This window comes from Rathayibacter sp. KR2-224 (assembly GCF_049446075.1).
In the GTDB taxonomy this organism is placed as follows: Bacteria; Actinomycetota; Actinomycetes; order Actinomycetales; family Microbacteriaceae; genus Humibacter.
Window position 1 is genome coordinate 112,355 of record NZ_JBMSEB010000003.1, and the last position, 56,859, is coordinate 169,213.

Sequence of the window (56,859 nt, forward strand, 5' to 3'; positions counted from 1 at the left end):
TCGACAGGTCGACGGGCTGCTGAAGCTCCACGAGCGTGATGCCAGGTCCTATGGAGTGCGGCAGGCCGGCAGGCACGTAGAGCGTGTCGCTCTCGGCCAGTTCGACCCGGTTCATGGCGGCGAGCATCGATGGGACGTCCTGGCTCTCGAACCATTCGAGCACCTCGGCCGCCTCCACCTCCCGAGAGAAACCCAGGTAGGCGTAAGCAGGGCCGTCGGTCGCGACGATGGCCCACGCCTCAGTCTTTCCGCTCGAGTGGGCGAGCACGTCGCGGGCGAACTGCGTGGTCGGGTGATAGTGCACGAAGAGGCGCTGTCGCGTGTCCAGGAGCTTGACGAGCAGCATGGGATCGTCGCCGAAGGCACCGACGTGCTCCTCTCCCAGGTACTCGATGGGCCTCGCCGCGATCGCATCGCGCAGTGGCGTGCCGTCGGGGAGCACCGTGAGCCCGACACCTCCACCGGCGAAGACCTCCGTCGCTGAGGCGACGAAATCTTCAGGCATCCTCTCTCCGGCTGGGTCGTCGCCGGGCGGAAGGCCGCGAAAGCGCAGGATGCCCTCACCGCCGAGATACGGACGCTCGGCCGGTCGATTGGGCTGCAGAACCACAGGCGCCAACGGGCTCTCGAATGCGGTGGACTCGCTGGTCACGTCGCCTGCTCCTCGTCGAGTGCTGGGGCGTCCCCGGCTGGCGCCCCGACTCGATCCAGGTTAGAGGAACGACTCCCAGCATCGCGTTCGAACGGCGTGACAGGATGTTGCGCAGACGGAGGCGGGACAATGCGACGGGACATGGGCGAGGAGCTGGCCCACACTCTTGAGCAGCTGGCAGACATCCTCGAGGCGCTCGACGCCGATCAGTGGGGCCGACGAACGCTCTGCGAGCGATGGACCGTGCGCGATGTCGCCGGTCACATCGTGTGGCGCGTCGGCTCCAGCTATCTGGAGATGATCCGCACGGCGCTGCCGATGCTGACGCTGTCACGCATGACGCTGGACTCGCTCATCGAGACCGTCAGCAGACAGGAGGCCGAGGCCACGAGCCCCGACCAACTGGTGAGCCGGCTGAGACGCATGGCTGCCCTCCGACTGGCCGGAATAGGCCGCACCGGGTTGAGCGATCTCATCGAAGCCGTCGTGCACTCCTACGACATCGTTCAACCCCTGGGGGCATCGATAGAGGTGAGTCCAGAGACGACGCGCAGCGTGGCGCTGCGCGGCCTGCTGCTTGCGCCTGCCGACCGGCGCGCGGTGGTGGGTGCGCACACGCTCCACGCGACGGACGCGGGCTGGGCGATCGGCCCAGGGCCGGCCAAGAGCACCGGTGTCATCGAGGGCACGGCGCGCGGCATCGTGCTCTACCTCTACGGCCGTACCCCCGTTGCAGCCGAAGCGGGCCCAGCAGAGTAGGAGGTCGACGCGTTCAGCCGGCCAGGATGCGCGAAGCCTGTTCGACATCGGCCGAGATCTGCGCGATGAGCGGCTGGATGCCCTCGAAGGCGACCATGCCGCGGATGCGCTGCACGAACTCGACGTCGACCACATGGTCATACAGGTCGAGGTCTTCGCCGATCACGTACGCCTCGACCTGACGCTGTGGGACGCCCTCGAACGTAGGGTTGTCGCCCACCGAGATGGCGGCGGGATAGCGCACGCCGGCATCGATCAGCCAGCCGGCGTAGATGCCGTCCGCCGGTATGAGGCCGTCGCACTGGGGCGACAGATTCGCGGTGGGAAACCCGAGCTGCCTGCCGCGCTGCGCACCGTGCACGACGACGCCGCGAACGACGGGCGCGTGCCCGAGCAGCACGCCGGCATACGCAACGTCGCCCTCGGCGAGAAGCGATCGGACCCACGTGGACGAGACCCGATCGTGCCCGTCGGGCCGCACATCGTCGATGAGCTGTATCTCGAAGCCGTCACGAGCGCCGAGTTCGCGCAGCAACTCGACGTTCCCAGCACCCTTCGCGCCGAAGCGGAAGTCGCTGCCCACCAGGAGCATCTTCGCGTGCAGCTTCGAAACCAGATAGCGCTCGACGAACTGCTCGGCAGGCACCTGCGATAGCGCACGGTCGAACGTGAGCACGAGCACCGCGTCGATGCCGGTCTGCTCGAGCAGCTCGAGCTTCTGGTCGAGACTCACGAGGTCCTCGGGGCAACGCTCCGGAGCCACGACCGCAAGCGGATTGCGGTCGAAGGTGACGACGACCGACAACAGCCCTTCGCGCCCGGCGACGGAGAGCAGACGGCCTATGACCGCGCGGTGCCCGAGATGCACGCCGTCGAACTTGCCGACGGTGACAGCGCTCGGCCCGAAGTCGTCGGGTATCTCATCGATGGAACGGAAGACCTTCATTCCTGCGTCCGCGCCGCTCATGCCCTGCCCGCGTCCGCCGCCGCCGTCGTGCTTGCGGCGGAACCTGCAACGGTGACGGGTTTGTGGCGGGAGAGCCACAGCATCCCAAGGACGGGAAGCACGAGTGGAATGAAGAGATATCCGGCCCCATATACCGACCACACCGTCGAGTCTTTGCCGAACGGATCGATCGCACCCATGCCTATGGCCGCCGGAACGAACGTGCTCAGCGTGCCGATCACGAGCACACCGGCCAGCTCGATGGAGATAGTCGCCCACGCAACGCGGTACCAGGTGCTGCCCGGCGCGATGAGCGCGATGGTCGCGACGATGTAGATGAGCGCCGAGAAGGCCGAGAGCGTGAACGCCACGGGTGCGACAGAGAAGTGATCGATGATCTGAAAGGCGCTGCGGCCCGAAGCTGCGAGTGCCAGGATGCCGTATACGACGACGAGCACGCGGCCGGCGCCGGTCATTCGCTTGGGGGCGCGAGCGGGCGCAGCTGTTGCAGGGTTCTCGGACATGTCACTCCATTATCGCTGCATGCACCAAGCGCTCAGGGCGTGCCTGGCACGAACCAGATCTGGCCCATGCGGTACAGCATCACGGCCAGGGCTAGGCCGACCACGCCGAGCACGACCGTGCTCCACCTGGTGCGTTCGATGAGGGCCCAGAACCCGCCGGCGGGCGCCAGTAGGAGCGCGGAGACCAGATAGATGTAGAACTCACCGAGCGATCCGCGCGGCTCGTTTCCTACCAAGGGCGCCACTATCGTCACCACGAGCTGTGCGAGCAGCAAGAGTTCGACGAGCGCGATCGACCCGAGCGTGAGGTCGTTCGGCGGGCGGCCGGCGAACCCGATGACCAGGCAGAGGATGCCCGCGAGCACCGCCACGATCACCTGGACGGCAGTGAACCACTCGATCAACGCGATTGCTCCTCGGGCGGGAAGTTGACGAGGGTGCGCGCCGTTCCACCGTTCACCGACGCAAGCCCGACGAGCCTGCCGTCTGGCGCGATGGCTGCCGCCGTCGCCGCGTCGGGGCCGGGTACCGCGATCTTCTTGCCGTGACCCAGGTCGGTGGCCTGCTCGTCGGTGAGTGGGAGCACGGGGAAGAGACCGGATGCCGCCTCGCCGGGCGGGAGAAGCGCGGACGCGACGTTCAGGTCGGCTAAAGGCAGGGCATCCTCTTCGAGGAACGGCCCGACCCTGGTGCGACGCAGTGCCGTCAGGTGGCCGCCGGTCAGCAGTGCGACGCCGAGGTCGCGGGCGAGCGCGCGCACGTAGGTTCCAGATGTGCAGACGACGCGAACGTCGACGTCGAGCGCCACGGAATCCCCGACGAATGCCTCGCGAGTGTCGAGCACGTCGAACGCAGAGACGGTGACGCGGCGCGGTTTCAGTTCCACCTGCTCCCCCGCCCGCACCTTGGCGTATGCACGCTTGCCGTCCACTTTCACCGCGGAGACGCTGGATGGCACCTGGTCGATCTCACGGGTGAGATGCGCGACGGCGTCGGCGAGCCGCTGAGGGGTGATGAGTCTCACGCGCTCCGAAGGCGCCCAGCCGAGAGTGTCGCCCTCGGCATCATCCGTCGTGGTGGATGCGCCAAGCCTGATCGTCGCACGGTATTCCTTGTCGGTACCGACGATGTACGTCAGCAGGCGCGTCGAGGGTCCGAGTCCAAGAATCAACACGCCCGTCGCCATGGGATCGAGCGTTCCGGCGTGGCCTACCTTGCGCGTCTCCGCCAGACGCCGCACCCGCGCGACCACGTCGTGGCTCGTCCAGCCCGCAGGTTTGTCGACGACGAGGATGCCGTTGGGCGCCGTCACGCGCTGGCCTGCGCGCCGCTCGCCTCGTCGGCAGAGCCTGTGACCGTATTCACCACGATCTCAAGCTTGGTGCGGAAGGTGTGCTCGAGCAACTCGGGGATGCACGGGTCGTCCGAGTCGTATTGGTCGACCATCCGCATCGCGATCAGCACGTTGAAGAGCATGCCGTGCGACAGGAAGCCGACGATCTCGTCCGGCTCCATGCCCGCTTCATCGCGCAGCAACCGGTAGATCGTCAGAAACCCTGCTCGCGCCCTCGCGCCGATGACCGGCTCGTGGCCCGCGATGAACGCCTGCATGAGCGAAAGCAGGATGCCCCTGTCTCTGATCAGGTCGGCATAGGCGGAGCCGATGCGCGTCAGGGTCTCCTGGTGCGTGTCGCCTTGGGCACGTGCCTCGGACATCGCGCCGGTGAACGCGTCGAGCAGCTTGCCGAGCCCTCGGTCGAGCACGGCCACGAAGAGGTTCTCCTTGCCTCCGAACATGCGCACGACGTAGGGCTGGCTGATGCCCGCCTCACGCGCCACCTGGTCGGTTGTCGCACCGACGTAGCCCCGCTCGCCGAAGACCCGGCTTGCGGCGGCCAGGATCTGCTCCCGCCGTACAGCAGAAGGCACGCGCTCCTGCTTGGCCACGGCATCCGTTTCGCTGCTCATGCTTGACATGTTATCAGTCGATTACTAGCGTACCTCTTGTAATCATTCGATTACCTCTTCATCGATTTCGACGTCGTACTCGATACGGCCTGATCGCATCCCTTCTTCCGGAGAGAACCATGACTGCTATCCCCGCCGCGCCGCGCAGGCGCGTGCCGACCTGGCTCGCCATTGTGGCGGCATCCGTTCCGATGTTCATGGCGACACTCGACAACCTCGTCGTCACGAACGCCCTCCCCCGCATCGCGATGGACCTGAAGGCCTCGATCGAGGAACTGCAATGGGTCGTCAACGCCTACAGCCTCGCGTTCGCCACGTTTATCCTCCTCTCGGTCGCCCTCGGCGACCGGTTCGGCCGCCGAACCGTCTTCGCGATCGGCGTGACCGTGTTCACACTCGCGAGCGCGGCAGCGGCCCTCTCGACCTCGCCCGCGGAGCTGATCGCGTTCCGCGCCGTGCAAGGCATCGGGGCCGCGGCGGTCATGCCCCTCTCACTGACACTCCTCGCCGGCTCGGTCAGCGAACGGCTGCGCCCTGCGGCAATCGGAATCTGGGGTGGCGTCTCCGGACTGGGCGTTGCACTCGGGCCTCTCGTGGGCGGAGCGATCGTGCAGGGCTGGAACTGGCAGGCCATCTTCTGGCTGAACGTGCCAGTGGGCGCCATCGCGCTTCCGTTGCTTCTTCTCGCGCTGCCGAACTCCTTCGGCGCCAAACGGCGCGCCGACATCGTCGGTGTGCTGCTCGTCGGCGTCGGCGTCTTCGCAGCGGTCTACGGCATCGTGCGCGGCAACGACGCGGGCTGGAGCAGCGCCGAGGTACTCACGGCTCTCATCGGCGCTGGGGCACTGCTAATCGCGTTCGTATGGTGGGAGACGAGAGCCGCAGCACCGCTGCTTCCCCTCACCCTCTTCCGCAACCGCAGCTTCTCGGTCGCCAATCTCGTGGGTGTCACGTTCAGCTTCGGCATCTTCGGCGCCGTCTTCATCCTGATTCAGTTCCTGCAGGTCGTGCAGGGCCACACGCCACTCGAAGCAGGGCTAATGACCATGCCGTGGACGCTCGCTCCCATGGTCATCGCACCGCTCACCGGCGCACTGATCGTGCCGCGGTTCGGCACCAGGCTGCCCATCGTCGCCGGTCTGGTTCTGCAGTCGGTCGCGATGTTCTGGGTGGCCTCGATCCTCGCGACTGACACGCCGTTCGCGGCCATGGTGCCCCCGTTCCTGCTCGCAGGTATCGGCATGGGCCTGGTCTTCGCACCCAGCTCGACCGCGGTGCTCGCGGGGTTCGGCGAACGGGATCACGCCAAGGCATCCGGTACGAACGCGACTTTGCGCGAGATCGGCGTCGCCCTCGGCGTTGCGGTGCTCACGGCCGTCTTCATCGGAGCAGGCGGCACGCTCACGCCTACGGGATACGTCGCCGCCGCCATTCCCGCCGTCGTGGTCGGTGCATTCGTACTCGCCGGCGCCGCCGTGATCGCCCTGTTCCTGCCGCTCGGCAGAGACCATCGCGCCACAGCCGTCGACGACGCTCTGGCGACGCTCGAGACCGAGATCGCGGACTCCGACGAGGTCACCGCCGGCGCGGCGCTCGCAGCCACCGAGTAGCACTCGCGGGCGCGAGACCCCGCCCACGCGCAGAGACTGTGGCCAACGCCCATCTCTCGGCCTGCGGACGGGGTCTCACGCTACTGCGGCGTCCCAATAGGCTGACGTGGTGCGCATCGGCATCATCGGGGCAGGCGCGGTAGGCGGCACCATCGCCGCCCTCCTGGATCGGGCCGGGCATGACGTCGCGGTCACTGCAAGGGGCGAGGGACTCGCAGCGATCCGCGAGAACGGGCTGCGCTTCGACGGAGCCTGGGGGGAGCACATCGCGCACGTCGAGGCATCCGAACGGCTCGAGGCCGCCCCGGAGATCGCGTTCGTGTGCACGAAGGCTCAGGATGCCGCGTCCGCCCTGCGTGCGAACGCCGAGCATCTGCACCGCATCCCCGTCGTGATCGTGCAGAACGGGCTGGAGTCGCTCGAGGTCGCAGCCGACATCCTTCCGGACTCGCAACTCGTGGGCGCGCTCGCGCTCTACGCGGCGCAATACGTGGAACCGGGCCACGTGACGGTGACCGCCTCGGGCAGCACCTACCTCGGCAACGGAACCGGAACCCCGGATGGCGCCCCCGCTCCCGAAGCCAAGCGCGTCGCCGCCCTGCTCGACCCCGTCATGCCTGCACTCGCCACCGCCAACTTCGTCGGCGCGCAGTGGTCGAAGCTCGTGATCAACATGGTGAACGCCATGCCCGCTCTCACCGGGCTCAGCGTGCAAGAGACCATACGCGATGCCGGATTAGGTCGCGTGGTGACCGCTTCGATGCGCGAGACGGTACGGATCGGGCTCGCCTCCGGCGTGCGCTACGCCACTCTCCAGGGTCTCAACGACCCCATGCTGCGCCTGTTCGCCGCCCTGCCTCTTCGTGCCGCTCACTCGCTGCCCGCGCTCATGGCCCGCAGAATGGGCGGCGTCCCCAACCTCGGCTCGACCCTGCAGAGCAGGCGAAGAGGCCGAACGACGGAGATCGACTACCTCAACGGTGCGGTGGTGCGAGCCGCAGGCGCAATCGGACGCGCCGCGCCGGTGAACGAGGCGATCGTCGATGCGATGCACCGGCTGGAGCGCGAGGGCACATTCCTGAGCCGAGACGAGGCGGCGGCGCTCCCGACGAGCTGACCGCAGTTCTGCCCGTGCGTCAGAAGCACGCGCATCCGGTGTCGGGGAACTCACGCCTTGGATGCTTCGGGTCACTCAGGTCGACGACCGCAGAGGCGAGGTACTGCGGCTCGGTCTCCACGCCGTAGCGCCGCCATCCTCCGACGTACCGCGCGTTCGACGGCGCGTCTGGATCGGGATCCCTGCCCTGCGAGGCAGCGAGCCGTGCATAGACGTCGATCAGGGGAACGTCGAGCAGCACCGAGAAGTGCCAGGCACCGCGCAGCTCGGGACGCAGCAGAAAAGGTCCGTCGATGACGAGCGCCATGTCTGCCGGCCCGGTCTGCCACTGCGACACAACAGGCGCGTCGCGCCGCACATCGAAGGCCTTGGTCTGGAACCCGGTGGATCCTCCGAGCCGGAACGGGTCGATCAGCCCCCGGCGGAGAGTTTCGTAGTCGAACGACCGCTCGTAGTAATCGCCTGGATCGGCCTCGCCGTGCACGTGCCGCGTGCGGCGGGGCAGATGGAAGTCGACCATCGATGCCCGTGCCGTTGCCGTCCCTGCCTCCCGGTACACGGCGGCGAGGTCGTCCGCGAAGTCGGCTGTTCCCGAGCCCTCCGCCCCGTCGATGGCCACGATGACGCGCCCTGCGGGATAGTTATGGACGATCTCGGCACGCAGATCACGCAGAAACTCGGTGCGCGGCGTGGTGAGCAGGTCCATGGCGCAAGCTTAGGACGCCAGGCACGGCAGGTCTGGGCGATCGCTAGCCTGGAAGCATGCGGGCTGTGCGGGTGTCGGATGCGTCGGCATCCTCCGCTACGGACGCGACAGAGTTCGCCAAGACCTTGAACGACTGGTTCCGACGCGAGGCCAGGGACTTGCCGTGGCGACGTGCCGGGTTCGGAGCGTGGGGCATCCTCGTCAGCGAGGTCATGCTGCAGCAGACGCCGGTCTCCCGCGTCATCCCGCGGCTGGCCGAGTGGCTCGATCGCTGGCCATCACCACCCGACCTCGCCGCGTCGCCGCAGTCGGAAGCCATCCGGGCATGGGCCGGGCTGGGCTATCCGCGACGGGCGCTGCGGCTCCACGCGTGCGCCGTGGCCATCACCGAGCTGCACGACGGCGTTGTTCCCCGCGATGTGGATCAACTCCTCGCGCTGCCCGGAATCGGCGAATACACCGCGAGAGCCGTTGCGGCCTTCGCATACGGCGGCCGACATCCGGTCGTGGACACCAACGTGCGACGCGTGCTCGCACGCTGCCTCGACGGCCAGGGCGAACCGGGGCCGCCGAGCGTGCGTCGCGACCTCGCGGCCATGGAGTCGGTGCTCCCGGAGGACGAGACGGAGGCGTCCGTCTTCAATGCGGCAGCCATGGAACTGGGTGCAGTCGTCTGCACGGCCAGGTCGCCGAAATGCGGCGATTGTCCTGTGTCGCATGCCTGCGCCTGGTTCACGGCCGGTCGCCCCGAGTATGCCGGGGCCAGACGCGCCGTTCAGAAGCGGTACGAGGGTAGTGACAGGCAGGTGCGAGGCATCCTGTTGCGCGAACTCGGTTCAGCGCATCGGCCGGTGACCGCGGATGAGCTGGATGCCCTATGGCCGCATGCCGCGCAGCGCCGGCGCGCGCTTGCCGGGTTGCTCGCCGACGGCCTGGCCGTGCCGACTGAGGCGGGTTACACGCTGCCGAGCTGAAGGGGGCGGGCAGCGTTCGGCGAGGATGTCGTGTCACTCGACGACACGTCTCAGCTGCTACCACTCACTCCGGTCGCGTGCGGCCTGGAGGTCGCTGTAGGCGCGTTCATCATCGCGCGTCACTCGGCCGCCCCTGTTGAGGATCTCCCGCGGGAACCACTTCCACAGATCAAACTTCGACGCTCTTGCCGGCTTCTCCACGTACCCGTGATCCATGCCCTGCAGGGCCACGGGACGGTGCGCCGGGGTGCCGAACGAAGTGCCGGATACGGTGTGCTCAGTCATGTCTCTGACGTTACGATCGTCTAAATCCGGCCACCAGTTGGCTGAGAGACTACCTACATAAAGATTCTGCCAGTACACTCGGAACCATGTTGCGCAGCGTTGCAGTCCCGGTGATCGACGATGTGGCCATGTTCGAATTCGGCCTCTTCACCGAAGTGTTCGGGCTGGACCGAAGCGTCTATTCAGACGTGCCGCGCTTCGACTTCCGGGTGTGCGGACTGGAGGCGGGCAAGCCAGTGATGACTCAGGTCGGCGTGCCCATCATTCCCCCGTACGGCCTGGAGGCGATGGAGGATGCAGACGTGGTCGCCGTTCCTGCCGTACTGCTCCATCGCGACGAGGACTACCCAGCCGAACTGATCGACGCGCTCAGACGGGCATCCGCTCGGGGCGCCATCATGCTGAGTGCCTGCTCCGGCGCTTTCCTGCTCGGCGCGGCCGGGCTCTTGGACGGACGGCCGTGCACGACCCACTGGAGGCACGCCGACGAACTGCAGCGCAGGCATCCGAGCGCACGGGTCGATCCAGACGTGCTCTTCGTGGACGACGGCAAGATCATCACGAGCGCCGGCACCGCGGCCGGCATCGACGCAAGCCTGCACCTGGTGCGGCGGGAACTGGGCAGCGGGATCGCCAACATCATCGCCAGGAACATGGTGGTGCCGCCTCAGCGCGACGGCGGACAGCGGCAGTACATCGACCGGCCGGTGCCCGAGACGGAGTGCGACGCCCTCGTCGATGTGCTCGCCTACATGAACGACCACCTCGCCGAGCCGCACTCGGTCGCGTCGCTGGCACGGCTCGCACACATGTCGACCCGCACGTTCGCCAGGCGCTTCGTGGCGGAGACGGGCGTGACGCCCATGCAGTGGCTCACCGCTCAACGCGTGCTGCATGCGCGACTGCTGCTGGAGACGACGGATGCCTCGATCGACGAGATCTCCGCCTCCTGCGGTTTCGGCAGCGCGACCCTGTTCCGGCACCATTTCACCCGTGAGGTGGGAGTGGCTCCGAGCGCGTATCGCCGCTCCTTCGCATGCGGCGACGAGGCCATCGCATCGGGGTCGGATGGCCTGGCGGGTGCCGAAAGAGAGTTGCCGCGCGAGCGCGTTGCAGCTATGGCATAAGCCCGAGCATCTAGGCTGTGCTTTCGATGCCCGACAGCCCGCTCTCCGCCTCGCCGTACGAGGTACTCGGTGTTCCGCCTTCGGCCAGCCAGGATGAGCTGCGCCGTGCGTATCGCCGCATGCTCAGGCAGGCTCACCCGGACACCGGCGGGTCCGACGCACTGTTCGTGTCGGTACAGCGCGCATGGGCCATCATCGGAACGCCGGAGAGCCGGGCCGCATACGACAGAGGCAACGGCGCACACGAGACACCGCACACCTGGGCGCCTCAGCCGCCACGGGCGCCGAGGCAGCAGTCACGTCCGCAGGCGCGCTCGTACGGGCATCCAGGCGGTTGGTCTCGCGAGCGCTACCTCACCCTGATCAGGGAATGGGTGGGACGCGGCGAGCCGATCGACGACCCCTACGATCCGTCGCTCGTGCGTTCCGCGCCGAAGGAGATCAGACACCTGCTGGCGGATGCCGTCGCCGAGGAGAACAGCGCCCGCGCCCTGACCACGCTCGGGATCGGCTACACCGTCTGGCACGACGTGAACGCCACTGGTCGCACCGCTGCGGCTACCGGCAGGGTCGAGAAGATCGACCACGTTGTACTGGGCCCGTCAGGCCTGTTCGCCGTGCAGTCGGAGGACTGGGCGACGCGGGCGATCGTGAGGCGAGGCGATCTCGTGCCTGAGGGTGAAGCATCCGGGTATGAGCGGCAGCCGCTGCACGAGCTGGCCGGCCGGGCTCGCACACTGGGAAGGGCGACGGGCGTCAAGTTCACCGTCGCCGCGGTCGCGCTGCCGGACTCAGACCTCGATCAGCCGGTCACGGTCGTCGGGCGTGCCAAGGGCATGACGCTGGTTGCCGTGCAGGCTTCGGTGCTCGCGCACCTACTGCGCACGGGTGTCGCCGATACGCCACGGCCCGACGGCAACACCCTTTTCGAACTGCGCACGAGGCTGCAGCAGGGCATCGGATTCGTGTAGCGAGCGGCTCGCGAGGTCGCACCCCCAAGTGCTGAGCCGCGGAGGCGTTGTTCCATTACACGTGTCCTGGAGCCGCTCGGCGCTAGTCCTCGTCGTCGTCAAGCTCGCGCGGCTTGACGTAGGGGTCCTCGTCGCCGGCGTACTGAGCGGATGCCGCGAGTCCGGCCACCTGAGCGTCTTGCTCCTGCGCCGCTTTCAGCAGGTCCTCGATGTGCGCGGCGTTCTCGGGGATCGCGTCGGCGATGAACTCGAGGGTGGGCGTCAGGCGCACCTGGATGTTCCTGCCCACCTCGGTGCGCAGCATCCCGGTCGCGGATTTCAGCGCGGCGGCCGAGTCTTCGCGCTCCTTCTCGGAGCCGTACACCGTGTAGAAGATGCTGGCGTGCTGCAGGTCGCCCGTCACGCGCACATCGGTGATGGTCACGAACCCGAGTCTGGGGTCTCGCAGGCCCTTGTCGAGCCTCTTCGCGACGACCTCTTTGATGCGGTCGGCGAGCTTTCTCGCACGTGCCTCGTCAGCCATCCTCTTACCTCTTTCTCTCCCCCGGTCGCGCCGCTAGGCAGGGGTTGCCGTTGGGCTTTCCCATCGGGGAATCGGGGTAGGGGTCCCCGCTCTCTTCCCCGAATGGGAAAGCCGAGCGGGGACCCCGTCAGCGAGCTACGCCCGCGGCTTCTCGCGCATTTCGATCGTCTCGATCTCGTCACCGACCTGGATGTCGTTGAACCTGCCGAGGCCGATACCTGCTTCGAAGTCCGTGCGGACCTCGGTGACGTCATCCTTGAACCGACGCAGCGACTCGATGGCGAGGTTGTCGCCGACCACGACACCGTCGCGGATGACGCGTGCCTTGGCGTTGCGGGTGATGGTACCGCTGCGCACATAGACACCTGCGATGTTGCCGAACTTGGAAGAGCGGAACACCTCGCGGATCTCGGCCATGCCGGACTGCACCTCTTCGAACTCGGGCTTGAGCATGCCCTTGAGCGAGTTCTCGATGTCGTCGATGGCGTTGTAGATGACCGAGTAGAACCGCACGTCGATGCCCTCGCGAGCTGCCCGCTCGCGCGCCTTGACGTCCGGGCGCACATTGAACCCGATGACGATCGCGTTGTCGATCGTGGCGAGGTCGATGTCGCTCTCGGTGATCGCACCGACACCGCGGTGAAGGATGCGCAGCTGCACGCTCTCGTCCACCTCGATCTTCATGAGGGACTCCTCCAGCGCCTCGACGGCACCGGAAACGTCACCCTTGATGATGAGGTTGAGGGACTCGACCTTGCCCTCCTCGAGGGCACGAGTGAAGTCCTCGAGGCTGATGCGCTTGCGCGCCTTCGCCAGCTGGGCGTTGCGCTCTGCCGCCTCGCGCTTCTCAGCGATCTGGCGTGCGGTGCGGTCTTCCTCGGTGACGATGAACGTGTCTCCGGCTCGCGGCACGGTCGAAAGACCCTGCACCTGAACCGGACGCGACGGCAGAGCTTCCTCCACCGAGTCGCCGTTCTCGTCCTGCATGGCTCGAACGCGACCGTACGCGGTGCCCGCGACGATCGAGTCGCCGACGTGCAGCGTTCCGGACTGAATCAGCACGGTCGCCACGGCTCCACGGCCCTTGTCGAGCTTGGCCTCGATGGCCACGCCGCGAGCATCCTTGTTGGGGTTCGCACGCAGGTCGAGACCGGCATCGGCCGTGAGCAGCACCGCGTCGAGAAGGTCGGTGATGCCGATGTTCTCGCGAGCGGAGACGTCGACGAAGATCGTCTCTCCGCCGTACTCCTCGGCGACCAGCCCGAACTCGGTGAGCTGCTGGCGCACCTTGGCGGGGTTGGCATCCGGCTTGTCGATCTTGTTCACGGCGACCACGATCGGCACGCCGGCGGCCTGAGCATGGTTCAGAGCCTCGATCGTCTGCGGCATGATGCCGTCGTCTGCCGCGACCACGAGAATCGCGATGTCGGTCACCTGGGCACCACGAGCACGCATGGCGGTGAACGCCTCGTGACCAGGGGTGTCGATGAAGGTGATCGGCCGCTCGACGTTCTCGTGCACCGTCGTGATCTGGTAGGCACCGATGTGCTGCGTGATTCCGCCGGCCTCGCCCGCGACAACGTTCGTGTTGCGGATGGCGTCGAGCAGTCGCGTCTTACCGTGATCGACGTGGCCCATGACGGTGACCACCGGTGGACGTGCCACCAGATCCTCGTCGGACTCGTCTTCCAGCTCAGCGTCGAGGTCGATGTCGAAGCCCTCGAGGAGCTCCTTGTCCTCGTCCTCGGGCGACACGATCTGGATCTTGTAGCCCAGCTCCTCGCCCAGAACCTCGAACGTGGCCTCGTCGAGCGACTCGGTTGCCGTTGCCATCTCACCGAGGTGGAACAGCACAGTCACCAGGTTGCCGGGGCTGGCGTCGATCTTGTCGGCGAAGTCGCTGATCGATGCGCCACGACGCAGGCGGACGACGGTGTTGCCGTCACCACGAGGAACGCTGACGCCGCCGATCGACGGCGCCTCGCGCATCTCGAATTCCTGCCGCTTCGTGCGCTTCGACTTGCGGGCCTTGCTCTTGCCGCCACCACGACCGAATGCGCCGGCAGTGCCACCACCTGGGCCACGACCGCGTCCGCCGCCACCTGCGGGACGGGGACCGCCGAAGCCGCCACCCGGACGGTTGAAGCCGCCCGCGCCTGTTCCGGCACCTGCACCTGGGCGCTGGAAGCCACCGCCTGGGCGGGCTCCACCTGCACCACCCGGGCGCGGCCCACGTCCGCCGGCACCTGCACCTGCGGGACGCGGAGCGCCAGGACGGGGCGAACCCGGCCGCGGCGCCTGCGGGCGCGGAATGTTGCCCGGGCTGGGGCGCTGGCCCATGCCCTGTGAGCTCGCGAAGGGGTTGTTGCCGGGGCGCGGCGTACCCGCTGGGCGCTGGCCCATGCCCTGAGAGCTTGAGAAGGGGTTGTTGCCGGGGCGCGGCGTACCCGGACGCGGATTGCCCGGACGCCGGTCCGAAGTGTCGGCCGGCTTCTCAGCAGGCGCCGTCTCCGCGGGCTTCGCCTCAGGCTGCTTAGCCTCGGGCGCGGGTGCGGGAGCAGGGGCCGGCCTCGGAGCGGCCGGCTTGGGCGCGGAGGCGCCGGCCGGCACGGTCGCCGGTGTACCCGATTGTCTTGACGCTTGCGTCGCGACGGGGTTGGCAGGCGCAGACGACGGCTTTGCGCCGTCCGCCTGCAGAGCCGCCCTCAGTTTGCGGGCGACCGGGGGTTCGATGCTCGACGAAGGTCCTTTGACGAATTCGCCGAGTTCCTTGAGCTTCGCGAGCGCGACCTTGCTGTCGACGCCGAGCTCGCTCGCGATCTCGTGTACACGTGGTTTTGCAGCCACAATTCTCCTGTTCGGGACTTGCCCGAGCAGGGGCAAGCCTTAGTGGTGGACGGGTCTCATTTCGAGCCGCTCATCAGTTGTCCATTAGCCATTCAGCCTGTTCTCTAGTGGCCGGGTGTCCAGAGGTCCTTCGACCCGAAGCGCGCGCCCGAAGGCCCTTCGCCGGATCGCTTTGTCGAGACACTCGGAAGTCGGATGCAGCCACGCACCCCTGCCGGGCATCCGGGCGGACTCGTCCACCACCAGTTGCGAATTCCGGGCGACAACCCTCAGAAGAGAGGATCGGGGAGCGCGAGAACGGCATCCAACGCACGTTCTCACAGCTACCATCCTAGCCCACGGTGCGCCGAGAGCCTGCGAGCTTCCCCGCCCGGTCCCGGGCAGGGCCGACAAGCGCGCCTGAGCGCATTCTCACGTCCGCGCCTTTCACAGTTCACCCGTTGTTCTCCCCCGTGGACTCTTCCGGCTGTCGGATGCCCATGACGCCGCGTCTGGAGCGGCGACTGAATGAGGAGACGCATTGTGAGACATCGATTCGTAGCGGCAGGCGCGGCCGCGGCCGTGGTGGCCGTCGCCGGTGTGGCCGGGGTGCCGGCCATCGCTCAGGCACAGGATGTCAACGGGCACGGCCCGCAGAACAAGCACGTACTGGTCATCTCGGTCGACGGTATGCACCAGACCGACCTTGCCGCGTATGTGAAGGCACATCCGTCGTCGACGATCGCAGGGCTCGTGAATCACGGCCTCGAGTACACCGCGGCCAAGACCACTCTGCCGTCGGACTCATTCCCCGGCATGGTCGCACAGTTCACCGGCGCCGGCCCCGGCGCGAGCGGCGTCTACTACGACGACACGTACAACCATGCGCTCCTCGCGCCAGGCACCAAGGACTGCACGACGGCGGCCGCGGGCACCGAAGTGCCGTGGACGGAGCAGATCGACAAGTCCCAGAGCCCGATTCTGCTCGACGCGGGCCAGGGACTGACCGACTCGGCGCTCACCGCGATCCCGAACGAGACCAAGGCGCAGACCCTCGCCAACGCATCGGCGATCACGGCGGCCGCGCTCAAGATGACGCCCACCCCGCAGACGCTCATCGACCCGGGCGCCCTCCCGGTAGACCCGAGCACCTGCCTTCCGGTGTACCCAAGCCAATACCTCACCACGAACACCGTGTTCGAGGTGGCACGGGAGCACGGTCTGCGCACGGCCTGGTCGGACAAGCATCCGGCGTACGAGATCCTCGACGGCAAGTCGGGCACGGGTGTGCAGGACCTCTTCACCCCGGAGATCAACTCCGTTGCCGATTCCACGGGCGACGACTGGACGACCGACAACGCGCTCACCGAGGAGTACGACGGCATCAAGGTGCAGGCCGTGCTCAACGAAATCGACGGGTACGACCACTCCCGCACCACCAAGGTGGGAACCCCCGCGATCTTCGGCATGAACTTCCAGACGCTGTCGACCGCGCAGAAGCTTCCGATCTCGGACGGCCTGGCCGGCGGCTACCTGGCCGGCGGTGCTCCCGGTCCGCTGGTTTCACGCTCGATGGATTACGTGGATGCGCAACTGGGCCGCATGGTGGCGCAGCTGAAGCAAGACGGTCTTCAGAACGACACGACAGTGATCCTTTCCGCCAAGCACGGCCAGTCGCCGGTCGACTCGTCCACGCTGCGGCGTGTGGACGACGGCGCCATCATCGACGCCCTCAACGCCGCGTGGGCGGCGCAGCACCCGACCGAGAAGCAGCTCGTGTCGTTCTCGGTAGACGACGACGCCATGCTGATCTGGCTTTCGGACCGCTCGCCGGCAGCGCTTGCGTTCGCCAAGTCGTACCTGCTGAGCCACTCCGCTCCTGCGAACACGATCAATGACGCCAAGGGTGTCTACTCGGCCACGGTGAGTCAGTCCGGTCTGTCGAGCGTCTACACGGGCGACGCGGCAGACGCGTTCCTCGGCGCGAAGGCCGGCGACACCCACGCGCCGGACCTCGTAGGCGTGGCACAGCACGGTGTCGTCTACACCAGTGGTGTGAAGAAGATCGCCGAGCACGGTGGCGCCGCTGACGACGACCGCAATGTGGCACTCGTGGTCTCCGGTGCGTGGGTCGGTCACTCCCGCTCCGTGAACGACGCGGTGCAGACCACGCAGATCGCGCCGACCATCCTGAAGGTCCTCGGTATCGACACTCACGAGCTCGACGCCGTCAAGACCCAGGGAACCCAGGTGCTGCCCGGCACGCAGGGCAACGGCAAGGACTGAGCGTTCGCACAAGCGGATGCCCGCCCCCGCACTTCAGGGGGGCGGGCATCCGGCGTATCTGCTGCCTTGGGCGCGGGCCGCTAGGGGCTCCACCACCTGCCTTCGCGTACCGCGTGCAAGGGTGATGTGGTGCTCTCGCCGCAATCGTTGAGTGAAACCGATCGTCGCCTCGTTGCTGCGTGGGCGGCTGACTGTGCCGAAAGAGTCCTGCCGTTGTTCGAGGCGGAGGCTCCCACGGACATCCGCCCGCGGGATGCCATCGCTCGCGCCCGAGCATTCGCTGCGGGCGAGTTGGATGCAGCCGGCGAGATTCGTCGTCGATTCGTTGCGAACCGAGCCGCGCACGTGGTCAGTTCGCCTGCAGCCAAAGCTGCAGCCTGGGCGGCCGGGCAAGCGGCAGGCGTCGCGCACATGGGGGCGCATGCCCTGGGCGCGGCCGCCTACGCCGCGAAGGCCGCCGAGCTTGCCGCTCCAGGCGAGGGCGGAGCGGCCGAAATCGGCTGGCAACTCGAGCACATGAGTGAGCCGGTCAGGATCGCCCTCCAGCGACTGCCGCTGCTCGGCACGGACACTTCGGGACCGCTCGGCGCAGGGCTCCTGGCATCAGGGGCCCTCGTAGCGATCATCCGCTCGATCCAGAGCGCATTGAAGCAAGCGTCCTGAAGCGCTGTCCAGCGCAGGTCGGCTACCGAGTTGCTTGCGGACGCGTCATGAACACGTCGACCGCGCCTTCGGTGTCGACCGTGAAGCCGTGCCGCTGATACAGCCTGCGGGCCGGGCTGCCCTGCAATACGTTGAGCCGGAAGGGACGCGGATGTCTTGCGCGATGCTCGCCCGCAACCTCACATCCACGTTCCGAAGCCTATGGCGGGACGACACCAGCTCGGCCGCGGACGCATCCCTCAATGGAGCAGGCGAAGTCCGATGAGATCGGCGTCTGCCAGGCTGCTGTACTTGCACCACGTTCCTCTGGCGCACCGCTTGGGATGTCGCTGCGGCGAACAGCATGCCTGCGAAACGCTCGGACGTTGCGACAGCAAGTCGCGCCCGCGGAGTGTTGGCGGCGAGATTCAGGATGCCCGCTCGAGGCGGAGTGTCGACGCTGCGGCTTCGGCCGTGACCATCGACTCCGAACCCGCGCGGCCATACTTCGTTCGGTACGCCGCGTCGACGACGGCGGCATTCGTGTCCCCGATCGCCGCGACAACCACGTCCACGGAATCGCCCGCGACGCGCATCCGAGTCCGCGCCGATCGAACTGCCCTGCCGTACCAGCCGGTGTCGCGGCGACGCCATGTGCGCACGAATACCTCGTCGTCGACCACCACGACCCAGATCGGCGTCCAACCATTCGGCCGACCAGCGACGTGCGGCACCGCAATCTCCACCTCACGTGTCCGATCAAGATGCCGCAGGTCGTCGGGCGTCCAACTCGTGCTCGTTTCCTGACCGTCCATGGCAGCAATTCTCGACGGGAGGACTCATGGATGCCACGAGCGCCAGTCAGTGCGTGTGCGCGGTGGCGCCAGAGGGCGGCAGAGAGCCGTTATCCATGGATCGCTGTTCCCTGGCACAGGTTCGGCACGCACGGGATACTGAGTGCCATGAACCCCGCGGAGCTTGCCGACTTCTTGCGGACACGCCGCGAGTCGATGCAACCTTCCGACGTGGGGATCAACCCCGGGCAGCGACGTCGCGCCCCAGGACTGCGCCGCGAGGAGGTCGCCTCCCTCGCTGGCATGTCGACCGACTACTACGCCCGCCTCGAACAGAAGCGCGCGCCGCAGCCAAGCCAGCAAATGCTCGTCGCTATCGCCCGCGCCCTTCGTCTCACCCTTGGTGAACGCGACCACCTCTTCCGCCTCGCCGGCCACCACGCTGCCCCGCATCGGGATCGTTCCGATCACGTGGCACCTGCCCTGATGCGCGTGCTCGACCGACTCGAGGACACCCCCGCGCTGGTCGTCACAGACCTCGCATTCACCCTCGCCCAGAACGCGATGTACACCGCTCTGATGGGCGACGAGACCGGCTACACCGGCCTGGCTCGCAGCATGTACTACCGCTGGTTCACGGATGCTGACGCTCGCGCTCGTTCCCCCGAACGCGAACACGCGTACCACAGTCGGTTGAATGCTGCAGGACTCCGCGCCGCAATCTCCGCCGGGGGCGCAGACCCGACCGCGACGACTATCGTCGCCGAGTTATTACGACGAAGTCCCGAGTTCGCGTCGATCTGGGCCGAACACCTCGTAGCCGAACGCCTCGGCGACGAGAAAACCATCGTGCACCCTGAGTTCGGAGAGATCGAGGTCGACTGCCAACCCCTCTTCGTCGAAAACCAAGCGCAGGCGCTCCTCGTGCTCACGCCACGCGGCGCAGAAGCCGCTGAGAAGCTGCGGCTACTGCAGGTGGTCGGCAGCACGTTCAGCGCGGGATGACTACCGGCGTCAGGCACTTCGTAAGGGCCGCAAGCCGTTCCTTGCTGCGCCAGATGGTTCGGCGGAAGAGTTGGTTGTTCTCTTCGCCCCGCCTGATGCAATGCAGGCACAGGGTTGGTTACTCAAGGGCCAGGCAGAACGGGTGGCCGACGGGGTCGATATAGACTCTGACGTCCTCCTGCGGCTGATACTGAGCCGGTGTCGCTCCACACGCTTCAGCATGGGCTGCTGCTGCGCCCAAGTCGTCCACGCGGATATCCAAGTGCATCTGCATCTGCTGATCTCCCGGGCCCGCTGGCCACGCCGGGGGAACGTGGTCTACCTCGAGCTGGAAGGACAGAGCGGGTGGCCCGGACGGGCCGAGCAACTGCACCCACGTCTCGTCACCTCCCGGCTTCATCTCCCACCCGAGGAGACGCTCGTAGAACCTGGCCAGCGCGAGCGGGTCAGGCGAACCGAGCACGATTCCGCTCAGCGACAGCCGAGACTTTGCTTCAGCCCGGTCCATGTTGTCGCGATGAAGTGACATATCTCCATGCTCGCACCGGCACACCGGCCCCCGACGGTCAACGATCACCTGCCCGTCGGTCCGCCTCGGCGGATTCCCCATGAGTTAGGAGGGTGAGCCGGGTTCACTCCGAGGGCTGAAGATCGTACTCAGCCGTATCCGGCTGAATAGCAGCGTGTTCGTCGAGCTACCGCGTCGGCTTCCAAGGTCTGCCGCGTAAGCGATGCCACCGGCATCGCCCGGCTGAGCCGGTGGCAGCATAGCTGCCGCCGCGCTGGCGTCGCGGCGAAGCCCCACCGGGGCTTCGCACCTAGCTCCAGCGCGCGCCTTTCGCGAAGATCGCTATCCAGCCGTATCCGGCTGGATATCGATCTTCGCGCCTGTCAGCTTGGCGGCAAGGCGCGCGTTCTGGCCCTCCTTGCCAATGGCGAGCGAGAGCTGGTAGTCGGGCACCAAGGCGCGGACCGCCCTCAGCGACTCGTCGACCACGAAGGCCCTGGTCACCTTTGCGGGCGACAGTGCGCTTGCGACGAACGTAGCGAGATCGGGCGAGTAGTCGACGATGTCGATCTTCTCGTTGTTCAGTTCCGCCGTGACCGCCCTAACGCGCTGGCCCAGCTCGCCGATGCACGCACCCTTCGCATTCACCCCCGGCTGGTTGGCACGCACCGCGATCTTCGTACGGTGGCCTGCCTCACGTGCCAAGGAGACGATCTCCACGACACCGCCTGCGATCTCTGGCACCTCGAGCGCGAAGAGCTTGCGAACCAGCGCCGGGTGGGTGCGCGAAACCGTGATCGACGGTCCCTTTGGCCCCTTCGACACGCTCGTGACGTACACCCGGATGCGCGAGCCGTGCGTGTACTCCTCCCCCGGCACCTGCTCCTCGGGCGGCAGAATTCCTTCGACCGAGCCGAGGTCGACGTGGATCATCCGTGGATTCGGGCCCTGCTGGATGACGCCGGCGACCACGTCGCCCTCGCGACCCTTGAACTCGCCAAGCACCGCGTCATCCTGGATGTCGCGAAGCCTCTGATTGATCACCTGCTTCGCCGCGAACGCAGCAATGCGCCCGAAGTCGCTAGGGCTGTCTTCGGACTCCCCGATGACGTTGCCCTCTTCGTCGAACTCGGGGACGTACACGGTGACGTGCCCGGTCTTGCGGTCCAGGTGAACGCGCGCCGCTGGGGACTCTTCGCTGTGCCCCTGGCTGTGGCGGTGCTCAGCCTGATTGGTGTGCTTGAGATAGGCCGTCAGAATCGCCTGTTCGATGATCGCGACGAGCTCGTCGAACGGGATCTCCCGCTCGCGCTCCATTAGGCGTAAGACGCTGAGGTCGATGTCCACCTTCGGCCCCCTTTATTCAGTTCGTTGTTCGTTTTCAATTGAAGGCCCGCAGTCAATTCGACCGCGGGCATCACGTCATGGCCCTCAGAAGGGCTGACCACTCAGGATACCGGATCACGACCGGCACGTCACGAGCCGATGGCATACCCGGGGCGCTCCACGCAACCCGTCTCGGCGTCGTCGGGCGCGGGCTACTGTGACCCGCATGGCGCGACCCGAACGTCCGAGCTCAGCAACGGCGGCGAACAAGAGCGAGCATGGAGAGCGTCATCGCAACTTCGAGGAGACCGCGCGCGACGACAGCGAGGATGCCGCCGAGACGGCCGAGCACCAGCCGGCCCTCCGCCTGCTCGCCCGAACGGGTTACGCCGTGCTCGGGCTCGTGCACATCCTCATCGGTGCGCTCGCGATCTCCGCTGCGACGAACGCCGGCGGCGGTGAAGCCGACCAGTCGGGTGCCATGTCGCAGATCTCCCGCACGGGTGGCGGCTGGCTCGTGCTCTGGGTGATGGGCATCGGCCTGCTCGCGCTGACCGTGTGGCAGGTGGCCCAGGTGTTGCTGGTGCGATCCAAGGGCAGGGCGAAGACCTGGGCGAGACGAGGCTCCGAAGCCGGAAAGGGCGTCGCCTACGCCGTACTCGGCGTGAGCTCGCTGGTCTTCGCGCTGGGAGGCAGGCAGAGTTCGCACCGCACGACGCAGGACTTCAGCGCGCACCTTCTCGCCACTCCTGGCGGCTCGATCGTGGTCGCGCTCATCGGACTCATCGTGTTGGCGGTCGGCGTCGGGTTCGCCGTCATGGGGTCACGGCTCAAGTTCGACGATCAGCTGAGGATGCCTCGCGGCGTGCTCGGTGAGGTGGTGGACCTCGTCGGCGTGGTCGGCTACTGGGCCAAGGGCGTCGCCTTGGCCATCGTCGGCGTGCTCTTCGTGATCGCGGCTTTCACCCGCGATTCCCGTCAGGCGGGCGGTCTGGACACGGCCGTCAAGACGTTGGACAGGATACCGTTCGGCGACGCCTTGCTCTGGCTGGTGGGCATCGGCCTCATCGTCTACGGCGTGTATTGCGGGGTGCGCGCGCTCCTGGCAAAGCTGTGACGCGGACTACGAGCGCGGCGCGCTCGGCAGGGCATTGATGGCGCGAATCAGCCGGTGCAGCTCGCCGACGCGGAACTGATTCAGTCTCAGGACCAATCGAGGCAGGTCCAGCTTGTCGTGGTCGGCCCGCTCGGCTCTGAGCGGTTCCGTTCGCTGGATGCCGCCCTCGAGTGCGAGGTCGCGGAAGCTTTCGTCGAGGGAGGCGATCTCGGCATCCGTTGGTTCCGCATTCAGCCGTAACACCAGTCTGCGGCCCACCCATCGCATCGAGTCGTAGTTGCGCCAGAAGCCGGTGATCTCGGCCACGGCGGCGTCGACGGAGTCCGTGATCAGCACGCGATCGAAGTCGTGCGGAGAGATGACCCCCGTAGGGATGAGCTGTTCGTCGACGAATCGCTGCAATGCGTCCCAGAACTCGCCGCCCGGAGCATCCAGAAGCACGATGGGGACAGGCTCTGCCTTGCCCGTCTGCTGCAGGGTGAGCAGCTCGAACATCTCATCGAGCGTGCCGAAGCCGCCCGGCAGGCAGATGAAACCCCTCGACTCCTTCACCAGCATGAGCTTGCGAGTGAAGAAGTACTTCATCGTGACGACGTTGGGCTCGTCCTGCAACGCGTCGTCCGGATGCTCCTCGAACGGCAGACGGATCGAGACTCCGATGGAGCGGTCGTGGCCCGCACCCTCCACCGCCGCCTGCATGATGCCAGGCCCGGCTCCCGTGACCGCCATCCATCCGCGGTCGGCGAGGGTCGAGGCGACGAGCGTGGTCTGCCGGTAGAGGGCATCCTGCTGTCTCGTACGCGCCGAACCGAAGATCGTCACCTTGGGCACGTCCGAATACGGGGCGAACAGCCGGAACGCCGCCCGCATCTCCTCCAGCGCCGCCGACACGATCTTGAGGTCGAGACGCCCGGGCGCGTCGGTTCCCAGCCCGATGCCCGTGGTCAGGATGCGCAGCACCAGGTCACGGTTTTCCTGGATGCCCGCGGCCTCGACGGACTCGCGGATTCCGTCGGCGATGGCGGGCGGCAGTGCGTCGAAGGCGTTGTCAGGCATCAGCGTCAGGCGGTTCCGGCCAGTGCGGCGGCGACGTCGCCGACACCGACCTTGCTGCGTTCGCCCGTGCGACGATCCCACAGCTCAACCACACCGTCTGTAGCGTCGCGTCCCACGATCACGATGCGCGGCACACCGACCAGCTCGGCGTCTCCGAACTTCACACCTGGCGACACTTTCGGCCGGTCGTCGTAGAGCACGTCGAGGCCCGACGCCTCCAACGACGCCACGACGCTGTCCGCCACGCCGTAGATCGCCTCGTCTTTGCCGGTCGCCACGACGTGCACGTCGAAAGGGGCGACCGACTCGGGCCAGATCAGGCCCTTCTCATCGTTGTTCTCCTCGGCGATGATGGCGAGAATGCGCGTGACGCCGATGCCGTACGAGCCCATCGTCACGGTGACGAGCTTTCCGTTCTCGTCGAGCACCTTGAGCCCGAGCGCTTCCGCGTACTTTCGGCCCAGCTGGAAGACGTGGCCGATCTCCATGCCGCGAGCGAGTTCGACGGGCCCAGAGCCGTCGGGCGCCGGATCGCCCGGCAGCACTTCGGCCACCTCGACATGGCCGTCCCAGGTGAAGTCGCGCCCGGCGACGAGGCCCAGCACGTGCTTTCCTTCGACGTTGGCGCCCGTGACCCAGCCGGAACCGTCGACCACACGGGAATCCACGAAGTAGCGGATGCCCGTGCGCGATTCCTCACCCAGCACCTGTCCCTCAGGCGACCACGGCCCGATGTAACCCTTGACGAGACCCGAATGCTTGGCGAAGTCGGCATCCGTTGCCGGTTCGATCTCGGCAGGCGCGAATGCCACCTCGGCGCGCTTCATGTCGACCTCGCGATCTCCGGGAAGACCCACGACGACGACCTCGCGCGACCCATCGAGGTGGGTGAGCGCAAGCACAACGTTCTTCAGCGTGTCAGCAGCCGTCCACGCCCGTCCATCCGGGCGGGGGTGCTTCTCGTTCGCGATGGCGACGAGCGTCGCGATCGTGGGCGTGTCCGGGGTGTCCACGACCTCCTGCGGGCTCAGCTTCTCATAGGAGCGGGCGGGCGGCGGCGTCGTGGTGAACGCCTCCACGTTCGCCGCGTATCCTCCGGGCGACTGCACGAAGGTGTCCTCCCCCACCGGTGTGGGGTGCAGGAACTCCTCGCTGCGGGATCCGCCCATGGCGCCGGCATCCGCCTGCACGATGACGTAAGACAGGCCGAGCCTGGTGAAGATGCGTTCGTACGCCGTCCGCTGGGCTTCGTACGATGCGTCGAGGCCGGCATCCGTGTAGTCGAAGGAGTAGGCATCCTTCATGGTGAACTCGCGGCCGCGCAGCAGGCCGGCACGTGGGCGCGCCTCGTCGCGGTACTTGTCCTGGATCTGGTACAGGGTGATCGGCAGGTCTTTGTACGACGAGTACAGGTCTTTCACCAGCAGTGTGAACGCCTCTTCGTGCGTGGGCGCGAGCAGGTAGTCGCCGCCCTTGCGGTCCTGCAGGCGGAACAGCAGATCGCCGTACTCTTCCCAGCGACCGGTGGCCTCATACGGCTCGCGAGGCACGAGGGCCGGAAAGTGCACCTCTTGCGCGCCGGCCGCCTCCATCTCTTCGCGTACGATCCGCTCGATCTTGGCCTTCACCCGCAAGCCGAGCGGCAACCAGGCGAAGACGCCGGCGGCCTGTCGGCGGATGTAGCCGGCTCGCACGAGCAACCTGTGGCTCGTGACCTCCGCTTCGGCGGGATCTTCGCGGAGTGTGCGCAGGAAGTAGTTCGAGAGACGGGTGACCACCCCTCAAGTCTAGGGTTGAGGTCGTGCCCCTCCGTCGCGCTCACCTGACCGCTTCGACGGCGCAGAGCGAGCTCGCAGAAGCCCTGGCCGCTCTTCGCACGGAGCTCGACATTCCACGAGACTTTCCGCCAGAGGTGCTCGAAGAGGCGGATGCCGCCACCGCGACACCCCCCGCGCTCGACTTGCGAGACATCCCGTTCGCCACACTCGATCCCGCCGGTTCCAAGGATCTGGATCAGGCTTTCCAGTTGGAGCGCCGGGGTTCGGGCTGGCGAGTGCGGTACGCCATCGCCGATGTTCCGGGCTTTGTCAGACCGGGCGGCGCGGTGGACGGCGAGGCGCGCCGCAGAGGGCAGACGCTGTATGCGCCGGATGGCACGGTGCCGCTGCATCCGCTTGTGCTGAGCGAGCAGAAGGCATCGCTGCTGCCCGGGCAGGACCGCACCGCGTTCGTCTGGACGTTCGACCTCGACTCTGCGGCCGTGGTGACCTCGCATCATGTGGAGCGCGCATGGGTACGCTCGCGCGCGCAGCTCGACTACGTCGGCACGCAGGCGGCATTGGATCGGGGTGAGACGGGCACGCCTGCGGCCTTGCTTCCCGAGATAGGCCGGGCACGGCTCGAGCAGGAGCGGTTGCGTGGCGGTGCGAGTCTCGACCTACCGGACGAGGAGATCGTGCGGGATCCCTCCGGCGCCTACCGGATCGTGAGGCGTCGTCCGTTGCCGCTCGAGGACTGGAATGCCCAGCTGTCGCTCATGACCGGCATCGCTGCCGCCGAGCTGATGCTCGGGGCACGGGTGGGCATCCTGCGGACGATGCCGCCCCCGGAAGCCACCACGGTCGCCGCGTTCCGGCTACGGACGATCGCTCTCGGGCGGCCGTGGCACGACGGCGTGCCATACGGCGAGTATCTGCGTGGGCTCACCGGCGACGACCCGCAGACGCTCGCCCTGTTGCAGGCCGCAGCATCCCTGTTCCGGGGCGCCGGTTACGTCGCGTTCGACGGTGAGGCGCCGGCGAGCCCCGCGCAGGCCGCCGTGGCGTCTCCCTACGCGCACGTCACCGCGCCGCTGCGCCGTCTCGTCGACCGTTGGGGCCTGGTGGTGTGCGAGTCGATCTCTTCTGGAACGGACGTGCCGGATTGGGTGCGTGAGAGCCTGCCTGCGGTGCCCGGCCTCATGCAGACGTCGACGGAGCGAGCTTCGCGGCTGTCGACAGGAGCGCTTAACCGGGTAGAAGCGGCGACCCTCCTCGACCGGGTGGGCGATCGGTTCACCGCGTGGGTGCTCGACGTGCACGAGGGAAAGGCGCGCATCCAGCTGACCGACCCGATCGTGACCGCGTCGTGCCGGGTACCGGAATCGGTGCGTGCCGGGACGACCATCGATGTCGTGCTGGAGCATGCCGACATCGGCAGCGGGACCGTGCAGTTCGAACCGGCCGGCGGGACCTCGGCACAGCCGCTCGAAGAGGCATCGTGACGACGATTCTGCTCACCGGATTCGAGCCGTTCGGATCGGATGCCGTCAACCCGTCCGGGGATGCCGTGCGGCTCGTCGCGTCGCGCTGGGCCGCACCTGAACTGCTCGTGACCGAGGTTCTGCCAGTGACGTTCCGCGGGTCGGTGTCGCGCCTGTACGAGCTGCTCGAGGAGCACGATCCGGATGTGGTGATCGCGACGGGGCTGGCCGGCGGCCGTTCAGTCGTCTCCGTCGAGCGCGTCGGCGTGAACCTCATCGATGCCCGCATCCCGGACAACGACGGCGAGCGGCCGATCGACGAGCCGTCGCTGCCCGGCGCGCCGGCTGCGATCTTCGCTTCACTGCCGGTGAAGGCGATCGCGCGGGATGTCGCTGCCGAGGGCATCCCCGTCGGCGCGTCACTGACGGCGGGTTCGTTCGTGTGCAATCACGTGCTCGTTCACGCGGCGCGGTGGGCCGAGGATGCCGATGCCCGCGCCGGATTCATCCACTTGCCATGGGCGGCGGGACAGGCGCCGAACGACGAGCCGGAGCTGCCGCTCGAACAGCTCGCGCGGGCGATCGAGATCGCGATCCGCACCACGCTCGACGCCGCTAGCGACATCCGTGTGCCAGGCGGCTCTCTGCACTAGACGCCGGCCGCCTGGAGTTCAGTGACCGACAGTGACCGAAGGCTCTCCGACGGGAGCCGCAGCGCCCATCTCGTCGGCGATGCGGTTCGCCTCCTCGATGAGCGTCTGAACGATCTCCGACTCGGGGACGGTCTTGATGACCTCGCCCTTGACGAAGATCTGGCCCTTGCCGTTGCCGGATGCCACTCCCAGGTCCGCCTCGCGCGCCTCACCGGGGCCGTTGACGACGCATCCCATGACGGCGACGCGCAGCGGCACGCTCATGCCCTGCAGGCCCTCGGTGACGTTGTCGGCGAGCGTGTAGACATCCACCTGTGCGCGGCCGCACGACGGGCAGGAGACGATCTCGAGCTTGCGCTCGCGCAGGTTGAGCGATTGCAGAATCTGGAGGCCGACCTTGACCTCCTCCACCGGCGGCGCCGAAAGCGACACCCGAATGGTGTCTCCGATGCCCTCGGCGAGCAGGATTCCAAACGCCGTGGCGGACTTGATGGTGCCCTGGAACGCCGGTCCGGCCTCGGTCACGCCGAGGTGCAGCGGCCAATCGCCGCGCTCGGCCAGCATGCGGTAGGCCTTCACCATGACGACGGGGTCGTTGTGCTTCACAGAGATCTTGAAGTCATGGAAGTCGTGCTCCTCGAACAGGCTCGCCTCCCAGACCGCCGATTCGACGAGCGCCTCCGGCGTCGGCTTGCCGTACTTCTGCAGCAGGCTCGGCTCGAGAGATCCCGCGTTCACCCCGATGCGCAACGACACGCCGGCCGCTTTGGCACGCCTTGCGATCTCGCCGACCTGGTCGTCGAACTTGCGGATGTTGCCCGGGTTCACGCGCACCGCCGCGCACCCAGCGTCGATGGCCGCGAACACGTAGTTGGGCTGGAAGTGGATGTCTGCGATGACGGGAATCTGCGACTTCTTCGCGATGATGGGCAGCGCCTCGGCGTCGTCGCGGCTGGGCACGGCAACGCGCACGATGTCGCATCCGGATGCCGTCAGTTCGGCGATCTGCTGCAGCGTCGCGTTGATATTCGTGGTCGGCGTCGTGGTCATCGACTGCACGCTGATCGGGGCGTCTCCGCCGACAAGGACCTTCCCCACCCGGATCTGCCGCGACTTGCGACGAGGGTGGAGCACTTCCGGGACCTTCGGCATACCGAGATTCACTGCTGGCACCGCATCAGTCTAGGTCGCGGTACCCGGCGCAACCTGGCCGTCTCGCGTCGCCCTTCGCCGCCGCTCCCCGCCGCTCCCTCTCGCGAAGAAAGGAAGAGGAGGGGGCGCCGGAGCGGCGGATGCTTGGCTCAGACGCGCGAGTTCACACCCGTCACGAGTTCGACGAGCGCGTCGGTGACGACGCCTGGGTATTCGATGTGGGCGGAGTGGCCGCAGTCGCGCTTGGCCAGCTCGCGGAAGCTGCCGCCGGCATCCGCGTACCGTTTCAGCACGGCCCTGGTCTGCGCCACCATCGGCTGAGGCGGCGCGACCTTCTCGCCGGGCCACCCGGGCAGGACGCCCGCCTTGCCCAGCGTGTTCAGGTCGAAGAAGGTCTCGTCACCGACGATGGCGTCGTCTCCGCCGTGGATCCACAGCACCGGTGGCTTGACGGCGAGGTCGACGATGCCCGTCACATCGAAGTACTTGGGCGCCATGGTGTTGAGCACGCCGCGCGTGCCGGGTGCCATGCCCGGCCAGTTCGCCGACGGCACGGAATCGCCAGGATAGTTGTCGTCTCCGACCGCGGTGGTCAGCATCGATGCAACCCAGAGGTCTTCGTGGCTGCCGTCGTAGCCCGCAGCCACATAGGAGGAGCGGAACACCGAGCGTGGCGAGGTCGGCTCGTCTGCGGAACGGTCACCGGAGGCGAGCCTTGAGACGAAGTCGGGGTTGGCACCTCCTGCGCCGACACCGGCGTCGTCGTCGGTGAGGCGCGTGCCGTCCGCCGCCGTGCCACCGAACCCGTAGGGCGAAACGGGTGAGATCAGCGTGACCGACGCCACCGCCTCTGGCCGGTCGATCAGCTGCTGCAGCACGACGCCGCCGCCCATGCTCCACCCGACGAGGTGCACGCGCTGGATGCCGAGGGCGTCGATGACCGACCACACGTCGTCGGCGAAGTCGCGAATGCCGCGCGTGGCATCCACAGGCAGCGTCTCGCTGTCGCCGAACCCGCGCAGGTCGACGGCGACGGGCCTGATGGCGGGCGGCAGCAACAGGATCACGGGCTGGAAGAACAGGGACGACGAGCAGTTGCCGTGCACGAACACGACGGTCTCTCCTCGAGTGGCACCCTTGCGTTCGAGCACGTTCGCCGTGAGACGGGGCGTGACGACGCTCTTCGCCGTGATGCCCTTGAAGAGCTTCTTCATGGTCGGTTCCCTTCTGGAATGGTCGGCAGGATGCCGTGCTCTCGCGTTCGCCTCTGGCCGAGCGACTGCCCGGACGGGTCAGCGTCGCCGGGCCGCGCATCGCCGATGGCAGACGCGACCACGCCGGCTACGCGCTCTGCACCGTTCTCGTCGAGCACGATCGTGTAGTGGTTCACGTCGGGCACCTCGTGCACGCGGATTCGCGGCACCTGCTCGAGCGCCGCGTGCAGCACGGCGTCGGGGTAGAGGGGCGGCACGTCGTTCAGCAGCCCGCGAGGGGAGTGCAGAAACTCGATGGGCGCTCCAGAGTGGGCGACGGCATCCAGATATCCGTCGTTGCCACTCTGCTGAACGATGTTCGTCGCGACCGCCTCGAGGCGCGTGCGTGGCCGGACGCCGCCGTCGACGTCGTCGAGGTCGTAGAGAACGTAGTGTTCGATGTCGTCGTTCCAGTGCTGTGCGAATGCGGGATGCCTGCGCCAGAAGGCGAGGTACGCGTCGCGATCGGGGTAGACCGTCGTCAGCCGATCGCCCGCCGGACCGAGGAGCCGGGCGGGCGCCGACTCGTCCTTGGGGATGCCCGCCGGCCACGGGAGGGGAAGCCCGCCGTCGACCAATACGAGCGCGGCCACCCGGTCGGGATGCCTCGCGGCGGTCCACCCCGCAACGAAACCGCCCATCGAGTGGCCCAGCAGCACGGCGCGTTCGACTCCGAGGTGGTCGAGCACGCGTGCCAGGTCGTCTGCGTGATCGGTCATGTTCCACGGCGGAGGAGCATCCGCGCTGCCTGCCCGCCCGCGCAGATCCGGGGCGACCAGGCGCACCCCCTGCAGGAATCGCGCGACCATGGCCCACGACAGATGCGACGCCGTGATGCCGTGTACGGCCAGGACGACGGGCGCGCTCTCGTCGCCGTTACTCGGTTCCCAGATGGCGCCCGCGAGTCGAGCGCCGTCGACGGGGAACGTCACCGGGACGTACTTCACTTGGCACTCCATCCGCCGTCCATGGCGTAGCTGGCACCGGTGACCATTCCCGCTTCGTCGCCTGCCAGCCACACGGCGAGAGCGGCGACCTCGTGCGGTTCGACGAGCCGTTTGATGGCGCTCTCGGTGAGCATGATCTTCGGCACGACCTCGTCTTCGGGGATGCCGTGCACTCGGGCCTGGTCGGCGATCTGCTTCTCGACGAGTGGTGTTCGCACATACGAGGGGTTGATGCAGTTGCTCGTCACGCCCTGCTCGGCACCTTCGAGGGCGGTCACCTTCGACAGCCCTTCGAGTCCGTGCTTGGCCGCCACGTAGGCGGACTTGTAGGCGGATGCGCGCAGACCGTGAACGCTGGACAGGTTGATGATGCGGCCCCAGCCCCGCTCATACATGCCGGGCAGCACGCCCCTGATCAGAAGGAACGGTGCCTCGAGCATGAGGCGGATGATCAGCTCGAAGGCGTCCGGGTCGAAGTGCTCGATCGGGCTCACCCGCTGGATGCCTGCGTTGTTCACGAGGATGTCGGTGTCGAGCCGCAACGAGGCCAGGGCCTTCGTGTCGCTCAGGTCGACGCGCCACGCGGCTCCGTCCACCTCGGCGGCGACTCGCTCGGCGGCGTCGCCGTCGATGTCCGCAACCGTGACGGATGCCCCCGCTGCTGCGAACGCCGTAACGCACGCTGCGCCGATCCCACTGGCCCCTCCGGTCACAAGCGCCCTGCGTCCGGTCAAGTCCGTCATGGTCGACACCTTCCCGGCCCCGAGCGTCGGCGCCCAGGGGCATCGTCGCGCCCCGCGCCCCGCGTGTCAACGAGGCGGACCGCCGAAGGCGGCCGGGGTCGCCGACAAGGCGCTGGCCGAATCGGGCCGCAGCTCAGCCGGGCAGCGTGATCGGCTTGACGATGTCGGCGTATGCGAGCAGCAGGCTCATGGCACCGAGCACGATGATGACGGCATAGGTGAGCGGCATGAGCCGCGCCAGGTCGACCGGCTTAGGGGCACTGCCTCGACGCGTCGCCTTGAACCAGCCGCGCTTCAGCCACTCCCAGATGGCGCCGGCGATATGTCCGCCGTCGAGCGGCAGCAGCGGGACCATGTTGAACACGAACAGCGCAAGGTTGAGCGATGCGAGCAGGCTCAGCATGAGCTGGATCTTGGACACGAAGGCGTACGAGGAGCTGTCGGCGATCTCGCCGGCCATCCGTCCGACGCCGATGATGCCGACGGGGCTGGACGCGGACCGCTCCCCCTGCCCGAACGCGGCGTTCCAGATGCCGACCATGCGCTGCGGCAGGTTCACGACCACGCCCGCGACCTGCCCCAGCTGCTGCCCGGTCGTGCTCAGCGCTGTGCCGATGGACTGACGCTCCAACTGACTGGTCGGGGCGATGCCGATCATGCCGACGTCTTTCGTGACCGAGGATCCGTTCGCCTCGGTGACCTGCTTCTGCGTCTTCTCCGGCGTCACGGTGAGAGCGACCCGCTTGCCGTTGCGCTCGACGACCACGGGAACGGTGCGGCCTGCCGAACCCTCGATCAACGTCGACAGCTGGTCCCAGCTCTTGATCTCGGTTCCGCCATACTCGACGATGCGGTCTCCCGATTTCAGCCCAGCGGCCGCAGCAGGGGAAGCCGGATCGGATGCCGCACACGTCGTCGACGACGATGATGCGGGCTTGAGGCACTCCGACACGGTCTGCACAGTGGTGCTGGCACCCTGAAGCCCGATGCCGCACAGCATGATCACGATGAGCACGAACGCGATGACGAGGTTCATGAAGGGTCCGGCGAGCATCACGACGATGCGCTTCAGCGGGTGCAGCAGGTAGAAGGCCCGGTGCTCTTCGCCGCGCGGAATGGTCTCGGCACTGGCCTGACGCGCCTCGTCGGCCATGGTGCCGAGCACGCTTCGACGTTGCTGGGCGCGCTCCGCGGCCGGCGCCCCGATGGCGCCGTCCGTCATCACGAGCGAGTTGTAGAAGCCGGTGGATGCGTCTCGCGGCGCCTCCCCTGGGCGCCTGGGAGGGAACATCCCGATCATCGCGATGTAGCCGCCGAGCGGAAGCAGCTTGACTCCGTACTCGGTCTCTCCCCTGCGGAACGAGAACAGCGTCCTGCCGAAGCCGATCATGTACTGCGTGACCTTCACACCGAAGGCCTTCGCCGCAGTGAGGTGGCCGAGTTCGTGAAGCGCGATCGATACGGCGAGGCCGACCACGAAGATCAGCACGCCGACGACGAAAGGCAGCACGGAGGACATGTAGGCATGGTAGCCAGGCGCTCCTGAACGGCGGCGGGGCGAATGCAGGTTCTGGCGTTCTTCGCCGCCTCCTCGCGGCATCTCCTCACGAAACGCATAGCCAGGCCACGTTAGGGTGAGAAGCTGACTCGCCTGCGGCCACGGATCACGTCGCCTGAGGCCGACGTCCACGCTGTTTTCGACATCCCCCTTATCGAAGAGGACGCAGATGGCTACTGGCCGCGGTGCGAATGGTCCGAGCAAGAAGGACCGCCGAGAGGCTGCGCGTGAACACGCGCGACTGATGCGCGAGGAGGCGGCGAAGAAGGCGCGCCGACGCAAGTGGTGGATCCAGGGATCCGTCGCCGTTGTCATCGTCGCCGTGCTGGCCGTCGTTGCGCTCGTGATCGTGAACTCGATTCCGCAGGGTCAGACGGCGACCGGGCCGAAGAACATGGTCAGCGACGGCATTGTGCTGACCGGTTCGACCAAGGCCGTTCGCACGCCTGCGCTTGCTGCCGGCGAGAAGCCGACGCCGACCACGCAGTCCGACACGGCCAGCAAGGCGTACATCACGATCTACGAAGACCTGCAGTGCCCGTACTGCCAGCAGTTCGAGCAGACCAACATGACGCAGATCGAACAGTGGCTCGACGCCGGGCTTGCCCAGCTCGAGGTGCATCCGCTCAACTACCTGACGTCCCCCGCGAACGGAGGCTACTCGCTGCGGGCCGGCAACGCCGTGGCCTGCGTGGCCAGTGACGCTCCCGACAAGTTCCTCGCGGTGAACACGGCGCTGTACGCCAAGCAGCCGCAGGAGAACACGGGCGGACTGGCGAACTCGAAGATCCTCTCGATCCTGAAGAGTGCAGGCGCGAGTTCTGCCGACATCACGAAGTGTGTGAACAACACCAGGTACTCGACGTGGCTCAACGCGGCGACGAAGCGGGCGACCACTCAGAAGCTGGCCAACTCGAACATCACGACGTTCACTGGGACCCCCACCGTGATCGTGAACGGCCAGCAATACAAGGGTTCGCTGACCGACGCGAACGCCTTCGCATCGTTCGTGCAGTCCACCGTGGGCGGTTCGACTTCGACACCGACCCCGACGCCGACCGCAACCAAGTAGCCGAACGGGGGTCGGCGAAAGTCGACGCCCGGCTAGGCGTCGATGACGGAATCGGCCCGCTCGCGGGCCCAGCGTTCCGCCTCGGCGAGCGTCGACAGGTCGAGGGCGGCCGGTGCCTCGTGCTCATCGACGACCCGCCGAACCGTGTCGACGATGCCGAGGAAGCCCAGTCTCCCGGCATGGAACGCGGCCACCGCCTGCTCGTTCGCCGCGTTGAACACCGCCGGATACGTGCCACCCGCACGGCCGACGTGTTTGGCCAGCGCGACGGCGGGGAAGGCATCCTCGTCGAGAGGCTCGAACGTCCATTGCTGCGCACGGGTGAAGTCGAGTGGAACGCCGACGTCCGGAACGCGGTGCGGCCAGTCGAGGCCCAACGAGATGGGCAGACGCATGTCGGGCGGCGAGGCCTGCGCGATGATGGAGCCGTCTGTGAACTCCACCATCGAGTGCACGATGGACTGCGGGTGCACGACGACGTCGATGCGGTCGTAGGGAACGTCGAACAGCAGGTGCGCCTCGATCACTTCCAGGCCCTTGTTCATCAAGGTCGCGGAGTTGGTCGTGACGACCGGTCCCATGTTCCAGGTCGGGTGCGCCAGCGCCTGCTGCGGCGTGACGTGTGCCAGCTCGGCACGACTGCGCCCCCTAAACGGCCCTCCGGATGCCGTCACGAGCAACCTGCGCACCTCGTTTTCGGCGCCCGCCCTCAGCGCCTGAGCGATGGCGGAGTGCTCCGAGTCGACGGGCACGATCTGCCCCGGCTTCGCACGGGAGGTGACGAGGTCGCCGCCGACGATCAAAGACTCTTTGTTGGCCAGCGCGAGCGTTCTGCCCGTCTCAAGGGCGGCAAGCGTGGGACCGAGACCGATGGATCCCGTGATGCCGTTGAGCACGACGTCGGCCTCGAGGTCACGGACAAGTTCTTCCGCCTCGACCGCGCCAAGGGCGGTGTGCTCGACGTGGAACTCGGCGGCTTGTGCGGCGAGCAGCTCGCGGTTGCTGCCCGCTGCGAGCCCGACGACGTCGAACCGCTCCTGGTTGCGCCGGATGACGTCGAGCGCCTGGGTACCAATCGAGCCGGTGGATCCGAGAATCAGTACCCTGCGCATCCGCTCATCGTATCCGCGGGCGGTTGAGGCGCTCCGAGCGGTTCTCTGATGCGGGAGGCGGGCACTGACCGCCGGGCAGACAGCTCCCGATCAATGCTGGGTCTTGAGGATGTCGATGACGAAGACGAGCGTGTCGGTGCCCTTGATGCCGGCCTGGGCGTTGCCCTCGCTCTTGTAGCCGTCCGCCGGCGGAATGATCACCTCGACCTGCGAACCGACCGTCTGGCCGACCAGTGCCTTCGTGAAGCCCGTGACGAACCCGTTCGCCGCGTTCGTGTACGGCGCGCGTCCCCAGGTCTGGTCGAAGACCTTCCCATTGCGCCACAGCAGCCCCTGGTACTGCATCGTGACGGTGTCCGTGGCCGCAACTGTTTCTCCGCTGCCCTTCTTGAGCACCTCGATCTTGGTCTCGGTGGGAGCCTTCTCCCCCTTGGGTATCGTCACCGTCGGCTTGCCGTCAGAAGCCAGCTTGACCTTGGGGAAGCCCGCCTGCGCGGGCTGAGGTGCGCCATCGGCCTTGGTGGGAACTGCGTCGAGGATGTCGACGACGAACACCACGGTGTCGGTGGTCTTCAGGCTGCCGACGGCAGACGGGTCCGCGCCGCCCCAGGCATCCTTGGCGGACGACGTCATGACAAGACGTGAACCGACCGGGGCGCACTCCACCGACTGCGTCAAGCCAGGGATCATGGTCTGGTCGCCGACGGTGATGGGCATGGCCGCCGTGCCCGCGTATCCGTTGCTCGTGAGCTTGGCGCCGCTCGTGCCGTTGTAGGCGACGAGCGCGACGTCGACCATGCTGCCCTTCTTCGCCTCGGCGCCTTTGCCCTTGCTGACGTAGGAGCGCTGGGTGCCGGATGCCTTCAAGGGCTTGTCGAACGTCACCGTCGGCTCAGCGCCCGCGTCTCCCGTCACCTTCACGGCATCCGAGACGCTCCCGGCCTTGGGCGGATTGCACGCCGTCGACGCCGAACTGGTGGTGGCCGACGGCGATGCCGTGCTCTTGCTCGGGCCCGAGCTCGCACATCCCGCTAGGAGCAGGGCTGCTGCAGCGGACACGGCGAGAACGGCGGAGGTTTTCAGGCGCACGGCAAAGGCTTTCTGAACGGGAATGGGGGCACTCCAGTCTGCACCACGCCGCCTCTGCTCCCGCTGGGAGGCGCCGGAACGACCCCGGACGCGCCCACCGTACGATGGAGGGATGCCCGCCGAATACTCCGTTCCCCGCGAATTCTCGGTCCCACAGAGCCGTGCCGTTGCGACCCCGCTTCCTGGCCCCCGTTCCGTCGACCTGCAGAAGCGTCGCCAAGCATCCGTCTCGCGCGGAGCCGGCACCCTGGCCAATATCTACATGGACCACGCCTCTGGCGCCATCCTCGTCGACGTCGACGGGAACCGGCTCATCGACTTCGGTTGCGGGATCGGCGTGACGACCATCGGGCACGCGCACCCGGCGGTGGCGGCCGCCGCGTTCGAGCAGGCCAACAAGCTCACTCACACCCTTTTCACCGTGACTCCGTATGAGAACTACGTGCGAGTCGCCGAGAAGCTGGCCCAGGTGACGCCCGGCGATTTCGAGAAGCACTCCATCCTCGTCAACTCGGGTGCAGAGGCCGTTGAGAACGCGGTCAAGATCGCACGCAAGCACACCGGGCGACGTGCCATCGTCTCTCTCGAGCACGCCTTCCACGGTCGAACCAACCTGACCATGGCCATGACCTACCGCCCGTGGCCGGAACGTGCCGGAATGGGCCCGTTCCCCGGCGAGCTGTACAGCGTGCCAGGGAGCTACCCGTTCAAAGACGGCCTGAGCGGCGAGGAGGCCGCCGAGCGCACGATCGACTACATCGAGACGCACATCGGCGCCAGCGAGATCGCCGCATTCTTCGTCGAGCCCATCCAGGGCGACGGTGGCATCGTCATCCCCGCTGACGGCTACCTGAACCGCATCGCCGAGTACTGCCGCGAGAACGGCATCGTCTTCGTCGCCGATGAGATCCAGGCCGGCATGGCGCGAACCGGAACGTGGTATTCGATCGAGCACTTCGGAGTCGTTCCCGACCTCGTAACGAGTGCGAAGGGCATCGCCGGCGGATTCCCGCTCGCCGCCGTCACCGGCCGTGCCGAGATCATGGATGCGGTTCAGCCGGGCGGCATCGGCGGCACCTTCGGCGGCAACCCGGTCTCGACGGCCGCCGCTCTCGCGACGTTCGAGGTGATCGAGAACGAGAACCTCATGGCCGAGGCGCAGCGCGTCGAGCGCGCACTCCAGGCGCGCATCGGGGATTGGGCCGAGCGGTTCGGCGTGGTCGGCGAGGTGCGTGGGAAGGGCGCCATGTGGGGTGTCGAACTCGTGGTTCCGGGAACGCGACGTCCGAACCCGGAGGCGCTCACGGGCATCCTGCGCCACGCGACGAGTAACGGCGTCATCGTGCTGGACGCCGGGAGCTGGGACAGCGTGCTGCGCATCATGCCGTCGGTCGTGATCAGCGATGAGCTGATCGACGACGCGGCGAGCGTGATCGAGGTGGCGCTGGCGGCTCAGTCCGCCTGATCGGGAGCGGCTTGGCCAGCGGTTTCGTCGCGCTCAGGCGGCGAGGAGTTGCTGTTGGCCGGGTCGGGACAGGCCCTCTGCGCGGGATACATCGGATGACCGTGCCCGGGCATCCGTCAGCAGCTCCCGTCGCCGCGCCGTCAGGTCGAGCACAGGGGCAGGGGAACCGGGGTGACTTCGTTCGGCCACGATCAGCTCGGCATCCGTCTCCCGCATCAGCTCACGCAGCGTGATGCCCAGCACTGCGCAGACCGTCTGGATGATTTCGCTCGACGGCTCCTTGCGCCCCCGCTCGATCTCGGACAGATAAGGGAGTGAGATCGCCGACGACTGCGATACCTGACGCAGCGTCAGGCCCCTTGCCAGCCTCAATCGGCGGATCGCGGATCCGACCGCATGCCTGAGCAGCATCAGCTCTCCTCCTTGCGACGAGCGTTGGCACCACGTGACGTCGTGCCACGATGAACCGCGCGTTCATTCAGGCTACGTGCCTGGGCACCCGACTCAGGGCAAGAGCGGTTCTGCTCTGCGCGAAGTCGCCGTCGGCAGAAACCGTGTTCACCTCGGTACCGCCGGTCCGACGATGGAGCCACACCGGCCGGCCCATGAGGCCCGTTCGGAGCGAGGCGCTCCGACTGTGAGGGAGTGTCGGCGACCACGGGAGAGCACATGACAGACACGACCACCATCGCTCCGGTCTCACAGGTCTTCGACCGCCTGCTTCAGGACCGCATCGTGTTCCTCGGTGTCGAGGTCGATGATGCGGCGGCGAACGAGATCTGCGGAAAGCTGCTGCTGCTTGCGGCCGCCGACCCCCACCGCGACATCCAGCTCTACATCAACTCGCCTGGCGGCTCAGTGACGGCAGGCTTCGCCATCTACGACGTCATGCGCTACGTGACCCCCGACATCGTGACGGTCGGCATCGGGTTCGCCGCCTCCATGGCGCAGTTCCTCTTGAGCTCAGGCACGCCGGGCAAACGCTTCGTGCTGCCCAACACCCGTGTGGTGATGCACCAGCCGCATGGTGGGTTCGGGGGGACGGCGGCAGACATCAGCAGGCAGGCCGAGCAGATCGTCAAGTTCAAGAACGAGATGGCGCGACTCACGGCGGAGCAGACCGGCCACACACTCGAGGAGATCCTGCGTGACGGCGACCGGGACGCCTGGTACACCGCCGACGAGGCGGTGAGGTACGGCTTCGCCGACGAGGTCATCTCGTCTCAGGATCTGCTCGGCCGACTGACTCCTTCCATCTGACGCGTGCTCGAGTTCCGGCGCGGGCCACCTGGGCGGGAGCCGTGACCGATCGGAAGAGGGAGCGCATAGGGTCGATGTATGCCCGAACGCGAACGCGATCCTCAGCGCGCCCGGGGACCGGTTTTCGCCGAAGTGCCCGGCGACATCGTTATCGCCATCGCGGCCGCTGTCTCGGTCATCGCGCTGATGGTGCTCGCGGCCGTCGTGTTCGTTCCCTCGGGTGGAACCCCCTCCAGCGCCCGGTTCACCCCCGGGCTCATCATCAGCGACTTCGCGTTCTACGACTCGGCAAGCATGAGTCAGGCACAGGTGGAGCGGTTCCTCGAGACGCGCCAGTGCGTCCCGGCCGAAGGATCGCCCTGCCTCGCGGACTATCGACAGGACACTCCTGACGAACCCACCGAGTACGCACACTGCGCTGCGTACCACGGAGCGAGCAACGAGCCCGCGAGCGCCATCATCGTCAAGATCGGCCGCGCATGCGGAATCAGCCCGAAGGTCTTGCTCGTGCTTCTGCAGAAGGAGCAGTCGCTGCTCACGCACCCGACGGCATCCGGCTACCAACGCGCGACGGGGTACGGATGCCCAGACACCGCGGCGTGCGACGCGAACTACTTCGGCTTCTTCAACCAGCTCTACAACGCGGCATGGCAGTTCAGGGAGTACACGGTCGATGGCGCCTCCTGGCGATACCACGTCGGTCGAGTCGCGATTCAATACCACCCGAATGCCGCCTGCGGATCGAGCATGGTCGACATCCGCGATCAGGCCACGGCAAACCTGTACAACTACACGCCGTACCAACCGTCGCCGCAGACGCTGAAGCGCCCTGGTGCCGTAAGCGACTGCTCGACGTTCGGCAACTTCAACTTCTGGCGCCTCTACAAGGAGTGGTTCGGCTCTCCGCTAGCGCAGCGCTTTCCGCCTCAGTACGACGGATGCCTGAACCTGCGCGACGGCGCCCGTTGCTTCCCCGATCCGGTGACCGGCCTGTGAGTACCCGCCCGCTGACGCATTCCGATTCGGGAATACGAGGATCCGTAGCGTCGTGGAAATGACCACACTGTCGCGGCAGCAGTCCTCGTTCGTTCCGAACTCCACCGCGACAGCGTCTTCGGCGCGCTCGACGCTCTCGGCCGTACGCAGTGTTCGTGAGCACGGGCCAGCAGCGCCGACCGCGCCGGCACGCACTGAATTACGTCGTCCTCGGGCGGGCGGTGTGTACGCATTCGGCCGTTTCGTGATCGCTCCGCTGGCCAGGATGCTGTACCGGCCGCGGGTGCTCGGCCGAAGGAATGTGCCGAAGACCGGACCGGTCATCATCGCGAGCAACCATCTGTCGTTCATCGACAGCGTGGTGATCCCCATGGTGGCCCCTAGGCGCATCCAGTTCCTCGCGAAGTCGCACTACTTCGAGGGCCGCGGCTTCACCGGCTGGGCGAAGCGCACATTCCTCTCCGCGATCGGTGCGGTCGGGGTGCGAAGGGGCGCGGGCAGGGACTCGCAGGATGCCCTGGAGATCAGCAAGGGAATCCTCGAGGCAGGCAACGCGTTCGCCCTCTATCCCGAGGGGACTCGCTCACGCGACGGTCGCCTGTATCGCGGTCGCACGGGCGTCGCATGGCTTGCGCTGACGACCGGCGCGCCCGTCGTTCCGGTCGGCCTGATCGGAACGGAGCGCTTGCAGCCCGTCGGGTCGAAAGTGCCGAGGTTCGCGCGAGTCACGGTGGCGTTCGGCGCCCCCATCGACCTGTCCGCGTTCGGTCCGGCGGACAGCGGCAAGGCCAGGCGCCTCGCAACCGACGCCGTTATGGCTGAGATCCAGCGTCTCAGCGGCCAGACCGAGGCTGGTGCGTACAACGAGGCGCCGGCCGACGAGCCGGGCGCCTGACCGCCGGCTCGTCACCCGGACCTCAATCTGCGGACGTCGTCGGTTCGTGCTCGACCGGGAAGTTCACCGACGAAGCGATGAAGCAGAGGCTGGATGCCTCTTCGTGCAGACTCTGCGCGAGCTCGACCTGCGACGGGTCCGAGATGGTGACCGCCGGACGCAGCGTCACCGAGGTGAAGCGGCCGCCGCCGTCCGATGTGGTGGCCATGGTGCCTGTGGCCTCATCGGTATAGGCGGTGACGACGATGCCGTTCCGCTGAGCGACGTGGAGGTAGCTCAACATGTGGCACTGGGCAAGCGCGGCGACGAGCAGTTCCTCCGGATTCCACCGCTCCGCGTCACCGAAGAACACCCGGTCGCTCGAGCCCTCGATGGGCGGATTGCCCTCGGCACGCACGATGTGGTCGCGACCGTAGTCGCGGTATCCGCTCGTTCCCGTGCCTCGGTTACCGGTCCATTCCACCGTCAGCGCGTAGTGGTGGTCGACGTTCATGGGCGCAGACATCCTCTCTCGTGAACGGTCGTGCGTCGACGACCCGCTCCGCTCCACTCTGCCCCATCGCACACTCCGCCGCGTGGAGGTCGAGGATCGCACGGATCGTCCGCGGCCACGCAAAGATCCGCAACAGGGCGCTCGTTAGACTCGAACCACCATGAGCGATCCGGTGCGTGCCCACTCAGTGCCCGCCGGCACCTTCGAAGCCCCGGCGGCCGCCGAACTCGCGGTGGCCGAGCGCAGCGGGTTCATCGAGAATCGTCACATCGGGTCGGCCATCGTGCTCTCCCCCGACGGTGAACGGATGCTCACGCTCGGCTCCCCCGATTCCCACGTCCTTCCGCGGTCCACCCTCAAGCCTTTCCAGGCTGTCGCATCGATCGGCGCCGGCGCGCGCCTGGACGCCGAGCAGACGGCACTGGCAACGGCCAGCCACGCCGGCACCCCGCAGCACATCGCCGTCGTCCGCCGCATCCTCGCGGACGCCGGGCTCGACGCGGATGCCCTTCGTTGCCCGCCCGCCCTGCCCGCAGATCGTGGCGCACGAGACGAAGTGCTTCGCGCCGGGGGCGCGCCTGCGCAGGTCTACATGGAGTGCTCTGGCAAGCACGCGGGGATGCTGGCTGCATGCGCCGCCAGCAGCTGGACGATCGCTGACTACACCGACCCCAGGCATCCGCTGCAGCAGCACGTGAAAGACGTCGTCGAGCGCCTGACTGGTGAGAAGGTGGCCCACACGGCGGTGGACGGATGCGGTGCGCCGGTCTTCGCCGTCACGCTTGCCGGCCTCGCTCGAGGTGTGCAGCGCATGGCCACGGCATCGGAGCAGTCGCCGTTCGCGCTGTTCCGCAATGCGGCGTGGGTGCACAGGAGCGCGCGCGAGCATCCGTGGGCCATCTCGGGGCCGGGCAGGCCCGACACCGTTCTCATGGAGACGCTCGACTGCTATGCGAAGGCCGGCGCCGACGGGATGATGACGATCGCCACATCGGATGGAACGACCGCGGCCGTCAAGGTGCTCGACGGGAGCGTGTCCGCCGCGCGCGTGGCGGCCGTCGGTCTGCTCGCCAGAACAGGGGCGATCGAGGTCGCGGCAGCGAAGGCCGCGCTCGACCGCGCAGAGACCGCGATCCTCGGCGGGGGCGTACCCGTCGGTCGGCTTCGACCTGCGACCTGAACAAGCACTTCCCGGTCAACGGAGACCGCGGACGGACCTGAACGGTCCGCGACCGAAGAGAACGGAACAGAATGAGAATCTCGATCCCCCGTGAGATCAAGAACAACGAGTACCGGGTGGCCATCACTCCGGCCGGCGTGCACGATCTGGTCGCAAACGGACACGAGGTGCACGTGGAATGCGGGGCAGGCGACGGTTCGTCCATTCCCGATTCGGCGTATTCCGACGCGGGCGCTGTCATCGACCCGGATGCCGCCACCACGTGGGGGAACGCGGACCTGCTGCTGAAGGTGAAAGAGCCGATCGAAAGCGAGTTCGGCTACTTCCGTGACGGTCTCGTGTTGTTCGCGTACCTGCATCTTGCTGCGGAGCCCGAACTGACGCGTGCGCTCATGGACTCAGGGGTGACCGCGATCGCGTATGAGACCGTGCAGCGCCCTGATCGCTCCCTGCCGCTGCTCGCCCCCATGAGCGAGGTGGCTGGCCGGCTGGCGCCCATCGTCGGCGCCAACGCGCTGCTGAAACCGCACGGCGGCTCGGGGCTCCTCGTGCCTGGAGTGCCGGGAACCTACCCCGCGAAGGTCGTCGTGATCGGCGGCGGCGTCGCCGGGACGAACGCGGCGTCCGTTGCCGTCGGTCTCGGGGCCGACGTCACGGTGCTCGACACCAACGTCGCTCGCCTGCGGGAACTCGACGCTCTCTACGCCGGGCGTATCAAGACCGTGGCGTCGACGGCGTTCGAAGTGGAACGCGCGGTTCTCGATGCGGACCTCGTGATCGGTTCGGTACTGGTTCCGGGAGCAAAGGCTCCCAAGCTGGTCAGAAACGACATGGTGGCGAGGATGCGTCCGGGTAGCGTGCTCGTCGACATCGCCGTCGATCAGGGCGGATGCTTCGAGGACTCGCACCCCACCACGCACGACGCGCCGACGTTCCGGGTTCATGACACGGTCTTCTACTGCGTTGCGAACATGCCTGGAGCTGTGCCTCACACCTCCACCCACGCCTTGACCAACGCCACGCTCCCCTATCTGCGGTCCATCGCGAACAACGGCTGGAAGGCTGCCTTGCGCAGCGACCCCTCCCTGGCACTCGGACTCAACGTCGTCGACGGTGCAGTCACCAATGCCGGCGTCGCCGACGCAAACGGGGTGCAGGTGGCCGGGTTGCAGTCGATCCTCGGCTGATCGCACGGTAGAACCTCGCCGGACCGGCACCGGGAATGCGTCGCGGTCGGCAAGCGGATCGCCCTCGGAGGCTAGACGCATCATTGCGGCCACGCCGCTCGGGTGAACTGGGCGGCGTCGCAGACGAGCAGGTGCCCGGGTTCTGTGGCCGGAGGCAGCACGCGCGAGTGCAGAATGGCTCGCACCTGGCCGAGGCTGCACCCGTCGAACACGAGACGTGCTCTGCCACGGAGCCGGGTGAGCAGGGACCACTGTGCTTGCCAGGCATCCGGGTCAGCGACGAGCGCCACAGCGTGGCCGCCGTCCGCGATCTCGATGGCCGTCGAGTCGCTGTTGCCTCCTGACGAGGGGGCGCCGACGACGTCGGTCAGCTCGACGACGCGCAACTCGGCAAAGGAGGCTCGCAACCGCTGCGCGAACGAGCCGGGAGCACGCGCGACGACCAGGGTCAAGGAACCGGCCCTGAACTCGAGCGCAGGGGTCACCGTCTTGGCCCGCGCAGTGCCGCTGTGGTCGCGACGCTCCCCCGCGACGGCGACGTGGGCGACCTTGTCGCGCCACACACCTCGTCCAGGTGGCGCAGACGGGTCGAAAAGCTCGGCGGGGGCGCCGGCCAGCACGTGCTCTTGCCTGTCCGACTGGCGCAGCAGCAGCCGTTCGCTGAATCTCGCCTGCACTGCGCGCAAGCCGCTGGGCACGGTGGATGCCGTGCAGACGACGCCGATGCGGGCGCGCGCCCCATCGACGAGAAGCGATCGGATGCGTTCGGCTGCCGCGTCTCGATGTTCGTCGCCGAAGCGGTCGAGGAGGGCGTCGACATCGTCGATGAGCACGACCAACCCCGACCTCGGTGGCTCCGAGTGCAGAACAGCATAAGCATGCTCGAGCGCGTCCCATGCCCCTTCGATGTCCGGCGGCACCTCGATCGCAGGCCCTGGCCACTGCGCCCGGATCGTACGCAGGAGTGTCGATTTGCCTGTTCCGCGCATTCCGAGACCAAGCAGATGGGCTCGCAGCGGACGGTACAGGATGCCCTCCTGAACCTGCCGGTCCGGATCGTCTCGCGCGCCGATCACGACAGCCCCCTCAGGCGCGCGGACGAACGCGTCGAGTGGAATGTGCTCGGGAAGCGCGGGCAGCCACGGCGCACGAGGACGCGGCATGCCGCTCTGTGCGGTCGCGAGGGCATCCACATCGGCCGGGTCCGCGGTCGCTGCCTGCGCCGTTATCAGCTCGCCGTCGCGAGCGACCACAAGGCGCCCGGGCAGGGCATGCGGGATGAGGGCCGCGGCATCCGTGCCGAGAAGAGCCGTGCTATCGCTCTCGGATGCCAGCCGAAGCGAGATTCTGAGTGCGCAGTTCGCAAGGAGCGCATCACTCAACACGCCTGTGGCACGTTGCGTTCCGAGTACGAGATGCACGCCGAGTGCCCTTCCGCGAGCGGCGATGTCGGCGAAGAGCTCGCCGAGCTCGGGAAACGCTGCGAACATGGCCGCGGCCTCGTCGACGACGATGACGAGACGGGGTAGTTCCCCCTGCGCCTCTGCGATGTCTGGGATGCCCAGACGAGCGAGTTCCGCCTCACGTCTGCGCAGCTCGGCGCGCAGGCTCTTCAGTGCACGTGACGCTTCACCGTGCGCCAGGTCGGTGACGACTCCTACCGTGTGGGGCAGCGTGGCAAGGCGCTGGAACGCGCTGCCACCTTTGAAGTCCACGAGGAGGAAGTTCACGAGGCGGGGTGTCGTCCCCGCGGCCATCGCGAGCACCCAGCTGATCAGCAGCTCGCTCTTACCGCTTCCGGTCGTTCCCGTGACGATGGCGTGCGGGCCCGATGTCACGAGATCGAGGACGAGCGGTCCCGATGGTGCGACGCCGACAACCGCAGGGAGCGTTCGGAATCCTTCACCGCTTGCCGCCCTTGGAGGCGGTCCGCCGGCGCCTGTGAGGAGGTCGGCAAGGCGCACGGACGTTGGCAGGGGCCGTGCCGGATCGATACCCCGTGCTCGGGCGGAGGTCGAAAGGTCGCGCCCGAATGCCGCCGCCTCCCGAGCCGTGACGAGTTCGGCCTCGAGTTCCCCAGCGGCATCCATCGGCGACAGGACCGTCAACGCACCGTCGGGTCCGACGGACGCAACGAGCCGACATCCCGTAGGCAACTCGTCCGCCCGCTCGGCCACGGCGATCACCGCCATCGCGGGCGAACCTGTGCCCAGCGCCGGAGCACCGCGACGCGGCTCTTTGGTGGCGAGCAGGGCGGTGCGAACTGCGTCGCCGCCTTCTTGGACCGCGGGGTCGACGATGCACAGGCGCAGGGGTTCGTGCTGCGGTTCGGTCGCATGCGGGTAATCGTGCAGCCAGCCGTACGGCTCGCCCGATGGCGCTGCGATCGCCATTGCGCCTGGCGGGTGGGCATGCGCCAGCTGCACCACGAACCCACGGAGTGCCGCTCTGGCCACCGGCGGCAGACCGATCAGACCGATGCCGCCGGCCGGATCGATCAGAACGGGTGCGTGCGCGAGTACGCGCGCCGCTGCAAGCAGCTCGCGGTCACGCTCCGAGTTCGGAGATCCGGAAACGACGAGGGCGCTACTGGTGCTTCCCGTGCCGATTCGCACCGCGGCGAACCGGTCTGCGCCCGCCGACCATCGTCGGGGTCGGTGGGCAGGATCGGTCGCGAGGGAGCCCGCGCCCGGGTGCCGAGCTCCCAGCTCGGCACGTTCTCGCTCGTGCGCTTCGGCGACGTCGGCCAGAAAGCGGTCGGCCTCCGCGGCGTAGACACGGGCATCCGTTCGTCGCCGCCTGCGGGCGGAAAGTCGGCCGTCGATCGTGCTGGCGACGGCGATCACCGGGCTGAGCGCGGCGAACGCGAGCATGATGGGCGAACGAACGATCGCATAGAGCACCGCGGCCCCGACGAGCGGCGCAAGCACGGCCAGGAAAGGGAAGGCGGCCTTCGCCGGCGGCGGCGGATGCCTGGGCAGGGCGAGCGACTCACTCGCGGTGCGGTCGGGAACTGGCATGCATCAAGTGCAGCCGATGCCAGTTAGCGGGTGACCCAAGACCGACCCACTCGTGCATCGCTCCCGGGAACGGTCTTATGTGGACGGAAGGATCAGCGCACGTCGAACCAGTGGTCGCCGATCTCGACGCGCGCACCCCGTGGAACCCGATAGCGTCTGCCCGGTTCGCACCGATGCGGACCCCCTGCAGGCGGGATGATGACGGTTCCGTTCGCGGAGTACCTGTCGCAGATCCACAGGTCACCGCTCTCGACTCCGAACTCGAGGTGCGTCTTAGAGACCGAACGTTCGTGGTCTGCGATGGACACGAGTTGATCGAACCGCTCCCCCGGCTGCGTGAAGGGCCGACGCCCGAGCAGCCCGACCCCGACCACGACGACGCGCTCCCCCGTGGAGAACGAGAGCACGTACGGCACCGGCGCCACCGGACGGGTTGGGATGCCTGCCTCGGCGCCCCTGGTGATGCTTCCGACGCTGCTATGCCGCTGCACGCTCGCGATGTCATCGGTCGCTGGCACGCCGCGCACATCGGGAGACGACTCGGCGGGGCGAGCGGTCTGCGGAGGCTCGGTCTGCGAACGCTCGACCTGAGGAGTCGCCGCCTCAGAAGTCTCGGGCTCGGAAGTGCGGGCCTCAGAAGTCTGGGGCTCGGAAGCCACGGATTGGGAGGCCTCGGACTCAGAAGCCTGGGAGGTGTCGAGCTGGAAGAACTGTGACCACGACACATCCGACGCGGAGCGCGTCGACCGAGAGAACTGGGCCCGCTCCTCGGCGGACAGGACAGTGGTATCGCCCGGCCTCGGGTCGGCCATGCGGTCGCGAGGCACCGTGACGGCGTTCACCGCCCGTCCGCAGTTCCCGCAGAACATGGCGCCCTCGGGAAGCGCCGCACCGCATGACGCACAGTTCACCGCAACCTCCTCACTGCGACCGCCTTCCTGACACCGCGTCAGTTCCGCGTGTCTTTCCACGGTAGCCGCCGAGGGACCGAAGTGAGATGCGGGCGCGCAGCCTGCCCCAACGACCGGTGCGCCCGTCGAGGTCACGACGCAGCTCGTCCACGGCGCGCCACACCTGTTCAGCGTCTTCCTCGGTGGGCTCCGCCTTCCCGAACGCCGAGCGATCGGCGACGGCGGCGAGCAGCACTCCCCGTGGTCCGCCCACCGTCTTGGCCACCTCGCTGCGCGTGGCCGTGCCGGGCGGGATGTATCCGTGATCGACCGCCATGTCTGCGAACTCGCGCCAGGCACCTGAGATCCGGCCCCGTGGCAGCACGCGCGGCGAGCGCCGCGTTCGTCGCCTCTGCCACTTGGCTGCGATCACCGCGAGGAACGGCGACACCACAAGGGCGATTACCAGCAGCACCCAGCCGAACACAATGAGCGTTGCCAGCAGGATGCTCAACCAGGCAGGCATCCGGTTGTCGCGCTGCTGCGCCACATGCGCCTGCGGGGGCGGGTTCTGCTCATGGTCGGTGTTGTCCTTCGGCGGCTCCACGACGGATTGCGGACGCGAGATCTGCTTCGGCTGGTCCGGCTGCTTCTGCGGAATGGGTCGCACCTGGGGGTTCGGGTCGACGTCGACCCAACCGTCCTTTGCCGTCTGCACCTGGATCCAGGCCGTCACGTCCGCGCCGGTGAGCGTGACGGTGGAGCCGGCCTTCTGCGGCACCGCGAATCCCAACACGACGCGGGCAGGGAAACCGATGCGGCGCGCCATCAGCGCGGCCGCGACCGCATATTGTTCCTGGTCGCCCACCATGGGCTGCTCAGTCAGCAGGGAGTCGATCCGGTCGGCCCCGTGACCCGAGAGGCTCTTCACGTCTTTTCCGATGCCGTGGCTGATGTATCCCGTATCGGCAAGCTTCCGGAGAGCGTTGGCCAGTTTCGCTCCGGCCGAGACCGAACCGCCCTCGTAGCGGTGCAGGGTGTCGTCCAGCCGCGCCGGCACGACATCGAGGGCGGGCAGTTGCGCGTCTCCCGGCCGGGCGTCGACCAGCTGAGCGAAGGTCTTCGTCGGGGTCGCGACGGCGGTGATGCGGTAGGAGTCGCCGGAGCGCAATGTCGATATCTCGGCCATGGTGGCCGTGGTGGGGTTGTAGTAAAAGCCCTCTCTCAGGCTGTCGGGTGAGCTGCCTCCGAATGAGATGTGCTCGAGTTGCCCGAATGTGGGCAGCCAGGGTCCGGCAAGACCATCGACTGTGATGTCGAGTGTGTGGGTGCGAGCACGGGCACCGGATGCCGCGGCCACGCTGAGCGTGTCGGGAATCCTCGCGAAGGCTCCCGAGTCGCCCTGCGATGCGCCCACTGTGTAGACGACCCCGTCGTAGGTGTCCATCGTCGCGATACTCAGCCGACGCACGTCTCCAACGCCCTGCACGGTGAACAACGCATCGCCTGCGCCGGCCGGCTGGAGATAGGAACGGAAGCCAGACAGCGGGCTGGGATAGTTCCTCGGGTCGAAAGGCGGCGTGGTGGCCGAACGGGCAACCGTGCGGGCTGCGACGGGCGGCAGCCCGCTCGCCACCCCGGCTGCCGCAACGAGTGCAAGCGCCACCGCGAGGACGGCGATGGCGACCGACCGTGCCGCAGCGAAGGATCGCTCGCTGCGTCGCACGCCGTCGGCGTGTTCACTGGAGAGGGACACCAGGCGCGATATGCGCCTGCGACGGCGCATCCAGATCAGCCAGACGACGCTCAGCGCTGCCACCGCCATGGTGAGGGCAAGCGGAGTAGCGATCGTCTCGGAGCCAAGCACGACGGCCGAGGTGAAGACGACGAGCGGGGCGACGAGGGCGAGCTCCGGAACCTTGGAACGAAGAGCGACCGTGAGCGTCACCACCGTGCCTGCGAACGCGAGCACGTAGGCGGGTATGAGCAAGGCCTGATACGAACCGACAGGCACGGTGATCGTCACGAGCTGCTTCCAGCTCAGCGCCAGCCCGGCGACCAGGTCGACAAGGCCTCGCCAGGTGGGCAGCACGCGCCACAGGGTCTCGCCGGGAATCGCGAGCGGCACGCCGAGCGCGAGGAACGCGATCAAGGCGACGAGCGTGGTCACCAGGCTCGACCAGCGCCAGACCGCCCCGCACACGGCGACCGCTGCCGCGACGCCGATCGCCCCGATCGCCATGACAACGAAGTCCGAGTTCTGGTAGACGGGCCAGAACACGGCGACGCATGCGGCAAGCAAGACGACCAGGTACACGGATGCCGATACCCGGTAGGCCACGTCTCTACGGCTCATGCGGCCCTCGATCTCGCCAGGCTCGAGCGCAGGTCGTCCAGATAGCCGATGGTGAGAATGCTCAGGTCGCCGACCCTGCGAAGGGCCGGAGAGTCGCCAGGCACGCATCGCACCGCCACGACTTGCACGCCGGCGCGGAACATCGTGCCGGCATGCCGTAGCTGCGCGATGCTGACCGTCGACCCGCAGACGAGGAACGCCATGGAGACGTCGGGCGTGGTTTCGGCCGCGACCCTCGCAACGTCTGGGAGACGCAGTGCTGCGGTGACGCGGTCGACGCGACACAGGGCATCCAGTAGCCGGGTGGGCGTCACGCTGTCGAGGGTGCGCACGTCGAACACCGGCGTCTTGGCGAAGTCGGGTGTGCGCTCGCTCACCACGAACGACACGACGCGGTCGTCTCGTATCGCCCTGACCCCCAGGGACGCAGCGGCGCTCACCGCCAGTTCGAACTCCTCTTCCGAGGCGAAGTCGGCCTCGGCGAGCGACAGGGCAAGCAGCAGGTTGCTCCTGCGGGTCTGCTCGTACTGGCGAACCATGAAGTCGCCGGTCTTTGCCGTGCTCCGCCAGTGGATGTGCCTGCGCTCGTCGCCGCGCGTGTATTCACGCAGCGCGTGGAACGACATGTCGCTCGTGGTCAGATCACGTGTAGAGCTGCCCTCGAGGTCACGCACGAGACCCGTGCTCATGCTGGGCACCGTTATCGTGCGCGGATGCACGAACAGCTCGACCGTCTGTTGCCACTGGGTCTCGCGGCGCAACAACCCAACGGGATCCGCCCGTACAGACTGCACCGGCCCGATGGTCAGTACGCCCCGCTTCGGCGTCGGCACGAGGAAGACGTCGCGGAACTCGGCGCCGCGCCGGAGCCCCGGAACGGCGAACTCGGCGACTCCGTCGCCCACCGGCACCTCCACGCGTGCGGCGAGCAGTCCGCGCCTCGTCGAGTTCGAGACGACGACGTCGACGGGCGCAGGCGTTCCCACAACGACCCTGGGGTTCGGCAACTGAAGTTCGGCCCGGTATGCGACCGAGCCGAGCAGGAACAGCACGGCCTTCACGAACAGCGCGGCGCCCGCCCAGGCGAAGACGACGGCCTCCCACCACCCGGCGACATACCCGGCGATGAACGCGGCGATGGTGACGGCTCCGACGCAGAGGCCCGCCACGGTCGTCACTTCTGTGACTCTGCGCCAGACCTTTACGCAGACATCCGAGAAGATGCGCCACGCCTGCACCGCTCCGACGACGGCATCCGCGAGCCGTCCCTCACGCGCGCCGACGAGCCGGGTCCTCGCATTGTCGAGCCCGGTGCTGCTGCCGGAGTGCGCTTCGAAACTCACACCGCGGTCCCATCCAGCGGCGGGGGCGTCTGGAGCACTACATTCGCGACGACGCTCTGCGCCGTGACGCCGTCGAACTCGGCCTCAGGGTCGAGCACGATGCGGTGAGCCAGCACGGGTTCGGCGAGCGCCTTCACGTCGTCCGGCACAACGTAGGGGCGGCCGAGTCCTGCGGCATACGTCTTCGCGGTGCGGATGAGCGCGAGCCCGCCGCGCACGCTGACGCCGAGACGCACCTCTTCGGCGCTGCGCGTGGCATCCACCAGGCGCGACACGTAGTCGTTGATGGTGGGGTCGACATGCACCGACCGCGCCAGCTTCGACATCGTCGTGACCATCTCCCCCATCACGACCGTAGGCAGCACCATCTCGTGCGCCGCGTGATCCGCGCCCTCGAGGATGCGGACCATCGACGCGTGATCGGGGTATCCGATGGAGGTCTTCATGATGAAGCGGTCCAGCTGCGCCTCCGGCAGACGGTAGGTTCCCGCCTGCTCGATCGGGTTCTGCGTCGCGATCACCATGAACGGCGGAGACAGCCGATGCGTCACACCGTCGACGCTGACCTGACGCTCCTCCATGACCTCGAGCAAGGCGGACTGCGTCTTCGGCGAAGCACGGTTGATCTCGTCGGCGAGCACGACGTTGGCGAAAACCGGACCCTTGTGGAACTCGAAATCACCGCGGCGCTGATCGTACACGCCGACGCCCGTGATGTCGCCGGGCAGAAGGTCCGGGGTGAACTGGATGCGGCTGCTCGTGCCCGAGATCGTCTCGGCAAGTGCGCGCGCGAGCGACGTCTTGCCCGTGCCAGGCACATCCTCAAGCAGCAGGTGCCCCTCACTGAGCAGAGCCGTCACCGCAAGTCGGATGGTGTGCGTCTTGCCCAGCAGCACGCGTTCGACATTGGCGACGATGGCGTCGACCGTGCTCTGGAACCAGGATGCCTGGTCGTCGGTCAGCTGGTTCAGCGGGCGAGCTGCTGTCATCGGCGCGTCAGTCATGATCGGGGTGCTCTCCTGGTCTTCGTGGATGTCATTGGCCCTGATAGTCCATCTCATACGCCTGCAGGCGCCCATTGGCGAAGACGCGCACGGTAAGGGTCGGGTTGGCTGCCGTCGAGATGCACGACGTTCCAGTTGCGGGCACTCCGTCGCAGGTGATCACCACCGAGGCGTACGGCGGGGCAGCCGGAGCACCGGTCCAGCTGAACGTGCCACCCGGTGTACCTTGCGCCGGCGCGTAGTTGTAGCCGGCAACCGTCGCGTCAACGGCCAGCCCAGCCGATGCGCCCGCCGACCACGCGCTGGTCAATACCGCCCCGTTCGGATACGTCACAGCGACCTGCACGCTCACAGTGAGCGACTGCCCGTACTGGTCACCGCCGACCGAGATGAGGCTTCCGGGTTGCAACACCTGGTAGCTGCCGCCCCCGTCCAGGCTCACCCGGTAGGACACGGTCCCGCCACCGCCCGTCTGCGGCGGCGGGAACACTCCATTGAAGGTCGGAAGGAAGTGCCCCGACTGCCCGTTGCCGGGGTCGGCAGTCGAAACGCTCACCGAACTCGGTGTCGCAGGCGGAGCAGGCGGCGTGGCCGACACGTTCGCCGACGTCGTGTCGCCGACGTTGTTGGAGGCAGTCACCGTGATCGACGTCTGCTGCCCGGGCGGAAGCGTGCAGTCCACGGAGGTGGTCCCTGGGCCGAGCTCTCCTGACGCGCACGAGACCGAATAGCCGGTGATCGCCGAGCCGTTGGCGTCTACAATTCCGGCCCAGCTCACCGTCACGGTGCCGTTCGTGTCGTTCTTCGGGGCGACTGCCGGGACCGCCGTCCAGATCGGCGCGCCGGCCGGCACGACGGTTGCGGTCGGGGTGGAATTCCATACCGGCTGCGGACCATAGAAGTCGTTCATCGCCGCCACGGACACCTGTACCGGCTGCCCATTCGTGAGGCCGCCGAGATCGAGCGAGGTCGTGCCGGCTCCCACGGTTCGCACGATGCTGCCAACGGTCACGCGATAACGAGTGACGGCGCTTGCCCCGCCGTTCGACGCCGGCGGACCCCACGTGACGTGCACGCTTCCATCTCCGGGCGTGACGTTCAGGTTGGTCGGTGCGCCGGGCACCACGTTCGACCAGACGGCGTCCGGGTAGGCCGCGGCATCCGAGGTGCCGATCGCGTTCGTCGCAGTCACCTGCACTCGAACGGCGTTCTGCGGTCCGTTCCCCGGAGTCTGCACAGTGCACGTGGTCGCGTGGCACGTGGTCGAGCTTGCACCCCCGCCCGATGGGGTGAGCGACACGGTGTAGCCCGTGATCGGCGAGTTGTTGTCGGCGCCGGCATCCCACGCCACAGTGAGCTGCTGATCCGCAACGCCCACGATCCGCAGGTTGGAGACCGGGTCGGGTCTGTCTTGAACGGAGATCGTGACGGTCCCCCAGGTGTAGCGCGCAGGGTCCCCCGTCGCGTCCCCCACCTCGTACTGAAGCGTCGTATCCACCGGCCGCGCGTTCGGAGCCACCGAGACCGTCAGCCGCGACTTGTCGGCGCTTGGCGTCACCTGCACGCCCTGCGGCAGCGCGCCCGCGGATGCCCCGCGCACGGCGAGCACGGTCAGCGGCGTCGAGGGGAACGGGTTGGTCGCCGCGTCATTGGCCAGCACGTCGACGCTCGTCGTCGCGCCGCGCCTTGCAGACACCTGATCGGGCTGCGGCACGGCCAGCGGTCTCGTCGACGGCACCACGCTCACGTCGATGCGTCCCGCCTTGCCGTCGTTCAGCGAATCCCGCACGCCGACGATGACGCTCAGCTGGGTTCCCTTCGGCGTCTTGTCCGACACCTGCACCGTCAGCTGCTGGCCCTGCAGCGTGACGGATGCCCCCTGCGGCTTGGGATCCAGGATGCGGTACTGCAGCTCGGCCTGGTCCTTCTCGTACGGGTACCTGGTGAGTTTGGTCAGATCGAGGGTCTTCTGCTGCCCTGGCTCGAATTCCACCTGCGCGCCGGTGAAGGTCGGGGGCTGATTGTCTCGTGCCGTCACCGTGATGGGCAGCACGAGGGTCGCCACATGGCCCTTCGGGTCGGTCGCCGACGATCCGTCGGTGACCTCGAACGAGATGGATGCGGGCCCGAAGTACCTCGCCGAACTCGTGTACACCAGCGTGTGGTTGTCGCGCACCAGGTTGTCGCCGTTGGCGTGCGTCGCGTGCACATGCGAAGCATCCGTGAGCTTGACGTGCTTGCCAGCGGCGGCGACCACGTAGTCATTGAGATCGATCACGAGCGTCTTCTCGCTCGGAACCGTCAGCTTCGGAGCCCCCGGTTTCAACTGCGGCAGGGCATCGTCGGTTCCGGGCAGCCAGATGAAGCCGTAAGAAACCACCGACGCGTCGTCGGGGTGCGCCACCTTGAACGGAATGATCTGCGACTTGGGCTGGATGCGCACGCGCACGCGACCGTCCGAGGTGGCCTGCGCGGTCTGACCGAAGCCCGGGACCAGTGAGAGCTTGAGCGTTGCGACTGGACCGTCGGCGAAGAACACGTTGGTGAGCGGGTTCACCGTGATCTGCGAGCGCCCGAGGATGTCGGACAGTCCGACCACGGTGTCTTGCACGACGGGACGCGACAGTGGGGCATCCTTGCGCACGACGACGGTGAGGAAGTTGGAGCTGGTTCCCCCTGTGTCGTTCTGCACCGTGTAGATGAACCCGTACCTGCCCTCCTTCTTCGGGGCGACCACCTTGACGACGTCGCCCGAGACGACCGCCTTCGCTATGCCGGTCGACGTGCGCTGCACAGAGCCGATGTGCAGCGCACCGCCATCCGGGTCGGAGTCGTTCGCGAGCACGCGCACCGAGACCGTGCGGCCCGGTCGAACCGTCACCTCGTCCTCCACCGCGACGGGGTTGCGCGCGCCGCCCCCGTGCGGGGCGATGCCAACGCGCACGACGCCGTCGGCACGCGCTCCCAGAGCGTCGACCAGCGTGTAGTCGAAGGTGTCGGTCCCAGCGGCGTAGTCGCCGGCCTGATACTCGATCCAATTCGAACCGACCGCCGTCACGGCTCCCTTTTGCGGGTTCGTCGACTGGCCGACGAGCTTGACCGAGTCGCCGTCGGGGTCGACGCCGCTGAGTGGCACCGGGATGCGTACCGTGTTGCCTGCCAGGACTCTCGCAGTGATCGTCTGCGGAATAGGCGCGCGGTTCGACTCCGGATCCAGCTCACGCACCGCGATGGTCACCTGCGCCGTCGCCCACTGGCCGTCCGCATCGTCGACCCGGTACACAGCGGTGTAGTCCCCTGGCCTGTCGGGCGCGAGGTAGCGTAGCTCGTTTCCTGACGCGAACAGCAGTCCCGCGTTCTTCGGGAGCGGCGTTGGCAGATCCGGGTTCAGGGTGAGGACATCGCCGTCCGCCTGCGAGTCGTTGGCCAGCACAGGGATGTCCACGGCATCGCCGACCCGAACGCTGACGCTGTCGGGAGTCGCCACGGGCGGCTGACGCACCGCGGGCCGGGGTATCTCCACAACTCTCACCGTGCCGTCCGCCTGAGCGGTGCCGTTGCTCACCGTGTAGCCGAACGAGACCGGCCCGGTGAGCGGCCTCGTGAGCGTGACCCGGAGGATGCGTTGCTCCAGCACCTCTACGCGCACGCCTTGCGATGCGGCCGGCTGCTCAGAGCCCGTGATGAGAAGCACGCCGCCCGCCGGATCGAAATCGGTGGCAAGCACGTCGACCTCCTGCGAGGTCTGCTGCTCGATGAACGCCGTATGCGGAACGGTCACGGGCGTGTCGCCTGCGTCCTGCGGCGTACTGACGACGACTCTAACCTGGCCGGTCGCCGTGCTCGAGCCGTCTGTGACGGTGTAGTCGACGTAGTGGCTGCCCGGGGCGTCCGACGTGAAGCCGAAGGTCCCCTCGTCGAAGTTGGGTTGCAGCGTCACGTCCGGTTTGTCGGGCACGGATGCCAGCCGCACGGGTCCGACACCGCCGCGAACATGGAGGAGCGGCGAGATGGTGATCTGGTCGCCCGCCACGACCGTTTCGACGAACGGCTCGGCGATGATGGGAACGTCTGTGGGCGGACGCACCGTGACGGCAAGGGATCCGTGGCCTTCCGCCCGGCCGTCCGACACGGTGAGTGCCACGTTCTGCAGGGATCCGCCCTTTCCGGCGTCCGTGTAGACGACCGTGCCCTGCGGGGTGGAGCTGGCGCTGTTGGGCGATGCCGT

General features: G+C 67.4%; 50 protein-coding genes and 1 pseudogene (2 of these 51 only partly in view). 19 read left to right on the plus strand and 32 right to left on the minus strand.

The annotated features are described in order from the left end of the window. On the minus strand, window positions 1–652 hold the 5' portion of the coding sequence (locus tag ACO2Q7_RS15520; protein ID WP_423356618.1) for a class I mannose-6-phosphate isomerase. 419 nt of this gene lie to the left of the window's left edge; only the first 652 of its 1,071 coding nucleotides appear in the window; it begins with the start codon at window positions 650–652; its stop codon lies off the left edge, out of view. A gap of 129 nt (window positions 653–781) precedes the next feature. Here ACO2Q7_RS15520 and ACO2Q7_RS15525 point away from each other — a divergent pair, with 129 nt between their 5' ends. Next, on the plus strand, window positions 782–1,411 hold the full coding sequence (locus tag ACO2Q7_RS15525) for a maleylpyruvate isomerase family mycothiol-dependent enzyme (RefSeq protein WP_423356619.1): 630 nt from the start codon (window positions 782–784) through the stop codon (window positions 1,409–1,411). 13 nt (window positions 1,412–1,424) lie between these two features. On the opposite strand, the gene ACO2Q7_RS15530 is transcribed toward ACO2Q7_RS15525, so the two are convergent. The 5 genes from ACO2Q7_RS15530 to ACO2Q7_RS15550 are packed head-to-tail and all read right to left on the minus strand — an operon-like array spanning window position 1,425 to window position 4,849. Beyond that, window positions 1,425–2,357, minus strand: coding sequence for a bifunctional riboflavin kinase/FAD synthetase (locus tag ACO2Q7_RS15530; protein WP_423356916.1), 933 nt, complete (start codon window positions 2,355–2,357; stop codon window positions 1,425–1,427). Between the two features lie 17 nt (window positions 2,358–2,374). Further along, complete coding sequence (locus ACO2Q7_RS15535; RefSeq protein ID WP_423356620.1) at window positions 2,375–2,881, minus strand: hypothetical protein; 507 nt, start codon at window positions 2,879–2,881, stop codon at window positions 2,375–2,377. A 32-nt stretch (window positions 2,882–2,913) separates the two neighbouring features. Next, the gene (locus tag ACO2Q7_RS15540) at window positions 2,914–3,285 is read right to left on the minus strand and encodes a hypothetical protein (RefSeq protein WP_423356621.1); all 372 of its coding nucleotides are present in this window, start codon (window positions 3,283–3,285) and stop codon (window positions 2,914–2,916) included. Further along, on the minus strand, window positions 3,282–4,193 hold the full coding sequence (truB, locus tag ACO2Q7_RS15545) for a tRNA pseudouridine(55) synthase TruB (RefSeq protein ID WP_423356622.1): 912 nt from the start codon (window positions 4,191–4,193) through the stop codon (window positions 3,282–3,284). Before truB ends, ACO2Q7_RS15540 begins: the two co-directional genes overlap by 4 nt. Next, a complete protein-coding gene (locus tag ACO2Q7_RS15550) occupies window positions 4,190–4,849 on the minus strand; it encodes a TetR/AcrR family transcriptional regulator (protein WP_423356623.1) in 660 nt (219 codons plus the stop codon). The genes truB and ACO2Q7_RS15550 overlap by 4 nt, the downstream gene beginning before the upstream one ends. A gap of 119 nt (window positions 4,850–4,968) precedes the next feature. Here ACO2Q7_RS15550 and ACO2Q7_RS15555 point away from each other — a divergent pair, with 119 nt between their 5' ends. Next, window positions 4,969–6,459 (plus strand): DHA2 family efflux MFS transporter permease subunit, encoded by a 1,491-nt coding sequence (locus ACO2Q7_RS15555; RefSeq protein ID WP_423356624.1) that lies wholly within the window; start codon window positions 4,969–4,971, stop codon window positions 6,457–6,459. A 109-nt stretch (window positions 6,460–6,568) separates the two neighbouring features. Next, complete coding sequence (locus ACO2Q7_RS15560) at window positions 6,569–7,576, plus strand: ketopantoate reductase family protein (protein WP_423356625.1); 1,008 nt, start codon at window positions 6,569–6,571, stop codon at window positions 7,574–7,576. Window positions 7,577–7,595: 19 nt separating this feature from the next. On the opposite strand, the gene ACO2Q7_RS15565 is transcribed toward ACO2Q7_RS15560, so the two are convergent. Continuing rightward, window positions 7,596–8,282, minus strand: coding sequence for a uridine kinase (locus ACO2Q7_RS15565; protein WP_423356626.1), 687 nt, complete (start codon window positions 8,280–8,282; stop codon window positions 7,596–7,598). Window positions 8,283–8,338: 56 nt separating this feature from the next. Here ACO2Q7_RS15565 and ACO2Q7_RS15570 point away from each other — a divergent pair, with 56 nt between their 5' ends. Beyond that, window positions 8,339–9,256 (plus strand): A/G-specific adenine glycosylase, encoded by a 918-nt coding sequence (locus tag ACO2Q7_RS15570; RefSeq protein ID WP_423356627.1) that lies wholly within the window; start codon window positions 8,339–8,341, stop codon window positions 9,254–9,256. 57 nt (window positions 9,257–9,313) lie between these two features. Here ACO2Q7_RS15570 and ACO2Q7_RS15575 read toward each other — a convergent pair whose 3' ends face one another. Further along, window positions 9,314–9,541, minus strand: coding sequence for a hypothetical protein (locus ACO2Q7_RS15575; protein WP_423356628.1), 228 nt, complete (start codon window positions 9,539–9,541; stop codon window positions 9,314–9,316). A gap of 86 nt (window positions 9,542–9,627) precedes the next feature. On the opposite strand from ACO2Q7_RS15575, the gene ACO2Q7_RS15580 reads away from it, so the two are divergent. Then, window positions 9,628–10,668 carry a GlxA family transcriptional regulator gene (locus tag ACO2Q7_RS15580; protein WP_423356629.1) on the plus strand — a complete coding sequence of 347 codons (1,041 nt, stop codon included), beginning with the start codon at window positions 9,628–9,630 and terminating at the stop codon, window positions 10,666–10,668. A gap of 26 nt (window positions 10,669–10,694) precedes the next feature. Continuing rightward, window positions 10,695–11,639, plus strand: coding sequence for a J domain-containing protein (locus ACO2Q7_RS15585; RefSeq protein WP_423356630.1), 945 nt, complete (start codon window positions 10,695–10,697; stop codon window positions 11,637–11,639). Between the two features lie 82 nt (window positions 11,640–11,721). Here ACO2Q7_RS15585 and rbfA read toward each other — a convergent pair whose 3' ends face one another. The 3 genes from rbfA to ACO2Q7_RS15600 all read right to left on the minus strand — a co-directional run bounded on the left by rbfA (window position 11,722) and on the right by ACO2Q7_RS15600 (window position 15,339). Beyond that, window positions 11,722–12,162: a 30S ribosome-binding factor RbfA gene (gene rbfA / locus ACO2Q7_RS15590; protein ID WP_423356631.1), complete on the minus strand. Its 441-nt coding sequence runs from the start codon at window positions 12,160–12,162 to the stop codon at window positions 11,722–11,724. Between the two features lie 135 nt (window positions 12,163–12,297). Next, complete coding sequence (infB, locus tag ACO2Q7_RS15595; protein WP_423356632.1) at window positions 12,298–15,009, minus strand: translation initiation factor IF-2; 2,712 nt, start codon at window positions 15,007–15,009, stop codon at window positions 12,298–12,300. An 84-nt stretch (window positions 15,010–15,093) separates the two neighbouring features. Next, a complete protein-coding gene (locus ACO2Q7_RS15600; RefSeq protein WP_423356633.1) occupies window positions 15,094–15,339 on the minus strand; it encodes a YlxR family protein in 246 nt (81 codons plus the stop codon). Between the two features lie 192 nt (window positions 15,340–15,531). Here ACO2Q7_RS15600 and ACO2Q7_RS15605 point away from each other — a divergent pair, with 192 nt between their 5' ends. Both ACO2Q7_RS15605 and ACO2Q7_RS15610 read left to right on the plus strand, forming a co-directional pair. Beyond that, window positions 15,532–17,274, plus strand: a complete 1,743-nt coding sequence (locus ACO2Q7_RS15605; RefSeq protein WP_423356634.1) for an alkaline phosphatase family protein — start codon at window positions 15,532–15,534, stop codon at window positions 17,272–17,274. 129 nt (window positions 17,275–17,403) lie between these two features. Continuing rightward, a complete protein-coding gene (locus ACO2Q7_RS15610) occupies window positions 17,404–17,937 on the plus strand; it encodes a putative immunity protein (RefSeq protein ID WP_423356635.1) in 534 nt (177 codons plus the stop codon). A gap of 22 nt (window positions 17,938–17,959) precedes the next feature. Here the strand turns inward: ACO2Q7_RS15610 and ACO2Q7_RS15615 are convergent. Beyond that, window positions 17,960–18,085, minus strand: a pseudogene (locus tag ACO2Q7_RS15615) (GNAT family N-acetyltransferase); the annotation flags it as partial. Window positions 18,086–18,344: 259 nt separating this feature from the next. Beyond that, on the minus strand, window positions 18,345–18,731 hold the full coding sequence (locus ACO2Q7_RS15620; RefSeq protein WP_423356636.1) for a DUF2255 family protein: 387 nt from the start codon (window positions 18,729–18,731) through the stop codon (window positions 18,345–18,347). Window positions 18,732–18,878: 147 nt separating this feature from the next. Between ACO2Q7_RS15620 and ACO2Q7_RS15625 the strand changes: the two genes are divergently transcribed. Continuing rightward, the gene (locus tag ACO2Q7_RS15625) at window positions 18,879–19,715 is read left to right on the plus strand and encodes a helix-turn-helix transcriptional regulator (protein ID WP_423356637.1); all 837 of its coding nucleotides are present in this window, start codon (window positions 18,879–18,881) and stop codon (window positions 19,713–19,715) included. A 118-nt stretch (window positions 19,716–19,833) separates the two neighbouring features. Here the strand turns inward: ACO2Q7_RS15625 and ACO2Q7_RS15630 are convergent, their stop codons facing one another. Together ACO2Q7_RS15630 and nusA are read right to left on the minus strand one after the other, a co-directional pair. Then, window positions 19,834–20,244 carry a VOC family protein gene (locus ACO2Q7_RS15630; RefSeq protein ID WP_423356638.1) on the minus strand — a complete coding sequence of 137 codons (411 nt, stop codon included), beginning with the start codon at window positions 20,242–20,244 and terminating at the stop codon, window positions 19,834–19,836. A 321-nt stretch (window positions 20,245–20,565) separates the two neighbouring features. After that, complete coding sequence (gene nusA, locus ACO2Q7_RS15635; RefSeq protein WP_423356639.1) at window positions 20,566–21,570, minus strand: transcription termination factor NusA; 1,005 nt, start codon at window positions 21,568–21,570, stop codon at window positions 20,566–20,568. Between the two features lie 205 nt (window positions 21,571–21,775). Here nusA and ACO2Q7_RS15640 point away from each other — a divergent pair, with 205 nt between their 5' ends. Continuing rightward, window positions 21,776–22,666, plus strand: a complete 891-nt coding sequence (locus ACO2Q7_RS15640; RefSeq protein ID WP_423356640.1) for a DUF1206 domain-containing protein — start codon at window positions 21,776–21,778, stop codon at window positions 22,664–22,666. Between the two features lie 6 nt (window positions 22,667–22,672). Here the strand turns inward: ACO2Q7_RS15640 and ACO2Q7_RS15645 are convergent, their stop codons facing one another. Next, window positions 22,673–23,722: a TIGR00730 family Rossman fold protein gene (locus ACO2Q7_RS15645; protein WP_423356641.1), complete on the minus strand. Its 1,050-nt coding sequence runs from the start codon at window positions 23,720–23,722 to the stop codon at window positions 22,673–22,675. A gap of 5 nt (window positions 23,723–23,727) precedes the next feature. Next, window positions 23,728–25,500, minus strand: coding sequence for a proline--tRNA ligase (locus tag ACO2Q7_RS15650; protein ID WP_423356642.1), 1,773 nt, complete (start codon window positions 25,498–25,500; stop codon window positions 23,728–23,730). Between the two features lie 23 nt (window positions 25,501–25,523). On the opposite strand from ACO2Q7_RS15650, the gene ACO2Q7_RS15655 reads away from it, so the two are divergent. Then, window positions 25,524–26,984, plus strand: coding sequence for an RNB domain-containing ribonuclease (locus ACO2Q7_RS15655; RefSeq protein WP_423356643.1), 1,461 nt, complete (start codon window positions 25,524–25,526; stop codon window positions 26,982–26,984). Next, window positions 26,981–27,616, plus strand: a complete 636-nt coding sequence (pcp, locus tag ACO2Q7_RS15660) for a pyroglutamyl-peptidase I (protein WP_423356644.1) — start codon at window positions 26,981–26,983, stop codon at window positions 27,614–27,616. The genes ACO2Q7_RS15655 and pcp overlap by 4 nt, the downstream gene beginning before the upstream one ends. 18 nt (window positions 27,617–27,634) lie before the next feature. Here the strand turns inward: pcp and ispG are convergent, their stop codons facing one another. The 5 genes from ispG to ACO2Q7_RS15685 form a co-directional block, all read right to left on the minus strand. Next, the gene (ispG, locus tag ACO2Q7_RS15665; protein WP_423356917.1) at window positions 27,635–28,768 is read right to left on the minus strand and encodes a flavodoxin-dependent (E)-4-hydroxy-3-methylbut-2-enyl-diphosphate synthase; all 1,134 of its coding nucleotides are present in this window, start codon (window positions 28,766–28,768) and stop codon (window positions 27,635–27,637) included. Between the two features lie 149 nt (window positions 28,769–28,917). Continuing rightward, complete coding sequence (locus ACO2Q7_RS15670; RefSeq protein ID WP_423356645.1) at window positions 28,918–29,982, minus strand: alpha/beta hydrolase; 1,065 nt, start codon at window positions 29,980–29,982, stop codon at window positions 28,918–28,920. Beyond that, entirely contained in the window at window positions 29,979–30,968 is a 990-nt protein-coding gene (locus tag ACO2Q7_RS15675) for an alpha/beta hydrolase (RefSeq protein ID WP_423356646.1), read from the minus strand. Before ACO2Q7_RS15675 ends, ACO2Q7_RS15670 begins: the two co-directional genes overlap by 4 nt. After that, entirely contained in the window at window positions 30,965–31,711 is a 747-nt protein-coding gene (locus tag ACO2Q7_RS15680) for a 3-hydroxybutyrate dehydrogenase (protein ID WP_423356647.1), read from the minus strand. Before ACO2Q7_RS15680 ends, ACO2Q7_RS15675 begins: the two co-directional genes overlap by 4 nt. A gap of 133 nt (window positions 31,712–31,844) precedes the next feature. Further along, window positions 31,845–33,230 (minus strand): M50 family metallopeptidase, encoded by a 1,386-nt coding sequence (locus ACO2Q7_RS15685; protein ID WP_423356648.1) that lies wholly within the window; start codon window positions 33,228–33,230, stop codon window positions 31,845–31,847. Between the two features lie 208 nt (window positions 33,231–33,438). Here ACO2Q7_RS15685 and ACO2Q7_RS15690 point away from each other — a divergent pair, with 208 nt between their 5' ends. After that, a complete protein-coding gene (locus ACO2Q7_RS15690; protein ID WP_423356649.1) occupies window positions 33,439–34,341 on the plus strand; it encodes a DsbA family protein in 903 nt (300 codons plus the stop codon). A gap of 32 nt (window positions 34,342–34,373) precedes the next feature. On the opposite strand, the gene dxr is transcribed toward ACO2Q7_RS15690, so the two are convergent. Both dxr and ACO2Q7_RS15700 read right to left on the minus strand, forming a co-directional pair. Then, window positions 34,374–35,453, minus strand: a complete 1,080-nt coding sequence (dxr, locus tag ACO2Q7_RS15695; protein ID WP_423356650.1) for a 1-deoxy-D-xylulose-5-phosphate reductoisomerase — start codon at window positions 35,451–35,453, stop codon at window positions 34,374–34,376. Window positions 35,454–35,543: 90 nt separating this feature from the next. After that, on the minus strand, window positions 35,544–36,542 hold the full coding sequence (locus ACO2Q7_RS15700; RefSeq protein WP_423356651.1) for an FKBP-type peptidyl-prolyl cis-trans isomerase: 999 nt from the start codon (window positions 36,540–36,542) through the stop codon (window positions 35,544–35,546). A 112-nt stretch (window positions 36,543–36,654) separates the two neighbouring features. On the opposite strand from ACO2Q7_RS15700, the gene ACO2Q7_RS15705 reads away from it, so the two are divergent. Beyond that, a complete protein-coding gene (locus ACO2Q7_RS15705) occupies window positions 36,655–38,007 on the plus strand; it encodes an aminotransferase class III-fold pyridoxal phosphate-dependent enzyme (protein ID WP_423356652.1) in 1,353 nt (450 codons plus the stop codon). Between the two features lie 33 nt (window positions 38,008–38,040). Here the strand turns inward: ACO2Q7_RS15705 and ACO2Q7_RS15710 are convergent, their stop codons facing one another. Beyond that, the gene (locus ACO2Q7_RS15710) at window positions 38,041–38,418 is read right to left on the minus strand and encodes a helix-turn-helix domain-containing protein (protein ID WP_423356653.1); all 378 of its coding nucleotides are present in this window, start codon (window positions 38,416–38,418) and stop codon (window positions 38,041–38,043) included. A 258-nt stretch (window positions 38,419–38,676) separates the two neighbouring features. Between ACO2Q7_RS15710 and ACO2Q7_RS15715 the strand changes: the two genes are divergently transcribed. From ACO2Q7_RS15715 to ACO2Q7_RS15725, 3 genes are all read left to right on the plus strand, one after another. Further along, entirely contained in the window at window positions 38,677–39,267 is a 591-nt protein-coding gene (locus ACO2Q7_RS15715) for a ClpP family protease (RefSeq protein WP_423356654.1), read from the plus strand. A 78-nt stretch (window positions 39,268–39,345) separates the two neighbouring features. Then, window positions 39,346–40,263, plus strand: coding sequence for a hypothetical protein (locus ACO2Q7_RS15720; RefSeq protein WP_423356655.1), 918 nt, complete (start codon window positions 39,346–39,348; stop codon window positions 40,261–40,263). Between the two features lie 58 nt (window positions 40,264–40,321). After that, window positions 40,322–41,158 carry a lysophospholipid acyltransferase family protein gene (locus ACO2Q7_RS15725; protein WP_423356656.1) on the plus strand — a complete coding sequence of 279 codons (837 nt, stop codon included), beginning with the start codon at window positions 40,322–40,324 and terminating at the stop codon, window positions 41,156–41,158. A gap of 22 nt (window positions 41,159–41,180) precedes the next feature. Here the strand turns inward: ACO2Q7_RS15725 and ACO2Q7_RS15730 are convergent, their stop codons facing one another. Next, window positions 41,181–41,651 (minus strand): OsmC family protein, encoded by a 471-nt coding sequence (locus tag ACO2Q7_RS15730; RefSeq protein WP_423356657.1) that lies wholly within the window; start codon window positions 41,649–41,651, stop codon window positions 41,181–41,183. A 160-nt stretch (window positions 41,652–41,811) separates the two neighbouring features. Here ACO2Q7_RS15730 and ACO2Q7_RS15735 point away from each other — a divergent pair, with 160 nt between their 5' ends. Both ACO2Q7_RS15735 and ald read left to right on the plus strand, forming a co-directional pair. Then, window positions 41,812–42,831 (plus strand): asparaginase, encoded by a 1,020-nt coding sequence (locus ACO2Q7_RS15735; RefSeq protein ID WP_423356658.1) that lies wholly within the window; start codon window positions 41,812–41,814, stop codon window positions 42,829–42,831. Between the two features lie 71 nt (window positions 42,832–42,902). Continuing rightward, a complete protein-coding gene (ald, locus tag ACO2Q7_RS15740) occupies window positions 42,903–44,018 on the plus strand; it encodes an alanine dehydrogenase (protein ID WP_423356659.1) in 1,116 nt (371 codons plus the stop codon). An 80-nt stretch (window positions 44,019–44,098) separates the two neighbouring features. Here the strand turns inward: ald and ACO2Q7_RS15745 are convergent, their stop codons facing one another. The 6 genes from ACO2Q7_RS15745 to ACO2Q7_RS15770 form a co-directional block, all read right to left on the minus strand. Further along, window positions 44,099–47,038, minus strand: a complete 2,940-nt coding sequence (locus tag ACO2Q7_RS15745; protein WP_423356660.1) for an FtsK/SpoIIIE domain-containing protein — start codon at window positions 47,036–47,038, stop codon at window positions 44,099–44,101. A 92-nt stretch (window positions 47,039–47,130) separates the two neighbouring features. After that, entirely contained in the window at window positions 47,131–47,949 is an 819-nt protein-coding gene (locus ACO2Q7_RS15750; protein ID WP_423356661.1) for a zinc-ribbon domain-containing protein, read from the minus strand. Between the two features lie 10 nt (window positions 47,950–47,959). Continuing rightward, window positions 47,960–50,284, minus strand: a complete 2,325-nt coding sequence (locus ACO2Q7_RS15755; RefSeq protein ID WP_423356662.1) for a transglutaminase-like domain-containing protein — start codon at window positions 50,282–50,284, stop codon at window positions 47,960–47,962. Beyond that, window positions 50,281–51,627 (minus strand): DUF58 domain-containing protein, encoded by a 1,347-nt coding sequence (locus ACO2Q7_RS15760; RefSeq protein WP_423356663.1) that lies wholly within the window; start codon window positions 51,625–51,627, stop codon window positions 50,281–50,283. The genes ACO2Q7_RS15755 and ACO2Q7_RS15760 overlap by 4 nt, the downstream gene beginning before the upstream one ends. After that, window positions 51,624–52,631, minus strand: coding sequence for an AAA family ATPase (locus ACO2Q7_RS15765; RefSeq protein WP_423356664.1), 1,008 nt, complete (start codon window positions 52,629–52,631; stop codon window positions 51,624–51,626). Before ACO2Q7_RS15765 ends, ACO2Q7_RS15760 begins: the two co-directional genes overlap by 4 nt. A gap of 31 nt (window positions 52,632–52,662) precedes the next feature. Beyond that, window positions 52,663–56,859, minus strand: the 3' portion of a protein-coding gene (locus ACO2Q7_RS15770) for an Ig-like domain-containing protein (RefSeq protein ID WP_423356665.1). 1,617 nt of this gene lie beyond the right edge of the window; 4,197 of the gene's 5,814 nt are visible here — the last part of the coding sequence; its start codon lies beyond the right edge, outside the window — the gene reads right to left on this strand; the stop codon is at window positions 52,663–52,665.

What these genes read in the sequence shown, in the direction of transcription:
- ACO2Q7_RS15755 (WP_423356662.1), bottom strand. Translation starts at nt 50,284, where the DNA reads ATGAGCCGTAGAGACGTGGCCTACCGGGTATCGGCATCCGTGTACCTG.
- ACO2Q7_RS15730 (WP_423356657.1), bottom strand. Translation starts at nt 41,651, where the DNA reads ATGAACGTCGACCACCACTACGCGCTGACGGTGGAATGGACCGGTAAC.
- ACO2Q7_RS15765 (WP_423356664.1), bottom strand. Translation starts at nt 52,631, where the DNA reads ATGACTGACGCGCCGATGACAGCAGCTCGCCCGCTGAACCAGCTGACC.
- rbfA (WP_423356631.1), bottom strand. Translation starts at nt 12,162, where the DNA reads ATGGCTGACGAGGCACGTGCGAGAAAGCTCGCCGACCGCATCAAAGAG.
- ACO2Q7_RS15630 (WP_423356638.1), bottom strand. Translation starts at nt 20,244, where the DNA reads ATGTCACTTCATCGCGACAACATGGACCGGGCTGAAGCAAAGTCTCGG.
- dxr (WP_423356650.1), bottom strand. Translation starts at nt 35,453, where the DNA reads ATGCGCAGGGTACTGATTCTCGGATCCACCGGCTCGATTGGTACCCAG.
- ACO2Q7_RS15585 (WP_423356630.1), top strand. Translation starts at nt 10,695, where the DNA reads ATGCCCGACAGCCCGCTCTCCGCCTCGCCGTACGAGGTACTCGGTGTT.
- ACO2Q7_RS15580 (WP_423356629.1), top strand. Translation starts at nt 9,628, where the DNA reads ATGTTGCGCAGCGTTGCAGTCCCGGTGATCGACGATGTGGCCATGTTC.
- ACO2Q7_RS15555 (WP_423356624.1), top strand. Translation starts at nt 4,969, where the DNA reads ATGACTGCTATCCCCGCCGCGCCGCGCAGGCGCGTGCCGACCTGGCTC.
- ACO2Q7_RS15640 (WP_423356640.1), top strand. Translation starts at nt 21,776, where the DNA reads ATGGCGCGACCCGAACGTCCGAGCTCAGCAACGGCGGCGAACAAGAGC.
- ACO2Q7_RS15600 (WP_423356633.1), bottom strand. Translation starts at nt 15,339, where the DNA reads ATGGTAGCTGTGAGAACGTGCGTTGGATGCCGTTCTCGCGCTCCCCGA.
- ACO2Q7_RS15745 (WP_423356660.1), bottom strand. Translation starts at nt 47,038, where the DNA reads ATGCCAGTTCCCGACCGCACCGCGAGTGAGTCGCTCGCCCTGCCCAGG.
- ACO2Q7_RS15620 (WP_423356636.1), bottom strand. Translation starts at nt 18,731, where the DNA reads ATGGACGGTCAGGAAACGAGCACGAGTTGGACGCCCGACGACCTGCGG.
- ACO2Q7_RS15525 (WP_423356619.1), top strand. Translation starts at nt 782, where the DNA reads ATGCGACGGGACATGGGCGAGGAGCTGGCCCACACTCTTGAGCAGCTG.
- ACO2Q7_RS15535 (WP_423356620.1), bottom strand. Translation starts at nt 2,881, where the DNA reads ATGTCCGAGAACCCTGCAACAGCTGCGCCCGCTCGCGCCCCCAAGCGA.
- ACO2Q7_RS15625 (WP_423356637.1), top strand. Translation starts at nt 18,879, where the DNA reads ATGAACCCCGCGGAGCTTGCCGACTTCTTGCGGACACGCCGCGAGTCG.
- ACO2Q7_RS15550 (WP_423356623.1), bottom strand. Translation starts at nt 4,849, where the DNA reads ATGAGCAGCGAAACGGATGCCGTGGCCAAGCAGGAGCGCGTGCCTTCT.
- ACO2Q7_RS15720 (WP_423356655.1), top strand. Translation starts at nt 39,346, where the DNA reads ATGCCCGAACGCGAACGCGATCCTCAGCGCGCCCGGGGACCGGTTTTC.
- ACO2Q7_RS15680 (WP_423356647.1), bottom strand. Translation starts at nt 31,711, where the DNA reads ATGACGGACTTGACCGGACGCAGGGCGCTTGTGACCGGAGGGGCCAGT.
- ACO2Q7_RS15570 (WP_423356627.1), top strand. Translation starts at nt 8,339, where the DNA reads ATGCGGGCTGTGCGGGTGTCGGATGCGTCGGCATCCTCCGCTACGGAC.
- ACO2Q7_RS15670 (WP_423356645.1), bottom strand. Translation starts at nt 29,982, where the DNA reads ATGAAGAAGCTCTTCAAGGGCATCACGGCGAAGAGCGTCGTCACGCCC.
- ACO2Q7_RS15565 (WP_423356626.1), bottom strand. Translation starts at nt 8,282, where the DNA reads ATGGACCTGCTCACCACGCCGCGCACCGAGTTTCTGCGTGATCTGCGT.
- ald (WP_423356659.1), top strand. Translation starts at nt 42,903, where the DNA reads ATGAGAATCTCGATCCCCCGTGAGATCAAGAACAACGAGTACCGGGTG.
- ACO2Q7_RS15530 (WP_423356916.1), bottom strand. Translation starts at nt 2,357, where the DNA reads ATGAAGGTCTTCCGTTCCATCGATGAGATACCCGACGACTTCGGGCCG.
- ACO2Q7_RS15715 (WP_423356654.1), top strand. Translation starts at nt 38,677, where the DNA reads ATGACAGACACGACCACCATCGCTCCGGTCTCACAGGTCTTCGACCGC.
- ACO2Q7_RS15575 (WP_423356628.1), bottom strand. Translation starts at nt 9,541, where the DNA reads ATGACTGAGCACACCGTATCCGGCACTTCGTTCGGCACCCCGGCGCAC.
- ispG (WP_423356917.1), bottom strand. Translation starts at nt 28,768, where the DNA reads ATGCCGAAGGTCCCGGAAGTGCTCCACCCTCGTCGCAAGTCGCGGCAG.
- ACO2Q7_RS15710 (WP_423356653.1), bottom strand. Translation starts at nt 38,418, where the DNA reads ATGCTGCTCAGGCATGCGGTCGGATCCGCGATCCGCCGATTGAGGCTG.
- ACO2Q7_RS15735 (WP_423356658.1), top strand. Translation starts at nt 41,812, where the DNA reads ATGAGCGATCCGGTGCGTGCCCACTCAGTGCCCGCCGGCACCTTCGAA.
- ACO2Q7_RS15690 (WP_423356649.1), top strand. Translation starts at nt 33,439, where the DNA reads ATGGCTACTGGCCGCGGTGCGAATGGTCCGAGCAAGAAGGACCGCCGA.
- ACO2Q7_RS15725 (WP_423356656.1), top strand. Translation starts at nt 40,322, where the DNA reads ATGACCACACTGTCGCGGCAGCAGTCCTCGTTCGTTCCGAACTCCACC.
- ACO2Q7_RS15685 (WP_423356648.1), bottom strand. Translation starts at nt 33,230, where the DNA reads ATGTCCTCCGTGCTGCCTTTCGTCGTCGGCGTGCTGATCTTCGTGGTC.
- ACO2Q7_RS15705 (WP_423356652.1), top strand. Translation starts at nt 36,655, where the DNA reads ATGCCCGCCGAATACTCCGTTCCCCGCGAATTCTCGGTCCCACAGAGC.
- ACO2Q7_RS15645 (WP_423356641.1), bottom strand. Translation starts at nt 23,722, where the DNA reads ATGCCTGACAACGCCTTCGACGCACTGCCGCCCGCCATCGCCGACGGA.